The sequence below is a fragment of the Mesorhizobium sp. PL10 genome (assembly GCF_053714315.1).
The window spans coordinates 1-48,880 of record NZ_JBSKBR010000030.1 but is presented as its reverse complement, the minus strand read 5'-3'; the positions used below and the strand labels follow the sequence as shown (position 1 = coordinate 48,880).

The following is a 48,880-nucleotide window of genomic DNA, read 5'->3' as shown; positions in this document are numbered from 1 at the left end:
GCTCCCATGCAGAACTTGGCCCATAGCGCATCCTTTGATTCGGAAGATAAGGATGCCCCATACCTGACGACCGCCGCGACTATGATCGCATTCGTAAATGCGATTGTCGCTGCGGCGGGCGTTGCTCTGCTTGCCTTGGGTGTCGGTGCAGACCTATTGCTCGCGCTTTGCCTTGGCATTGGAACAATAACCGGGTTGATGACCATATTCTATTTATACCAGAGGCTTCGGACCAAAGGCATGGTCCGCATTGCCAAACCTTATGGTTCTGAAAAGAGCGTTCTTTGAGGGTGGTGAATGTGGTCTTTGTCTCAAACGCCGCTGGCACGACCATTTCCGGATTTCTTTTGACGATCGTTCGGCACGCTCTTCGTCGCCTCGGTCCGAACTGCGGGAATTCAAGTACCGCACGAATCTAGGTCGCCATCACGGCAACCGTGCGCCGTCGAGTCACAGAAGTTCGGGCCAGCGTCTAAATCCCTTCGTACGACCAGCCGCACTCCATTGCGGAAATGGCGAAGGCAGCCAGCATTCAGAACCTCAAATTGGTCGGCGACGTCTCTCACGTCGATGAAGAGCGCAAGGGTGGGATGGCGAAGGAACCCCGGGCTCCGCAACTGCAGCCCTTACGCGGAGTCATTATCAAACCTCCGAATGATCGCTCATGGGCGCGAAGCAGCCATGCCGCCGTCGCGTGTGAGACGCTGATTCGGTGACAAGCAAAACAGCAGCCTTTACGACTCGTCCCGCTCATCGCGCAAATTAGACACAACGCGGCGGTTCTGCGACCTGCAGGCGGCGTCGGGGCAGTCGCGGACGAGCCTGTCCTTGCCATAGCCCTTGGCCCACATGCGGTTGCGGTCTATGCCGCCGGCGGCGAGGTAGTCCATCACCGCATCGGCGCGCTTCTGCGACAGCGCCGTTTCACTTGCGCCGGGATCGTCGGCGAAACCCTGCAGCTTGAGCAGCCAGCGCGGATGCTTTGTTAACCAGGCGATCTGGGTGTCGAGGGTGGTCTTGGCGACAGAATCGAGCTCGGCCGAACCTTTCGTGAAATAGGTGCGGCGGCCGACATTGAGGATAAAATCCTCCTCGCTGCCCGGCTGCACGTTCTGGAAGCCGGCAATCTCGGCGTTGGTGACGTCGGGCGTGGGCGGGGCCAGCGTGTTGCTGGTCGAGCAGGATGCGACTAGCACCAGCAGGCCGGCGGCGATCAGCCGACGCGTGTTTTCAATCATGCGGTTCATGGTGCGCCATCATTCGACAGTGGTGGAAGCGGGCGCCTGGTCGGCGATGTGCGGCAGGACCTCCACCGCAGTGCCGATCGGGCACCGCTGGTAGAGATCTATGATGTCTTCCGGGAACATCCGGATGCAGCCGCTGGAAGCGTCGGTGCCGATGCTCCATGGCTCCAGCGTGCCATGCAGGCGGTAGCCGATGTCGGCGCCGTCGCGGTACAGATAGAGCGCGCGCGGCCCGAGCGGATTGTTGGGCGCGCCGCCTGCGATCATGGGCGGTAGCTCCGGCCTGCGCTTAAGCATTTCGGGGGGCGGGACCCATTGCGGCCAGAGCGCGCGACGGTCAATCGTCGCGCGGCCGTACCATTTGAAGCCCTCCTTGCCGACGCCGACGCCGTAGCGGATGGCGGTCTTGTTTTCCATGATGAGGTAGAGGAAGTGGTGGCGGGTATCGACCACGACGGTGCCGACCGACTCGCTGCTGAAATACTTGACGATCTGGCGATGCCATCTCTTGTCGATCTTGGCGAAGTTGGTCTTGCGATAGACAAAATTGTTGTCGCTGGCGGTACCGGCGAAATAGGATTTTGCCGCCGCGGCTTGAGCGATATTGCCGGTTGCACCGACCGCGACCACCGCCAGGCCGCCGAGCACGACACCCCTGCGTGACAAAACCATCGGCAATCCCCCATGCCTTAAGCCTGACGGACCATAGTTGAGAATTATTTTGCCTCAAAGCGGAAAATGCAGCAGTTAGGCCGACAGAGGAACGGCGGCTCCTGGCTCCGCAACGAAGGTTCCAGACGCTCAACCTTCTGGGAGAAAGTCGCGAATTGACCCCAAATCCGACTTTGATCTGCTGACCGTCGGCGGTCGCTCCCGGTCCGAAGAGTTCCCCCGGCAGGTTGTGCTTCTGAATGCCGGTGCGATCGTCGAGATTGGGCACGTCAATCTCGGCGGAAATCATATACCAGGCTCAGCCCGGCGGCCGAACCTGCAGCGGAATGGAAGGTTTTCCACCAACCCCAATCCTGTCGGCATAAGATAGAACGAGTTCCTGAGCGCCCCAGCTGCCAGCACCCACGAATACAGGTCGTGTGGCCCATGGAACTCTTCAAGGTTATCCGACAGCTGGCCGGGGGCCGTCTTCGAATTCCTCGATCTCATTCCCGGTTGACCGATCCTGCTGGTGCCGGCGTGGCAAGTCCACCATGAGAGAGGAAGCCGTCATGTCCGGTGGTTCGCCTAAGCCCCATGGTGCGCCGGGCACGGACCCTCGTGGTGGAAACGACGGCAAGTGCGATGAAGAAGAGGATGCCTGGGTCGGCGCTGCCGCCCGACACTGAGCCGGCAACTACGCCGGCGAGGGAAGCATTCCTGACGCTGGTCACGACCGCATCGGTTTCTGGGTCTACCCATTCCCGCATCCGCCCCGTTCCGCTGACCAGGACGCCGACCAAGATCGCCATCATCAGGGAACCGAACAAGCCGAGCTGGGAAAGCACCGCAATGGGCCAACTCGATGCCCTTGAACTGCCGAAACCGACGCCAAGGCCGCTGGTGTCCAGGAAGGATTGCAAGCTCTTGACGTTCCAGTAGGCGCGCTCCTCGCCGGAGCCCGAAGCTGCCTTGTCGATAATAGTGGTGTTAACCAACCTGACGAAGGGTTCAAGCATCCCGGCGTTGTAGAGGCTGATGCCCATGATAGCGACCACGCCTGTCGTCATCAAAGCGGTGATCAGTATCTCCTCGCGCTCAACCCGCCCCTTGAACACCGAAACCAACATCGAGAAGGCGACCGGAAGGCACAGGAGAGCGAGACCGACGTAGGCGGTCGACGAGGTCGACAGAATGGTCAGGAAGAGCAGAATGCCCGCCAACCACTGGGCAAGGCGTGACTTGGTCTTCCTCCAATAGGTGTAGCAGAATGCCAGGCAGGCGAGGGAACCGCTGGCGAAGGAAGAGGCCTCTGAAAAAGGTCCCGTGATCCGCACGAATCCCGCTTCGACCGCTTCCGTAATAAGTGCGTAGTTGGCGGTTCTGATCGGGGCAAGCAGATCTCCTGCCCCCGCATTCTTGCCAATAAGATCGATCAGCCCCATGCCCGTTTGCAGACCGCACCACAAGAAGAAGCCGCGGCGGAGCTGGTCAACCCTGTTGGACTGCAGCAGCAGCACACAAAGAGCGATGGCGGTGAGCCCGCCAAGAATGAAATAGCCCGTCTGTGAAATGTTGCCTGAAACCGGGGCCAGAGGCGCTTCGACGACCGCACCCCGGATTTTCGACTGCACGAAAACGGCAGTCTGACCTGCGAAGAATCTTGGAAACAGCCATGCTCCGATAATTGCGTAAGCCATCAGGCTTGTCAGAATCCAGATCGGGCGGATACTTCCGAACACTCTTCCAAGATCGAACCAGATGCGGCGTCTCGCAGCGACGGCCGTTACGAGCAGCGCCGCAAACAGCGTGTAGATCAACGGAGACGACCCACCCAAAAAGGTTAGCGTCACAACGGCTGTCGCACCGAATGCCTGGGAGGCGACCAGTCCGATGATCAGCATTCCCCTGGAATAGTAGGCGACGACCAAAATGGCCACGGCCACGAGCAGCCCTGGCAAGGACATCTGCATTGCTGATCGAGCCTCCCGGCTGGTTTGGCCCCGGGTTATGCGGACGCACGAGCTGTCCGACGGCTCATCTTTCGGCAGATTGGTATCCCGTGCAAGAGAGCCAAAGGACGTAGCCGACATACGCATCTGCAGGACATGGCAGATACGCCTTCCCATGGTCGGTACTGAAGGTGATCGTCCACTAAGGCGTTGGCTTGAAGGCTAAATTGGCTGCTCTCTCGAAGCGAAAGCCGCCCATTTTCACGTCCTCCGATCATGTGTGCGTTACGACAGCCGTGAGCAGGATATGCAGCGACCGGCGGGTCACTGGATATCTCGATTTGTTTCGCGCTGGCGGTCTTTTTGCAATCCGGCCTGCGCCTCCTGCAAATGGCTAACCCTCAATATGCGAACGTCCACCAAAGCACATCTCGACCAGAGAAAGGGGTAATCTTATACTGCCATTGCAATATTTTTGCTGCCAATAGCATGTTAATGATGAAATTGTGGGAGCGCCGGGCAACGGGCGGGTCGTTGGAGTTCCGGCACCAGGAGGAGAAGCGGTATGACCATTCAGGTTGTACGTGGCGCATTCGGTCCCAAGCAGGTCAGGCAACTCAAGGAAGTTTACGAAAGTGCGCTGGCCGTGAAGGCAAAATACCCCGAGTCCCACATTGCCAGCAAAGCCGCCAAAAGGTTGATAGCCGCCTTCGAAGCCGTGATCCAGACAGACGGAACGGTTGTGGATGTGCAGTGGCTAAGCAAGGCTGAGCCGCAAGGAAACGCCTGAGACCAGGCCTCTATCGAACGTCCGCGAAGCTTTCGGGTATTAGGCGGCTAATTTCTGTCGACTTCAGCCACGCCGTGCAAGCGGATTCCGCATGCCCTTCCAAATCAAACGTCTGTGAAATCTGGAGTGACCGCGTGTTCGCCGGCCGGAGCGATAGGGGAGCCGTTGGGCGGGCAGTGACTCCCCTATCCTGTCTCCGCGTTTTCGCTGCAGACAGGCCGCGTGAGCCTTGAGCAGACGCCGGCATTCCAATGTCCAGCCCGGCAGATATGCCGTCAACGAAGCTTTTGGAGGCCCAGCGAAGCTTTTGGAGGTAAGATGTAATGTTGTCAGGGGATACGAGCGAATACTGCTTCCGCCTAACGGATGACAACCGGCCGAACATTCGCGATTGGGTGATCTGCTTGGCTGACGGCATGATATGTCCGAAGGTCTGGCAAGGGCGTCCCGTTCCTGCGTCTTCAAGGGATCGCAGCGCCTTGGGGTCAGCTGGGTGACGTCTTCTTTAAGACTAAAAATTTCTATAAAACTAACATAAGTTAGAGACTGCTTATAAATACCTCATAGACTGCTCAAGCTGTTCTAGGTGGCGGCAGTCAGGAACTGCCGAGCGCTCCAAGCTGGGGTAATCCAGCCTGAAGCTATCAAGTGGGCTGGGGTATCAAAATTCAATCCAAAAGAATGACGGAGCTCTAGCTCTATTGACCGCCACAAGGCAGATCGCGTTGGGGAAAGGCGGGTACTAGTATGGGTTCAACAGTAGGATTGCACAATTCCACTTCAACAAACCAGACAGGAATTTCGGCGAGCGGAACGGAAAATGTCCACGAAGGTAGGCAATGCCTTCTCATCCTGGACGGAAGGGCTCTAGACCGCGAGTGTCTCGCATCGGCCCTTGAGGACCATGACCTCGGTATGGCGGTTGTCGCCATGGGTTCGATCGGAGAATGGCGCACGAAGAAGGGCTCGGCCCCTCCCCTTGCAGCCATTCTCTTCAACCTTGGCGGTCGGAAAGTGAGTGATCATGGCATCGCCGATGAAATCAAGAATATTTCGTCCGAGTTCAAGTCAGTCCCAGTGGTTATCCTGGCCGACACCGAGGATCTTGCACAGATACTGACGGCGCTCGAATGCGGCGCTCGCGGCTACATTCCGACTTCGGTCGGGATTGACGTGTGTGTCGAGGCGATCAACCTTGCGGCAGCGGGAGGCATCTTCGTCCCGGCGAGCAGTGTCCTTTCGATGCGGCACCTGATAGATTCAGGCAACTGTGATACGCGGCCTTTGACGGGCATGTTCACGCTCAGGCAGGCTGAGGTCGCCCAGGCGCTCCGACGCGGCAAGGCGAACAAGATCATCGCCTACGAACTGAACCTGCGCGAAAGCACAGTGAAGGTCCACATTCGAAACATCATGAAGAAGCTGAAGGCGACCAACCGGACGGAAGTCGCCTACAAGGTCAACGATCTCTTCGCAGAAGGAACTCTGGCTGAGGAGTGACCACGAGCAACAAGACGGCCCGGCTTGGTGAACCCTGGGTCGCGTTTTCAGCTTTGAAGACTGAGTTATATTCGTGCATGAATGGCATCCGGGGTCTCGAGCACGCGGAAGGCGAATATCTCGTCCTCGCACCGTTTTGGCTCGCCTGGGACGTCAACGAAGCCTGTCTGACAAGCTGATCAGGACACAGTCGCGAAGGTCCGCGGGACCTGAGCAATGTGCCTTGCCACCGCGAAATCCGCCGATCAATCTGCAACGGCAACAGGCGCGGAGAAGGTATATCCGCTCACCCATTTAATCGCTTCCTCGATCGTATCGAAGTTTTTGTGCTGGCCACTCAGCAGCCCGAAGCCTGTCTCAAGGAACCATTTGCCTTTCGTGCAATAGGCCGCTTCGTCGATCAGGGTAAGGACGGCGACCAACTGGTCGGATTTCCACACCAGAACACCGGATTCTCCACCCTCGACCGTTCCGATCCGGGCTTCGCTGAGCGAAAATCCACGAGCAATTTCTTCTTTGCTCACGTTGATGATTCCCCGACTTCAAAATGGATGGAAAAAAATCCGTCGGCTCTGAATCGCTGGGTCTATATGTCTTTTTCAGCGAACGTCGCTCGACGGTGAGTTTGTAAGCAGATCGCCCGGTAAGTTCAATGGCTTTTCACCCGATTTGTCTGTTGATCCACCGTTAGTTTTCTCGCGGAGGAATGTGTAAAAAACTGCTAGAGAATTTTGGCTTTTCGGAGCGTGAACGCCTCGGCGAAATGCTCGGGTGCCCGGCATTCCATCCCGCGTAACCTTGCAAGCCCAGCGAATGTCGCGCGGTCGAACCAGTCCTTGGAGCGTTGCGTCCCGAAATGCTTGTGGAGGAGTTCGATCTTGCGTTCCAGCACGTCTGCCGTGAGCGGCACGTAAGCGTTGGGCTGGCAAAGGTCGCCGTCCCATTTCGGGATCTCGTATTCGAGCACCAGATGATCGCGGAAGACGTTCCAGGTCAGTTGGTTAACCTCCCTGTGATCCTGATGGGCGTCGAACCTGGCGTGGGTTAATACCACGTCGGGATCAATCCGTGATCTTACCTCGATCAGCCACTGCTTTATCGATCGGCTATGGGTGGGGAAGTAGCTGTCTTCGAAATCCGCGACATCTACCGTCGACGAGCGCGATCCTTCGAGAAACGCCTCGGCCGACCCCCTGGCTTCCGCGGACCGCAGGCCGCCCGCGCTCAGCACGCACCAGTGGACGTCCAGTCGGATCCCCGACGCGATCATGCCGAGTATAGTGCCTCCGGCGCCGATCTCGATGTCGTCGGAATGGGCTCCAATGCAGAGAACTGACAGTTCCTCCCCGCGACGTGCGAGGCTAAGGCCCCTCATGATGCGGCCAGCACGACGCTGCGCCTGTTCTTCTCGGCGGTGACCCTCATGTTCCAGGGCATGTCGCCTTTCTCGACCATGTCTTCGAGCGACTGCCAATCGCGCAGGGTATCCATCGAACGCCAGAACCCCTCATGCTTGTATGCCATCAGCATGTTGTCATCGATCAGCCGCTTGAAGGGTTCGACAACGAGTTCCTCGCCGTCACGCATGTAGTCGAAGATTTCGGGGCGGAACACGAAGTAGCCCCCATTAATCCAGATCTCCGATGTCTGCGCCGCTCGGAACTCGCGCACGCGCCCATCTTCTGCGATGTCGGCCAGGTGGTATGTCAGCGGCGCGTGCACGGCGAGGAAGCAGCCGATCTTGCCGCTGGCCTCGAATTTCCTGATCATATCGTCGAGATCGACATCGGTAAGGCCGTCAGAATAGTTGGCGAGGAACATCTTCTCGTTCCTGACGTGGTTTTGCGCGGCCCACAGGCGCTCGCCGATGTTGCGCCAGATGCCAGTGTCGAGCAGGGTGATGCTCCAGTCCTTGACCGTGTCGCCGAGCAGCTTCACGTCCTCCCCTCCGTGCGTGACCACACAATCGGAAAAGGTCTGCGGCCGGGTATTGAGGAAGAAATCCTTGATGATGTTGGCCTTGTAGCCCAGGCACAGCACGAATTCGTCATGCCCGTAGTCGCTATACCATTGCATGACGTGGCGCAGGATCGGCTGGGGGCCGAGCGGAATCATCGGCTTCGGTATGCTTTCGGAATAGTCGCGGATCCGGGTCCCGCGGCCGCCGCAGAAAAGAATGACTTTCATCTGTGTAACTCCGATGGATCAATCACGGTTACAAAAGGAATTGGCACGACGAATTTCGCGTTCCAGGCGGCGACATGGTGCATCTGCCGGATGATCTCGTCCTTCAGGTTCCACGGAAGGATCAGGATATAGTCCGGCTTGGCCTGGTCGATCGCGTGGATGGGCTTGATCGGGATGTGCATCCCCGGCGTGAAGCGACCGTGCTTGTAGGGATTGCGGTCCACCGTGAAGTCGAGGAAGTCGGTACCGATGGCGCAGTAGTTGAGCAGCGTGTTGCCTTTGCCAGGCGCGCCATAGCCACAAATCCTCTTGCCCTCGTTTTTGGCCGAGACCAGGAACGCAAGTAGATCGCGCTTCGCGCGCTGCGCCTTGTAGGCGAAGGAGGTGTAGGTCGTCATTTCCGTAAGCCCATGCCGCTTTTCGCGGTCAAGGAGTTCGGCGATACTGTCATGAGTGGCCCGGCGGCTGCCCTGATTGGCGAGATAAACGCGCAGCGAGCCGCCGTGGGTGGGCAGTTCCTCGACGTCGATCAGCCGCAACCCGTGGCGGGCCGCCATCAGGTCGATCGTCAGCAGCGAGAAATATGAAAAGTGCTCGTGGTAGATGGTGTCGAACTGGTTCTCGGCCATCAGCCGCTCGATGTGCGGGAACTCGAGAGTGACGACGCCCTCTGGTTTGAGCAGGATTTTTGTTCCGGCGACGAAGTCGTTGAGGTCGGGCACCTGCGCCAGGACGTTGTTGCCAATGATCAGATCGGCGCGGAGTCCCTCGGCCACCATCTGACGTGCCAGCCGCACCCCGAAGAAGTCGACCCGAGTGGGCACGCCCTTCTCGACCGCTGCGCGCGCAACGTTGGCCGCCGGCTCGACGCCAAGCACGGGAACGCCGAGTGGCAGGAAGTGCTGCAGCAGATAGCCGTCATTGCTTGCAAGTTCCACCACAAAGCTGTGGGCGCCAAGCCCAAGTCGTTTCGTGATCGCTTCGCAATAGGCTTTCGAGTGGGCCACCCAGCTTGTCGAAAACGAAGAGAAGTAGGCGTACTCGCTAAAAATGGTCTCGGGGCTCATATACTCCTTGAGCTGCACCAGGTAGCAACTCTCGCAGACCAGCACGTGGAGCGGATAGTAGAGTTCCATCTGGTCAAGCTGATCGGCCTGCAGGAAGCTCTCGCAAGGAGGCGACATGCCAAGATCGACCAGAGTGTGATGAAGGCGCGATCCGCAGAGCCTGCAGCCGACGTTCCGGCGTGTCGTGTTGTAGTCGCGAACGATTTCGACAGCCTCAATGTTCATTCGGTGCTCCTGGCGCGATGGTTTGAAAGACGGAAACGCGGGGGCGTGACGAAGAACCCGTGCCATCCGCGCCTCCGTAGAGAGACCTTCTTTGGAGAGTGCTTCTTTCTCGACTCAGGTTAGGACGCAGCGCCTAAGGGTTCGATTTGCCAATCCGTTGGGCGCCTTAATCCTTATAGGGAACGGCCGGCGCAACGGCGCCGCCGAGACCACCGAACGGGTGGTGCGCTCGGCCCCGGCATACCGCGATCGGAGAGGCCACCTAAGGCTTAGGTAGCTCTTCCAGCCGGGCACGCGGTGCCGACAATCGGACCGCCGGTCCTTGCCCGGCCACTGGGGGTTAAGGCGATATGCAGTTTACCGAGACTGAGCTGAAGGGTGTCTGGCTGATCGAGCCGAGGCCAGTGATTGACGACCGCGGGTCCTTCACCCGTCTCTTTTGCGAAAAAGAGATGGCCGATTGCGGGCTGGCGACGCGCTTTGTCCAGCACAGCCGCGCACATTCGGTGAAGAAGGGAACCCTTCGGGGGCTGCACTATCAGGAGGATCCATACGCGGAGGTGAAGCTCGTGTCCTGTGTCCGCGGCGCGATTTTCGATGTTGTCGTGGACATGCGCCTCAACTCGCCGACACGCCACAGCTGGCTGGCTTTCGAACTGACACCCGAAAACATGAAACAGATCTACATCCCCGCCGGATTCGCCCACGGGCTCCAGACTCTCACGGACGATGCCGAGGTCTCGTATCTCATATCCCAGTTCTATACGCCCCACGCATCGACGGGTGTCCGCTACAACGACCCTGCCTTTTCGATAAACTGGCCCTTGCTGCCGACCGCAATGTCGGAAAGGGACATGAACTGGCCGCTGCTGAAGAAGCTGGTGTCGTAGCGGCTGCTTTGGGAGCTCCATCCCTTAAAAGTTTACTAGAAGAGTCGTCCTCATCTCCTCTCCGGGACCAGCCTGTGGATTTGCTACCGGCAGAGTCAGCATCGTTGTTCCTTTCCGCCCAAATGGTGGAAGGTCGATGTAAACACCGGAATTGAATACGACGCGGGTGTCCGGACCCGTCGGCTTGTTGAGGTTTGGCTTTTTGAGCCTGGACGGTGCGGGCAGATGTTCTGTGATCAGAACGAACTTGTGCACAGCCGTGTGTGCCAAAATTTCACCGATGGTGCTATTATCAAGGTGCTGCAAAACTTGTCTGATGATGCACAGATCGGATTTTGGGAGGTTCTGCTCGCTCGCATCGTGGTGCTCGAAACAAATTCCGCCACGCCTAAATTTTTCTCGGTTTTGCTCGATCACGAATGACGAAACATCAACTCCTAGATAGCGTTTTACACAATCGGCATACTGCCGCCCAATTTCAAAATCGCCGCAGCCAATCTCAACGATACTTTCAATCTGTTGCTCGATGATGAAATTCCGTACAAATGCGACATAGGTTGGAACTGAGGGGTCGTAGGAGCCAGGCCCTGAGTAAGCCCCTTCATTCTCCGATTTTCCCCAGATCGCCGCTTTGTAGATTGAGTTGAAAATCTCAGTATTAGACTTAGCCAGCATTCCATTCTTCAAAACCGACCGTAGGCGTCGGTATGGATCTCTTAAGGGCTCTGGAACGAATGCTTCAATGCCCACTAGATTCCTCCTGATTTCCTTAGAAAGTCGAGCCCAACAGAAGTGATATTCGGCTTTCGACCTGGACGGCGCTCACGGCGCCGCCTCGGCCAACAGGCCATGATCCGAGAGCAGCCTCGCCGCGGCGGCCAGTTCCCTGAATGGCAGGCCCGAGCGTTCCGCCATCGACAGAAGTGAATGCTGTCCGTCAGCGAGATTGAGCACCCAAAGCATGGACATCGACGTTGCCCCCGAGGTCTTCTGCCCACCAAGGGAGGCGTAGAGACCTCGCTTGCCAAGTTGTGGTTCGCCCTTTGGAAAAAGGTTCAACGGCGTCCAGTCCCGTTCGACGATGTCGATCACCTCCGTCAGGATGCGGAAGGAATCCTCCAGGTGCTCTGGCCTGATGAAATCGAGGTTGTCAGCCGACGTGTGGTATTCGGGGAAGGTGCCGTGAACGTTTCGCTGGAACATGCCGACCGGAAGGTTGAAGCCTGGCGAACAATATTGCCGCTCGTCATAGCCGTAAGGGGAGAAATCCATCAACCTTGCCCCGGCTTCACGCCCGAGCGCGTGCGTCATGGCGCGGTCGATAAAGGCGTCGCCGCGGCGGCTGCGCTTGTATGCCGGGCTCGCGGCGTCGCCCACGCATGACAGCACCAGGCCGTGGTCGATGAGATGTATCCGGCTCTCGTTGCGGGACAGCCACGCGAGCGCGCCGATCGTGCCAGGGGCGAACAGGAAGCGGTAGCTGTAGCGTGTTTTCCTTGCCTTCAGTCTTTTCGCAAGGATCGCCAGCAGGGCAAGGCCTGAACAGTTGTCGTTGGCCAGGGACGGATGGCAGATGTGTGCCGAAAGCAGGAATTCGCGCTCCGTCTGCCCGCGGTGCAGGTATTCGCCGTAGGTGAGGCTGCCGTCCTTAAGTTCGGCATCGATCTCCACCCGGTAGAGACCGTGAGGCATTTTGGCCACACGGTCGTGGGCCATGCAGAACCCCCAGGTCGGGGCGTAGTAGCTTGTGCGGTAGGGGATCAGTTGCGGCTGTTGCGGCAGTGTATGGATATGCTGTCTCAACTCGTTGAGCGGCAGGGTTCCCTTGAACGGCAAGCTGTAGTTGACGATGTGCAGATTGGAGTCGGCAAAATCCACAACCGTTTGTCCATCCGGGCCTTTGATGCTCGCCGAGTGGATGTTCCACTCCTTGGGAACAGTCCAGTCGAACACCTGCGTGCCGGTGGGCACCTCATGCCGTTCCAGGTCAACGTGCCCCGACAGGATATCCAGCGTTCGTCGTACACCGTCTCCGGTGATGCTCCTGCAAATCGGAAAGAGGCGTTCCGCCAAGGCATAGATTTCCTGGCCAACGCCGGTGGATGGCGGCGGGCCGAGCCCGTCGGGGTTCACGCGTTCCATCCGGTTACCCCGCCGCTGCCTCCAGCGCTCGCGAAGTTTCGGTGACCCGCATCCGCTCGTCGAGAAGTCCGCTGGCCAGAAGGTACCGGATGTGACCAATGCGCTGGAAGCGCGGCCCCTCGAATTCCTCGAGAGTGATGTTCGACTTGCAATAGGCCTGGTAAAGCTGCTCGGCGCCCCTGCGCGCATCCCATTGCGGCTTGAAGGCAGGAAGAGCGCGCGCGATCTTGTCGAAATTGACACGGTAGGACCGCTTGTCGGGCCCAGCATCCGCCGCGAATTCAAGTCGGCAGCCCGGCACGACCTTTGCGACAATCTCGGCTATGTCTCGGATCCTGTAGTTGTGGTCCGTCCGTCCCACATTGAAGGCCTCGTTGTGGATGATCTCGCGTGGCGCTTCCAGTCCGGCGATGAACGCCCTTGAAATGTCCTCGATATGTACGATCGGCCGCCACGGTGTCCCATCGGACTTCAGGAGGATCACGCCTTTGGTGATGGCCCAGGCGACCAAATTGTTCAGCACGATGTCGAAGCGGAGCCGGGGCGACAGGCCGTAGGCCGTGGCGGGCCGGAAATAGATGGGCGAGAAGCTGCTGTCGGCCAGTTCTGAAATATCCCGTTCCGAAAGCACCTTGGACCAACCATAGGCCGTAACCGGGTTCAGCACGGCCGTTTCGTCGACCATTCCGTCGCCCGCCTGTCCGTAGTTGCTGCACGATGACGCGAACAAGAAGCGCGATACGCCGGCCTCCTTGGCCGCCTTCGCGAAACGGACTGTGCCCCTGTGGTTGATCTCGTAGGTGGTGCCCGGATCGAGGTCGGACAGCGGATCGTTGGAAAGAGCCGCGAGGTGGATAACGGCATCGAACCCTTCGAGGTCGCGGGCCTCCACATCCCTGACGTCCTTTTGGATGGAGGGAACGCTGGCCCGCTCTCCGCCCGAAGCGAAGGTGCAGCGCCGGTAAAGATCGCTGTCGTAACCCGTCACCGAATGCCCCGCGCTGAGCAGCATCGGCACCATCACCGAGCCGATATAGCCTTGATGGCCGGTCACCATGACTTTCATCGCACACCTTTTCCCGAGCAGAAATGATCGCGCAGAGGCTACTTGGGCTGAAAACAGCGAGGGAGAACGCCAATAGGCGATCAGAATGCCCAGTTGGACGAAGGTTTGCCGCTCACTGCACCTTTCGGGTGGTGCGCGCCTAGTCCAATCGGAGGATCTTCTTCGGAGATCCTTCGCCGAGTTGCGATGCTTCCATCAGCCTACTTATCGGCTTTCCCGACCCGAGAGTGACGGTGCCTTAGATGCTGGCGTGGTTTGTAATTTGTCGTTCGGTCTTGGCAAATTCACGACTCCATTTCACCCGGGGGTCGCGACCGTGGATGTTTCGCGGATGGCGGCGTGCCCGGATTGGAACTCCGCTGAGGTGATGATTCCGAAGGCCACGGCTTCACGCGTCATGGAGCCCCCACGCAACTGGACGGCATAGGTCTCGACCCCGTAGCCGTCTGCGGGGCGGTTCAGAAGCAGCAGATACAAAAAGCCGATATATTCGCGGTCGGTCAGGCCGATCGTGGCATATCTAGTTTTGAATTCGTCCGAGCCCATCATTTCCATGATCATGTCGGGGAGTTTGGTTTGTCCGCTTTCCAGGGCCGCCGCCCACTGTTCCACGCTGGCGCTGTCACCCTCATGGCCGAGGATGAGGCAGTAGACGAAACTCGCCTGCCGCACCTGCGTGGATTCGGCCGCAGCCGTGGTCTCCGGGTCGCAGTTCCGATGCGGCTTGGTTGGCGGCCGAGGACCGCGGGTGAAGTCACGCACCGTCTTGTAGGCAGCCTTCGGCTCGCCAGGCCTCCATTTTCCATCGGATGCCGGGGTTAGTCTCACCAATCCCATTTTCGCTTCGAAACTGGGAGCCCAGTAGGTCTCATCGAACAGTTCGTAGATGTGCGCGGCCTCGACCTTGTACTTTTCATTGAGCTCGCGGAGCTGCGTCATGGCCCGCTTGATGCCTTCGGCCTGCTGCTGGTCGCTACGCTGGCTGCCCTCGGGGTTGTCGAATTCGGTCACCCAGATTGGTTTGCCGTAGCTCGAAATCTCGCGGAAGGCCCATTCTGGATCTTCGCCATACATGTGCCAGACCGAGATGTCCCAGGCGATCCCGTCCTGCTTCATCCGAGCAAACGCGCCGACGTGGCCCCACCCGGCGGTGCCCAATGCCTTCCTGATCCCTGGGTCGACCTCAATCATGCCATCGGACAGCCCTTTGAGGACAGCGCTCACCTTCACCCAGCGTGGGCCATAGTAGTCGAGTACCCCCACTCCCCCTGCAGGTCCCCACGCACATGGATATTGCGATCCGTCGTCGCGCTTCTCGCACGGCTTGATGATGGCGTAGTTTTCCATCTCGTTGCCGAGCTCCCAAACGCGAATGTCGTTCTTGAACCTGGTGCCGAAAGTAACCGCCAGTCTTCGGGCCTTCCCATAGAGTTCGTCCGGGTTGGCCTGGTCCAGATCGACTCCGGGTGTGATGACGGGCAGTATCTCGATGCCTCTCGTCTTTCCGGCTTCGACAAGGCGGGCAAGGGTATCTGTATCGTCCTCCGCCGTGACGTTGACCCGATATGATTTCAGGCCGAGATCCTTGATGAAATCGAGTTGCGTTTCGACCGGGACGCCCGGGTAGGAACTTATCGGATGGCCGTTGACGCCCCAGAGGAAATCGGCGGAAGCAGGCGCGGCCGTCGCCAGCAAGCAGGCCGTCGCAACTGCGAAACGAAAGGACATGATAACGGTCTCCCTGCCGGACCTCGACATTCGCGATAGTCGGGACTGCGGATGCTGGGTGCAATTTGCCCATACGGTTGAGCGAAGGTTCTCGTTACCCCTTTAGAGGGTCATTCCACGCCTATTGGACGGCATGCCCACACCAACCATTTGGCACTGCACGGGCACCCTGGCCCTGGCCCGCTACATCGAATATTTGGTCCTTACTCCGGGACAGGCGGGCACGACCTCTCGTATCAGCCCCGCCCAAATGCCTCGGAGAAAACCATTCGGGTCCGAGAGAGAACATTCTTTGTCCTGAGAAGATGAGCAACAGGAGGAAGGATTGCCAAACGCGGCGACAGGCTGAAGGCGAACTTGAATAGGTCAAAGGCCTCACGATATCTTCCCCGGATCAGGTGTGATACAGCCGACCAGTAGGCGTCGCAGGCCAAACTCACTCGCGCAAGCGTAAGCAACTTTGCTGATTGATTTTCGTAAATACTGCAGGACGACAAGAAAGCATCGACGGCATTATATACAGAATATAACCTAAGATTGAAGTCATGCCAGTAAGCACTAGAAATATTATCCTTGTGCTCCCTTCGAATTCCCTGGACCGCTTTTGTCTCAGCAACATTACCTAAACTGACCAGCCGCATCAGCATCTCAAGATCGTTGGTAAAGGGCAATTCCTTGGTGTAATAGCCTGCGTGTTTCTGCGCCGCGGTTCGTACCAATATAAAGCCGACCGGCCGCTGCAGCGGGTGGCGGCAGATTTTCTCTATATATTCAGACCCCGAAATGATTGTCCAAGTCGGCGGATCTGTGGTGGTCGACCCGGTCGGCAGAGCACCTTCGACATCAAGGATTTGCGCCTTTCCTTGAGCGACTGTCACTGCGGGATGTTGCTCCATGATGGAGATGGCACGCGACAGGCTGCCGGGCGCGAGAATATCGTCGGAGCAAAGTATCGTAAAGTAATCCGCTGCCGCATGGTCGATGCCTTCGTTCATGGAGGCCGTAAGACCGACATTGACGGGATGAGCGATAATCTGGATCCGCCGATCGGCGGCCGCCAAGGCACGGGCTACCTCGAGGCTGTTATCCGTAGACGCATTGTCTATGACGAGCACGCGCAAATTCTCCACATCCTGCGACAGCACGCTTTTGATGCAGCCAGACAGGAAGCGCCCGTACTGATAGTTCGGAATGACTACGTCAACGCTGGGCATGAGGACGCTCCAGATTGTTGCGGATCCGCCAGGAAACTGCTTCGCTCCGCACCAGCGATTCTGCATCTTCGCTGGGAGCCGCTTCGTAGTCAGGCAGATTCTGCTGAAGCGCACGTTCGCCAAGTTTGTCAGGAAGGTTGCCGGCATGCCTGCGTCGGCAGACCGCCATCCCTGTCTATGTCGTAAAGATCTGACAGCCATTCGTCCACTTAGTCAAAGGTGGAGGGTAGCTACTGCTAATTTGGGGACGGCCATCGGAATTCGGGGATGGTATGGTTTTGCTAGTATGAAAACTACATTGGTTCCGGAACGTGCCGTGAGCGGGAGTACTGAATGTCACTGAGGGCCGGCGACTGGGTGGTAGTGCGGTCCAAGGAAGAGATCCTTCGCACGCTCGACAGAGAGGGGCGGCTTGAAAATCTTCCTTTCATGCCGCAGATGTTTCAATATTGTGGCGGTCGCTTTCGCGTTTACAAGCGCGCGCACAAGACGTGCGACACGATCAACTTTGCCGGTGGACGTAAATTGTCCGACGGCATCCATCTTGAAAACCTGAGGTGCGACGGCGGCGCGTTTGGAGGCTGTCAGGCTGCGTGCCTGATTTTCTGGAAGGAGGCATGGCTTAAGCCTGTGGACGCACCGTCCTCAGATGAGGCTACCTCGCTGCAAACGAAGATGGCGGACGGAAAGGGTTGCACAGAGAGCGATGTGCTGGCTGCCACACACGCAAAGAACCAACCATTTTCGGGCGGTCCCAGATATTCATGCCAAGCCACAGAACTTCTGGAGGCGACCACCCCGCTTCCTTGGTGGGATGTTCGACAATATTTGGAAGACTATGTCTCCGGAAATGCCGACGCATGGCGCCTCTTCGTGGGGTTCGTTTATGCAGCGGTGTTCAGTTGCTATTATTACCTGCGCCGTTTGGGCCTCACCAGGCTATCGGTGGCTGTCAGCTGGGTTTATGACAAGGTGCAACGCCTCTACGGCGGCGTGCCGTTCCCGCGATATCGTGGATCAATCCCTACCGGCCGACCGGTTCCAACCGTCAAGCTTGATCTCAAACCAGGCGAGCTGATCAGGGTCAAGTCCTATGAAGAAATACTCGAGACCTTGGACACCGACAATAAGAGCGTCGGTCTTACTTTCGATGCAGAGATGGTTCCCTATTGCGGTCATACCTTCAGAGTGAGGTCGCGGGTAACAACGTTTGTCAATGAAAAGACCGGACTCATCAACAAGCTCAGGGGGCCGGCTATTATCCTGGAGAAAGTCTGGTGCAATTCGCGGTATAGCGATTGCCGGATGCAGTGCCCAAGAGCCGTCTATCCTTGGTGGCGGGAAGGATGGCTCGAAAGGGTATCTGGCGACATAACTGATCAGAGAAAGCAGGCGCAGCTCGCTCGAACTGAGACGCGCGCGCATGCTGCCAGCGACACATGACCGAAGAGCTCCTGGCTGCGAGAAATGACCGCCGCAGCCTTAAGAACGAAGCCGTCCACAGTGGCGTCGCCAGGATGGTGAATCAGGGCGCGAACCTGATGATCAGGGTCGGCTATATAGCCGTATTGGCGCGCCTGCTCAGCCCCAACGACTTCGGCCTGGTTGCGATGGTGGTGGCCCTCACAGGCATTTTCGATGCCTTCACCACCGCCGGGCTTTCCTCCGCGACAATCCAGAAGCACGAGATTTCGTATGAGCAGGTCTCGGCACTGTTCTGGGTCAACATGGTGGTAGGGATCCTCCTCACGCTGCTCTGCGCCGCGAGTGCCTACCCCATCTCCGCTTTCTACAACGAGCCACGCCTGTTCTGGATAGCCATCGTGATCGCTCCAGGTTTCCTGCTTAACGCGAGCGGGGTTCAGCATGCCGCCTTGCTAGAGCGCAATCTGCGCTATGTCACCTTGAGCGCAATCGACACGAGCGCCCTGTGCCTAGGCGTGGTGGCCGGCGTGCTGCTGGCGCTCCGTGGTTATGGATACTGGGCTCTGGTCGCCCCCACCCTTATTTCGCCGGCGATCAACAGCCTGGGCTTCTGGATTGCTACCGGGTGGGTTCCTGGACCGCCCCGGTATGGTGCCAATATCCGCTCGCTCTTGCATTTCGGTGGAATCGTCACGCTGAACAACCTAGTCGTCTATGTTGGCTACAATGCCGAGAAAGTCCTTCTCGGGCGGTTCTGGGGCGCTGGGCCGCTTGGATTGTATACCCGGGCCTTCCAACTGATCGGCATCCCCACGGCGACCATCAACAGCGCCGTCGGCGCTGTACTGTTCTCGGCCCTGTCGCGGGTGCAGCATGACTCCGCGCGGTTACGGAACTTCTACCTCAAGGGGTATTCGATCGTCATCGCGGTAACGGTGCCTATCACAATGTTCTCATTCGTATTCGCACATGAGATCATCACCGTGGTTCTGGGCTCGCAATGGACGGAGGCGGCTACTATCTTCCGGCTTCTTACCCCCACCATCCTGGTGTTGGGGATCATCAACCCCACATATTGGCTGCTGATCTCGACCGGCAAGCAGAAGCGCAGCCTGTATATGGCCTTTGCCATCGCTCCACTCGTCATCGTTTCCTACTGCTTCGGGATTCCCTTCGGTCCCGAGGGCGTGGCTCTTAGCTACTCCACGGTGCTGGTGCTCTGGCTCTATCCCCACCTGGCCTGGAGCCTGCGTGGCACGCCGGTTTCAGTCAGAGATCTGTTGGGCGTGATCGTGAGGCCGTGGATGTCGGGCATGGTGGCCTCGGCGGGCGCGATGGCGGTACAGCACTATCTCGGCGCGGAGGTTTCTTCATTTGTGCGGCTCGTGGCGGGAGGGGTGGTCCTGAGCGCCATTTACGGGTTCGTCTTGCTGTTCGTTTTCGGGCAGATCAACCTGTTCCAGGATGTGCTGCTCAGCTTCCGGCGCGAGGCGCGGGCCGGCGCTTGACGTGTTGGAATAGGCTGGCGCCGGGCGGCGAAACGTGGGGTAGAAAATGGCCACTATAGCAATCGTCCATAGCTATCCGTACGATGCTTTCTTCGGCGGAGACGGCGCCTATGTTCAAGCGTTCGGCCAATATCTTTTGAAGTCCGGCCACGAGGTACACGGGTACGTTTCCGACATAACCCGCGGAAGAAGGAGCCCAATTTGCAGGAGTGCATATGAAATAGAGAAATATTCTTCATGGCAGGTTCGCAAAAGCGTCAGATTGGGTCAGAGAACTTTTCTATCCACGGAATTGCTTGGCCCTAGAAATTTGGCTGGATCGCTCCTCGCACGGAGGGTCGCTCCCGTTCCTTTGATGACGGACCGAAATTTCCCAGATGGAGAAATCCAGTGGGTGCTGGAACGTATCGACACGCTGAGACCCGACGCCGTCATACTGTTCCACGATGCCGTGCATTTCGCTTCTCGGCTCGCTCGCAGTGGTCACAGGGTTTTCTCACTCGTTGGCCATCTCAAGCACCGCCGTGGAGCATCGCACATGGTCGCCGGCGAAAACCCCAGCGCAGACAAAATTTGGGCTGAGGAGCAGAAACTATCCCACTCGCTGAAGGCGGCAGAATGCGTCGGCTTCAACAGCATGGATGACGCCTGCTACGCCCGCGACCGGCTCGGGGTGAAACGCGTGATCCCTCTAGGAATGGGTTTCAACAATCACGAAAAGCAGCCCGGCAGCAATGACCCCGTCCTTCTCTTTGTCGGAAATGCCACAGACCCCAATCGTGCCGCGCTGTCGTGGTTCCTGTCGGAGGTCTGGCCAGCGGTTCGAACCTCTTGCGCCGCAGCAAGATTCCGGATCGTGGGAACAGCCGCCTTCACATATGAGGCTGCACCGGCTGGCGGCGTGCAGTGTGTGGGACCGTTGCCGGACCTCGCTCCGGAATATCGGCGCGCGCAGGTGGTCGTGGCTCCGCTGGTATCCGGCACAGCCGGCGTCAAGATCAAGGTGGCCGAGGCCATGTCTTACGGTCGGCCTCTCGTGACGACCTCAATAGGCGTGGACGCCGCCGACGCCCATCAGCTCGATGAGGGAGCGATTGTGGCTGATGGCGCGGCAGACTTTGCACAGGCGGTCATCGCGCTGTTGAGCAATACGGAACTCCGGCATCAGAAATCCGAGGGGACTGCGCGTGTGTTCGCCAAGCTCTTTTCCTACGATGCGTGCTATGGCCCTTTCCTATCCTGGCTCGGCGAGGCAGGCCAGGCTGCTGAAGGCAAGGCGCCATCAGAGATGGCGTACGGAGGGAGGCATTCTCGGCAAACAATACTCGACGATCAGCACTACATTTAATCTGCTTGCCGCAGCCAGGAAGAACCTTGCCTCCTCGCGGGCCAAATCGTCGATCAGCGACGCGTCGGCGTCGCCCTTTATCAAAAGGACGGCAGGCAGCGACTTGAAGATGCCGATGCCGGGCTGGCGCTTCCCTTGGAGTTCCCGGCAATGCCAAACGCCTCGCCGCAGTTTCGCGCCAGCAATCGCCGCCTCGACTGATAGGCTGCAGGGGATGCCACTTTTGGGGTAGCCCATGAAGGCGCTAAGACAAAATGCCATGCCTCGCGTCGTTCCCTACTCCGAATGAGGCGCTGTCGCCGCCGCCGGCCGACAGGCTAGCTTCTTGAGTCGGCGCATGCGTTTGCGGCAGCGCCTCCTTGCGGGGGGATTTCCATGGCAGCCTTGTTCATCGACTCGAACCACGACGACGAACAGCGTCGACGCAGGCTCTACTCGGGAGACATCTTCATCTTCTCGGCGTCGCCGACTACCGAGGCCTTGATCGCCCTCGCCAGGGAGATGCTGGAAGAGGCGTTCGCGCCGCATGACCCGCGAGCGATCCACGAGCACCTGACGGCGGAGCACGTCGCCTCGATTCTTGGCAAGACAAAGCCCACCTTCATCCATCACCCAGAATGCAAGAGGCTGATCTCTCTCATCATGGAGGAGCGCGGGATGGACCTGGAGAAGCTCTATTTCGACGTCCCAAGGATGAGATCGGCATACCCGTCCCATTTCTTGTCGTCAGGGATTGCCTATGCGTTCCACCCGCATCGCGACACCTGGTATTCTGCTCCGATGTGCCAGATCAACTGGTGGATACCGATCTATCCGCTCGATCCGGAAAACGCGATGGGCTTCTACCCTGGCTACTTCGATGTTCCGGTGGAGAACAATTCCGAGATCTATAATTACTACGAATGGAACACCAAGAACCGCGCCGACGCCGCCAAACACGTCAAGAGCGATGCCCGGGAGCAGCCGAAGCCGCAGCAGCAGCTGAACGAACAATCGCTCCGCTATCTGCCGCCGCCGGGCGGCATCATCGCCTTCTCTGGCGCGCAGCTGCACGAAACCGTTCCAAACACGACCGGAGTCGCGAGGTACAGCATCGACTTCAGGACAGTCCATCTCGATGACGTGATCGCTCACCGCGGTGCAGCCAATGTGGATTCCCGCTCCACGGGAACCACCATGCGCGACTACATCTGCGCAGCCGATGTCGGTCGGCTCCTGCCCGAGGAAGTCGTCAGACTTTACGATGACGGTACCGAAACTACCGGCAAAGTGCTCCGGTTCGGCGACCGCCTAGTCGCCGCTCAATAGGCATCATTGCGTGGTCAGCCAGTTGGCTGCCGCAAGAGAGAGTAGCGGCTGAACGAGCGGCGAGCGCGGCGCTGCCGGTTCCCATCCCCTTCCAGCCGCCGGGCCCTCATACCGGCTACAGCATCGGGATTTCAAGGTCGCAGGACTGTCGGAGAATCAGCTTTGGCGGCGTCCCGCAGCAAATCCTTCCATTGCTGCAGAAAACGATCCTTGGTTGTAGCTGACGCCATGTCGCGCAGCGCGCGACTTGTTTTCGATTTTTCCGTGGGGCTACGAAGAAGCACTTTCCGCATCGCGTGTGCAATCTCATCAGGATGGTCCGGCCGTACCTGAATGCATTTGCCTCCGACGGCTTCCACAAGGGCGCTGCCTTCGGACACGATCGGGAGCAGCCCCATATAGGCCGCCTCGAGCGCCGGCATCCCGAAACCTTCGAGAAGGCTTGGCAGCAGGAATGCCTCGGCGTTTGCATAGAGCCAGCGCAGTTGTGCGTCGGGCACGTAACCCATGAGCTTTACTCCGGCGATGGTCCTCGCGAGTTCCACGATGTCTGCATGACCGTCACCGCGCGAGCCACACAGCAGGTATTCAATACCTTGACTATGGAATCCGCCGTCTCGATACGCCTTCAGAGCGGCGATTTGGTTCTTGCGGGTTTCAAACGCGCCGACGGTCAGAAAATACCGACCGCCGATGCCCGGGGCCTTCTCGGCCGGGCCATTGAACAGTTCAGTGCGCAGATACAGGGGAATTATCCGCAGGAACCGGAAATCTGACCCGAAAAGGGATATGAACTGCTTCGCGGAGAAGTCGCTGACGAAGACGACACCCGGCTTGGCGCGGCGGATTTTCTGGTAAGCGAGTTCGTAGTTTGCGCTGGTCCGTTCGTCGTAGAGCTCGCTATGCGTCAGCGGGCCGACATCGTGGCACAGCACGATATCGTTCTTCGTCAAACGTGACCTCAGAACATAAAGCGGATCCAGAAACAGCCGAAAGCCGGGCTCTTCGATACGGTCACGGATCAGGAAAAACTCACTGTCCTGGAGCCAGTTGATCTCAAGCATCATCAGCCGCGCGGCAATCTTCCGAACCAGCCCTTCGGGAGCGAATGAACCCAGTCGCCAGTATCGGACCCCGGCCCGACCCGGGACGAATTCCCGGGTCAGATCCTTCGCGATATGATAGGCGCCGGTCCGGTTCAGGATCGACAGCGAGTTGTCGAAAAGAACCGCCCTGGGGGATGCTTCTGTGCCCGCGCCTTGCAATCTGTCCAGGTCGATCCGCTCATTCATCATGCTGCTCCTGGATTTCTGGCCACAAGCGAGACTTCAAAAAGCCATTCCTGCCTCAAACTCACATCCGTTCACTTGTCGAACTCACCGAAATCGGCGTCGACCTGCATCATGAGCTCAAGATATTTCCAGGCGATCCACCGCCAGGAATAGCTGCTTGCCCTGGTGTTTCCCTTAGTCACCAGCCATTCGCGCAGTGATGGGGTGAGCATCAGCAGGCGGACTTTTTCGGCCCAGGACTGCACATCATCGGGATCGGCATAGAGAGCTGAATCACCACAGATCTCCGGAAGGCACGCCGACGTCGATGCAATAACGGGGCAACCCGATGCCATCGCTTCGACGGCGGGTAGCCCGAAACCTTCGATGCGTGATGGGAACAGAAAGCACAGGGCGCCTTCGAGCGCCTTTTTGAAGTCGTCGTCCCCTATGCGGCCAAGCAGGACGATGTTGCCAGGCATTTCCGGGACGTAGCGCAGCACCGTGGTCTCGTCGACATCGCCCGGCATCCAGAGATCCAGGCCCATCTCGTCGAGGAGCGGGGCCAGCCTGGCGAGAAGCGCCATGTTCTTGTATTCCTGATACCGCCTTCCGAGGCAGAGGACATAGGGCCTGCCGCGGTCGATGGCCAGCGACGATCTCGCCGCATCCCATCTCTTCGCATGGTCGCTGCCGTTGTAGGTGACCACGATGTTTTCTTCTGGCGCGATGCCGAACTCCACCAGATGGCTGCGCGAGAGTTGCGAGACGGTGGTGATGCGGGCAGCCCGCCTGCCTAGCGCCGGCAGGATCAGGCGGTGTGCCCAGCGGAAACCGCGCCCGTAGCTCGACGGCATGAGTCTGGTATGCATGTCGTGGATGCACGCGATCTGGCGCCGCAGCGCGACGGGAGCCAGGTTGCAAAAGCTCAGCAATCCTCCCGGCACGTGCCAGGGCAACTGCGCCTGCACCCAGAATTGCGGCAGTCGGGGCCTGCTGAATTCGGGAACGACCCGGACGCGGATGGCATCGAGGCGGAGAGGTTCCGAAAGCGGACGCGGCACCACAAGATCGATCTCCAGGTCGCGACCGAGCGGATGCCCTTCCGAAAGGAGGGCGTCGAGGGCCATGGTCACCTCACGGGCGTAGCGGGCAACTCCGGTCGGCCGGAGCGTAGTGAAGTCTCCGTTTATCGTCCAGCGTCGTCTTGGCGCATCCTGGTCCGCCCACGCCCAGGCGGAATGCCCGATAGAGGATTGGGCAGCGTCGGCAGGCGATCTCGCCAGTGGTTTCCCGGCGTGGTGACCATTCAACCGTCCGGCCGGTCTTGGCGGTGGCGTATCCGTCGTGCCGAACTCGAGCTTGCCCATGTCACCTTCCCCGGTCCTTTCGGCGCCCAGGAGGAGACTAGCATTCCCGGGGGCACTAAGGTCCTCAGACGTTTGAGGTAGGCACAATCTCGGACCTCGCCTATCCGGATGCTCCCCGGCTAACCGGATGACCCGATGGCCATGGTGACCCGGCGTCTTCGCAGCCTCACACTGAAGGAAAAATGGGGGCCGCCATGGCACGGCGCTGGACAATCAACGGGCGTTTTCTTTCCCAGGCGACAACAGGCGTCCAGCGTTACGCGCGCGAGGTCGTGCACGCGCTCGACGCCTTGATAGCGGAACACGACCCCCTCACCCGCGGCCTCGAAGTCGGACTGCACTGTCCCCCCGGCTCCGATAAGATGCCCCTAGCTTTCATCGGACGCCGCGAGATCGGCCGCACGAGCGGCCATATCTGGGAGCAGACGCAGCTCCCGTTGTCGCTCAACGGAGGCGGACTGCTCAGCCTCTGCAACACGGGACCACTGCTTTCCCGAAAGCATATCGTCTGCATCCATGACGCAAACGTCTGGAATGCGCCGCAGAGCTATTCGCGCGCCTTCAGGAGCTTCTACAAAACGTTGCTGCCGTGCCTCGGCAAGACGGCCTGGCGCGTTTCGACGGTTTCCGATTACTCGCTGGGCGAACTAGTCCACCGCGGCGTCGTCCCCGGGCAACGGGCTTTCGTAGCCCGGAACGGCCATGAACATGCCTTGCGATGGACACCTGAACATTCTGTCAGGACACGGATGGCGGCCTCGCGGGAAACCATCGTCATGATCGGCAGTTCAGCGCCCCACAAGAATGTGGGGCTTGTCCTAAACATGGCTGACCGGCTTGCCGAAGCAGGGCTCAGGATCGCGATTGTCGGTATGTCGGATTCGCGTGTTTTCAGGTCAGGAGCGACCAGGCCCAACGCCGGGAACATTCATTGGCTCGGCCGCATTTCCGATGGCGAGTTGGCCGCTCTCCTCGGGGACTCGCTATGCCTGGCTTTCCCCTCGCTCACAGAGGGCTTCGGCCTCCCCGCGCTCGAGGCGATGGCGATAGGCTGCCCGGTGGTGGTTTCCGATCGGGCCAGCCTGCCCGAGGTCTGCGGGAACGCAGTGCTGTATGCGCCTCCCGACGACCCGGAGGCATGGTTCGACCATTTCATGCAGCTTCGCAATTCTGAAGCCCTGAGGCTGCAGATGATAGGCAAGGGTCGGGCGAGAGCTGCGACATACCGTTGGAGAGCGACGGCCTTGGGCTATCTCCAGGCGATGGCGGCCGCAGACGGCGTCGACACGGAAGCGAAGGTCGTCAGGGCTCGCGAACTCACATGATCTCGTGAAGTGCCTGGACAGCCCCGAGCGATTCCAGGATAGCGCGGTCGAAGTTCTCTTCGGAAAAACGTTCTGCGTTCCTGGCGCAGGAGCGAGGCGCGATGGCATGGATGTTCTCTTCGAACCGTTCGACTGCTTCTTTGAGATGAGCGACGGTTTGAGCCTTGAACAGCACCCCTGTCGGCTCGGGCGATGAGCCGAGGCGCCGCACAATGTCGACCGCCCCGCCGCGGCCGAAGGCGATCAGCGGCGTTCCGCAAGCCTGCGCCTCGGCCAGCGCTATGCCAAAATCCTCGCAGCCTGCAAAGACCATGGCCTTTGCGCGTGCCAGGGTGTTCACATAGTCTTGCCGGGGCAGATAGCCCGAGAACGTGATATTCGGCCCGGCAAGGGCTCGCAGGCTGGCTGACTGCTGCCCTTCGCCAACGATGACCAGCCGCCGCGACGGCATCTGGTTGAAAGCCCGGATGACGAGGTCGGTGCGCTTGTACGGCGCAAGGAAAGATGCCGAGACATAGTAGTCATGTTTGTCCTCGACACAGGGCAGTTCTGCGAGGGCAACCGGCGGGAAAACCACGCGGGCTTCGCGGCCGTAGATGTGCTGGATACGGGAGCGGACATAATTCGAATTCGCCAGCATCATGTCCGGACCGTGCGCGGTTCGCGTGTCCCACGTCCTCAAACGATGGAGCATGTACCGGTAGAGCATTCCCTTGGGGCCAAACCCAAGGTGACCCTGCTGAAGATAGGAAAACTGCTCGTCCCAGGCGTAGCGGACCGGGCTGTGCACGTAGCAAAGATGCGGTTGGTCCGGCCTGGTGATCACGCCACGCGAAAATGCGGCCGAAGACGAGATCACCGCATCGTAGCCTGTCACGTCGAACTGCTCGATCAGGAAAGGACAGAGGAAGAAGAGGGAACGGTAGAATTTCTGCACCATCGGGATCCGGTTGGCAGCGGACGTATGGAATTCCACGTCGCGGAAATACTGCTCCTTCACCTCGGCCGGCAGGAAATCGAAAAGCGTGAAGACTTCTGCATTGGCGAACTGCTTGCAGATTTGCGCCAGAACCCGTTCACCGCCCCGAAAATTCGGGCACCAGTCGTGAACGACCGCTATCTTAGCGTACCTGTCGACGCGAAGCTCCGGCGCGGCCGGCAACTCCTCGATTGGCACATCGACCTTGGCCGCGACCGTCAGATCGGAAGAACGTTCGTGGAGCATGGATTCCCTCGCACCAGCAGACCCGGCAGTCTCCATTCCACGTCATCGTCCGGGCAAGTTGTCCGATCGGCTACAGGCTGCCCCGGGCGCACGCCAGCCTAGTACTTCCGGCTGTGTGTCGTCCCACGGGAATACTCCAAAAGCCGGTGTCAGGAGGTAGGCAAGCTCATTCCGTCCCCTTTTATGCAGGCTGTTTTGCCGCTCTCGTCGGTCTAGCGTTGGTGGAACCGGAACCTGGATCGGGCATGAAACTCGTAGTGATCATCGCGACCGTCGGCCGCAGGGAACAGCTCACGCGCCTGATCGAATATCTGGGCGGCCAGACGAGAATTCCCGACGAGGTCATATTGTCGGCCCCCGACGCCGCGCATGTCGAGTTGCCAGAAAGCTGTCCTTTCCCATTGTCGCTCGTTTTCGGACCAAAGGGATCGTCTGTCCAGCGAAACACCGCTCTCGTGCCTTCCCTGCAGCGCTTCGACATCATCACATTCTTCGACGACGATTTCATTGCGTCCCCCGAATACCTGGAGCAGGTCGAGAAAGCTTTTGCGGAAAATGACGGATTGGCAGTGGTGATGGGCAGGGTCGTGAAAGACGGGGCCACGAATGCCGGCCTCACCTGGGAAGATGCCGAAGCCGCCTTGCGCGAGGCCAAGGGCAAAAAGTATCATGGACCGCTGGTGGTCGACCATGTCGGAGCTTACGGCTGCAACATGTCCGTGCGTTCCTCAATTGTGGGCGATGTGCGTTTCGACGAACGCCTCGTCCTCTATGGCTGGCAGGAAGACATCGACTTCACCAGCCAACTGAGGTGCAGGGGCCGTGTGGTTTGCGTGACCTCGATCACGGGCGTCCATCTCGGCATCAAGTCGGGGCGCACCAGCGGAACGCGGTTCGGATACTCTCAGGTCGCCAACCCGATCTACTTGATCAGGAAGGGCACCGTTCCGGCGTCTTTCGCGCTGTCCCTGATGTTCAGGAATATAGCGGCCAACCTCGCAAAGAGCCTGCGGCCGGAGCCTTATGTCGATCGCAGAGGCAGGCTTAGGGGCAACATGCTGGCGATCCTGCATGTCGCCATGGGACGGATCGAACCCGAATACATCCTGAAAATCTGACGGCGGGGAAGACAATGCGGAAATGGCTTGTGACGGTGGCGGCTTCATTGGCGGCGGCGACTGTTTGCGCCTTGCCGGCGGCGGCTGCCGAGTATCTCCTCGGACCTCAGGACAAGGTCAGGCTCAAGGTTTACGAGTGGCGCGCGTCACGCGACGTGATCTTCGAATGGACGGCGCTCAACGACAGTTTCGTTGTGGGTGCCGACGGCACGCTTTTCCTTCCGTTTGTCGGCCAGATACGCGCGCAGGGCGCCGCCCCCGGCGACCTCGCCCGCGCGATCGGCGACCGCCTGATGCAGAACATGGGCCTCGGCCGCCAACCGAATGTCGCCGTCGAGATCGTCCAGTACAGGCCGTTCTATATAGTCGGCTACGTCACGCAGCCCGGCGAGTTCCCCTATAGGCCCGGCCTGACGGTCCTGCAGGCGCTGGGTATCGCCGGCGGCCTGCGGACACACGAGGAAGACATGTCGAGGCTCGAGCGTGAAGTCATCTCGGGCCAGGGCGACGTGGGTTTGTTGGCGCTGAGCAACGTCGGTCTGCTCGCGCGCAAAGCGCGGCTGGAATCCGAACTGGCTGGCAGCGACGACATCGCTTTCCCTGAGGACCTGAAAGACAGGGCTTCCAACGAAACGGTCGCGATGGCGATGGAGCAGGAGCGCAAGATCTTCGCCGTCCGAAAGGACGCGATGACGACGCAACTCCGTGCCCTCCATGAACTCAGGGATTTCCTGGAAAAGGAACTGGTCTCGCTCGAGCAGCAGCTGACCTTCCACGACAAGCAGATCGAACTCATCCAGAAGGAACTCGCGGGTGTTTCAGCCCTTGTCCAGAAGGGTCTGGCGGTTGCGCCGCGGGAACTCGCTTTGGAGGGGACGGTCGCACAGATGCAGAGCGACAGGCTGGCTGCCGAGACCTCGCTTTTGCGAGTCAGGCAGGAGATTAGCAGGACCGACATCGAGATCCTCAACCTCGGCAACAACCAAGCCAGTGAAGTCGCCGGGGCCTTGCGCGAGACGCAGCTGCAGCTCAATGAGGTTACTCGCAAAACCGACACTGCGGTGCAGTTGCTGCACGAAACCGAGGTCACCGCCCCTGCACTGCTCGCCCTCAGGGAGCGCTCCGAAAGGGCCAAGCCGATCTTCAAGATCGTGAGGACGACGGACAGCGGCTCGGAAGAACTCGCGGCTGAGGAAACGACGCCGATCGAGCCAGGCGATACCCTGAAGATCGAGATCCCGCCGCCGCAGTCGGGCTTGGCTGCCCTACCTGTAAGTGGCGGCATTCAGGCGGAGACGATTCCGGTTCAGGGCACTAACTGATCAAGCTTGCATGGTTCGCTGCGCCCCGTTTGGCATGGGCTTCCGATGCAGAAAACGCGGCTGCTGGAAGCCGCCCAGACGGACAAAGAACATGAGGGCGTGACAGGTTGGGTCGATGCACCATCTGTGCAATGTCCCCCTCGACACTTGCCTTGCACTTTGAGGCCGCATATCAGTGAGCACACGCTCTAGGTCCCTGGATCCCTGACGGAGCCTTCCTGCCGCAGTGAGCCATCAGTCCTGCGGGCGCCACTGGAGATTTCGGTGCTCATGAGCATAATCGCCGTATCGGCAGCAGGCGTTCTGATGGGGCTGCGATTCAAGGCTCCCGCCCTGATAGCGGCGACTGCTCTGCTTCTGATCGGAAGCTTTGCCTGGAATGGCCTTGGATTACCGGGCTATGTGACCGTCACAAAATTCCTGCTCCTGGCATTCGTGTTGGCTTGCGCCTACGTCATCGGTCTGTCCTTGTCCGTCCACCGGAAGCAAAACGAACGGTAACCCATCGGGACTTCACGAAGTCCTGTCGAAGCGCAACACCGCGAAGATAGTCCTGAACAAGATCACCATGTCGAGCCAGATCGACCAGTTTCGCACATACTGACTGTCCAGCGCCACGCGGCTGGCGTAGTCCATGCTGCTTCTTCCGCTCACCTGCCAGAGACCAGTAAGTCCCGGCCTTGTCCGAAGATATTCACCCAGGTGGTCGCCGTAGCGGTTGAGTTCGTCCGTCACGATGGGCCTTGGACCCACGCAGCTCATGTCGCCGCGGATGATGTTGAAGAGCTGGGGGAGTTCGTCGAGGCTGGACTTGCGGAGCATCCACCCAAGGGATGTGACGCGGGGGTCGTTCCTGATCTTGTGGGTTTCCTCCCACTCCCTGCCGACATGAGGATTGGCTTCGAGATATGCTTTCAGAACTTCTTCCGAATTGGCAACCATCGAGCGGAACTTGTAGCAGTTGAACGGCTTTCCGCCGAAGCCGACACGACTGTGCGAGAACACCGCCGGGCCTCCTGCCGTCACTCTGATCAGCATGGCAACGACGATCATCACTGGCGCAGCAATGACAAGTGCCGTAGCCGCTATCACCAGATCCATGATCCGCTTCAGCAGACCCCCAAGAGGTGGGTTCGTCGTTCCTGCCCTGATACCGGGCGACATCTCTGCCAACACTGCTCCGGCACAGTTGTGGTCAGGCGCGGGAACAACGTGCAGGGCTGCCGTTCGGCTTTCTGCCGCCACGGGTAGAGGTGGCTGAACCCAGATTGGGGTTCCCTGATGCGACTCGAAGGCGTTCGTTGTCATGGGACGGTCGCTGTTTCGAATTGTTCCCGACACTGTTCCAAGGTCGGGGCTCGTCGGCAAGAATGGCAAAGGAGGTAGCGTCACGTTCCGGGGCTATCCCCCTAATCCCAAGGAATGATCCCCTACACGCTTTTGCGACCTTCCGAGGGACGAATACCCCTACCCCGGTTCATGCTTTGCGGCGCCTGGGCATCATCGCGCGAGCCGTCGTCAGAAGTACGCCAAGGACCGGCGTTCTGCTGGCCTGCAGCATCCTGACAAAGTCCCGCAGCGTTTCGACATGTGTCTTGCCCCACTCGGCAACGACTACGACGTTATCCAGCACCGACCCGAGAATTAGTTCGTCTGCTCCCGAGGCAAGCGTCGGCAGGTCGACAATGACAATGTCGTAGGCGGCAAGTTCGTAGGCGGCAAGGTCGCAATCGGTAAGCTCCAAGAGGAACGCCTCCATTTTGCCTGGTGTCAATAGGTGCTTGGCGTCCACAACGGAACTTGGAAGGATGTCGAACGGCCGCCCGGGGGCGCGGACGATGTTGAGCCGGACAGGGTCCTCGCAAGATCTGCCGAGGGCGCTCGATGAGCCGAGTAGCCGCCTGGTCATGATTGGTCGCCGGACGTCGGCGTCAATCACCAACGTCTTCAAGCCCGACATCGAGTAAAGTGTGGCAAGATTGCTGGCGATGGAGCTCTTCGAACTGTCGTTGGATACAGCGGTCAGCCCAAGAAACCTGATCGGCCTGCTGGTTTCAGCGAGGCCGATTTCGGTGCGTGCTTTCCTGAGGCTGTAGCTGTATTGAGAGTGCGGATACCTTGCCACTTCGTCGACGTGGCCGGTTTCCCTTCTCCTGCTGGTGGACGGCAGTTCTCCGAGGCATTCGACACCCACGTCGTCCCTGATGTGCCGTGGCGACGTTACGGTCCAGTCGAACGTTTGCCTTACAAACGAAAGTCCGATGCCGAGAATGAACCCGGCAGCAGCCGCGAAGGCCAGTAGTAACTTCGGCCTTGGAGCGCTCGGATGGCGCGGTGCGGTCGCCGCTGTGATCACCCTTGCGTCGGCAACCGGATACGACTGCTGGCTTACCGAGTTGGTGTAGGCCTGCAGGAAGCTCTCGTATATCTTCTGATAGGTCTCAGCGGTCACCTCAAGTTCTTCGAGAGTAGGCTCAGCGTTCGTCGCGCCTTCCCCATCGGCTTCACTGCCTACGCTGTAGTCGTGCCGTGACCGGAACTGCTGCGCTTTCGCCATGGCCTCGTTCATCTGGGTGCGCAGCTGCCGAAGACGCTTCTCGAGCCACGCGCCGCCTTCCTTTGCAGCGTCGGTCTTGGTTTCGATCTGCTCACGCACGAAGGCATCGGCCGTGGCGTTGGCAATCCTGGCTGCGCCTTCGGGATCAAGAGAGGTGAAGGATATCTCTATCGCGTAGGAAACGCCGACCCTGCGGACGCCGAGGCCGTCGCGGAAAATCAACATACTGCGCCGGGACTTTTGATAGTCGGTCAGCGGCGCAGTCGCTTCAGGCGCGCTTAGGCCGAAATACTCCCAAAGCGAGGTGAACCAAGCCTTTTTCCGAAGCCCGGAACCATCCAGCAGGGCAGCTCCTATCCTCCTAAACCTCTCCAGCAAAAGCGGAACCTGCGGACTGTTGAATTTGGGATCATCTACAAGTTTCAACTGGTCGAGGACCATCGCAGCGATCTTTTCCGACTGCATCACTGCGATCTGGCTTTCCACCTGGGCAGTATCCAATGACAGATTTACTTCACCGGCCTCCTGCAGGTGTTGCGGCAATTTCGGCTCGATCAGAATCTGCGCGCTGGCGGTAAAAGTCGGGTCGGTGGTCAAATTGTAGAACCCGGCCACCAAGAGGGCCGCGGCAAGACAGGCGATGATGGTTCCGACATAGCGTCGCAGAAATTCGGCTATGTCGGAGAGGCCGATAAACTCCTGGTCGGCGGAGGCCTGCTGGTCCGTTGTCGGGGGCCATTGATTGGGGAACATGCGGTTCATTCAATTCCTCCGGCAGGCGTGCGGGGAAGCCCTGCGCGCAGGCCGCCCCATTCAGGCGGTCCAAGGCATTCGGCCAATCTTTCTATTGAAAGCCAAGGCCCCGCGATCCCAGACCGCAGCGAAAGACTACGCCAGCGCCCAGGAAGGTAAATGCCGTCAATTGGCGTATGGGCGCTACGCCCCATGGGAAGGGAGAATGCGCAAGAGCCCTTTTCTCGTCCTGTCGACAAATGACATCTGCTGTTCCAGCGAGACCTGCCGTCCGCGGTTGAGCGCCAGCTTCCGCGCGAGAGCATCGATCCGCGCGGACATGTGTTCGGGCACCTCACCATTTTCCATCGCCTCCGAAGAGAACGCGGCGCAGTCCGTCATCCTTTCCACGGACGGTCGCAGTTCCGCGGATTCCTTCTCGATTTCGAGCTGAATGACCGTGAGAAGGCGAGCCAGGCGACCGAACCGCCTTTCGTCAACATTCTCTTGGAACGCGAACCTCAATGCGGCCAGCGGCATCTTGCAGCCCACCCTTGTCGCCAGCGCCCGACCGGGACGCACCTTCCCAGAATACAAGCCCCCCGTGCTTGGACGAGACATCCTTTCGGCCGTCGGCATGCATGCTCCTATTGGATGAGGGCGCGCGTGCCAGGGCGTTGGGGCTACTCGAATTCATGAAGGGGCCCGCGTCCGGCGGCGTGCTACGACTGTTGCCCGAAATTGCAGAGCGGAAACGGCGATCGTGAACATTGTCGGCCAAGCCAAGCCAAACACATTTACCTTCGAAACCAGTGCTCTCATCAAAGCCACTGGCTTCCGGGAATACGACGCGCGTTGGTGGTTCGGGCATCCCGGCTCAGACAGGGAGCCCGAACTCAACCTGATGGGCGTGCAGGCTATCGGCATGGGGCTCGGCACCTTGATCCGCCGAATGGGTGTCGGCCCGGACATCGTCACCGGCCATGACTTCCGTAGTTATTCCATGGCCATCAAGATGGCGCTGGTCTCGGGCCTGATGGCGGCCGGCGCGCGCGTCAAGGACATCGGTTTGGCACTATCTCCCACTGCCTACTTCGCCCAGTTCGCACTCGACGCTCCGTCGGTGGCCATGGTGACGGCCTCCCACAATGAGAACGGCTGGACCGGAGTGAAGATGGGCGCGCAAAGGCCTCTGACATTCGGGCCAGAGGAGATGACAGCGTTGAAAGCGCTCGTGCTGGACGGCGATTTCGATCTCATAGGCGGGGGAAACTATGAATTCGTGCCAGGATTTCGCGAGAGGTATATCGAAGACCTGACCGCCGGAAAGAACCTCGGTCGAAAGCTGAGGGTGGTGGCTGCCTGCGGCAACGGCACCGCGGGCGCTTTTGCGCCGCAGGTGCTGGAAGGCATCGGCTGCGAAGTGATCCCGCTGGACGTAGAGCTCGACCACACCTTTCCACGCTACAACCCCAATCCCGAAGATATGCAGATGCTACATGCTATCCGGGACAAGGTTCTGGAGGCGGGTGCGGATGTCGGGCTCGGCTTCGACGGCGACGGCGACCGCTGTGGCGTGGTCGACAACGAGGGTAACGAGATATTCGCCGACAAGGTCGGCGTCATGCTGGCGCGAGACATTTCCGGGCTGCACCCGGAATCCGCCTTCGTGGTCGACGTCAAGTCGACGGGACTTTTCATGACGGACCCCGTTCTCGCGCAAAATGGTGCAAGGACGGATTACTGGAAGACCGGTCACTCCTACATCAAGAGGCGCGTCGCCGAACTCAACGCCATAGCTGGTTTCGAGAAGTCAGGTCATTTCTTCTTCAACCCGCCGATCGGACGCGGCTATGACGACGGGCTCCTCACCGCGATCGCCATCTGCGAGATGCTCGACCGCAACCCGGGCAAGGCAATCGCCGACCTCTACCGTGAGCTGCCGTTGACCTTCGGCACCCCAACGATGTCGCCCCACTGCCCCGACGAGGTGAAATACGGGGTTGTCGCGAAAGTTGTCGGGGAATTCACAAGAATGAAGGGGGATGGGATCGAGTTCGCCGGCCAGCCGCTGGCTGATCTCGTCACAGTGAATGGGGTGCGTGTCGTTGCCCGGGACGGCACGTGGGGTCTGGTCAGGGCCTCGTCGAACAAACCGGAAATTGTCGTCGTGGTGGAAAGCCCCGTGTCGCCGGAGCGACGTCGCGAGATGTTCGAGGCTCTCGATGCGGTGCTGCGCCGCAATCCAGAGGTCGGAGTCTACAATCAGACATTCTGAGAGGAACTGGACCATGCCGGACCGGATCGTCAGTTTTGTCATGAGCGGGGGCGTTGGCTCGCGGCTGTGGCCGCTCTCGCGCGAGGACAATCCCAAGCAATTCCATGACCTTTCGGGCGACGGCTCCATGCTCGCGAAGACTGTCCGACGCCTCAAGGCGCGGCCGCAGGGTGAGGCGCCGATCTACCTGATAGCTTCCGAACGGCACGCCGACCGCGTTATCTCGGACATCGGTCCGCTCGGCCTGAACGGGGGCAAACCGATTTTCGAGCCCGTTGGCCGCAATACAGCCGCAGCGGTCGCCATAGCCACCCTGCACACGATCTGCGGCCATGGCGGCGACGCGCTGGTGCTTGTGGTCCCCTCCGACCATGAGATATCGACCGAAACGCAATTCTGGCAAACCGTTGACGCGGGCATGCCGGCCGCCGATTCAGGAAGCATTGTCGTGTTCGGCATCAAGCCGACGCACGCCGAAACCGGGTACGGCTACATCGAGGTTTCGCCTAATGGTGACGGAGCTGCCGCCGTTTCTCGTTTTGTCGAAAAGCCCAATGCAGAGACAGCCGACCAATATGTGTCTTCCGGACGATTCTACTGGAACGCCGGCATTTTCCTGTTTCGGGCCGACACGATGCGGCAAGCATTCCTCGATCTCCGACCCGACATATGGGAAAGCGCGGAACGTGCCTACAAGACCGCACGGGCCGACGTGTCGGGCATCTACCTGCCCCACGGCTTCTACTCCGCCGTCCCGTCGACATCGATCGACTACGCAGTCATGGAGCGTGCGCGCGGGATCGCCATGGTTACGGCTTCCTTCCGCTGGAACGACCTTGGATCGTGGCAGTCGCTGCTCGAAGCTAGCCCGACGGACGGCGATGGCAATGTCATCATGGGCGACGTCGTCGCCATGGATTGCGGCAGCTCATACCTCAGGAGCCAGGGCAGGCTGCTGACCGTCATCGGAATGAAGGATGTGGCGGTGGTGGCGACACCGGACGCGGTATTCGTCGCTCCCGTCAGCCACAGCCAGAACGTGAAGAAGGTCGTCGAGCAGTTGGAGAAGAGCGGACGCCTCGAAACGAAGTTCACGGCGTCGGAAGACCGGGTCATCATCAGCGGGGCATGGCGCAAGCGCGTCGAGCACTGGCTCTTCGAGGAAACCCTGCCGCTGTGGTCCACCGCAGGTGTCGACGATGCGCATGGCGGCTTCCACGAGGCTCTCGGTTTCGATGCAAGGCCATTGGGCAAACCCAAGCGCATGCGGACGATGGCTCGCCAGATTTATGCTTTCGCGGTGGCCAAGGAACGCGGCTGGGACGGACCTGCCGACAAGCTGATCGACCACGGCATCGACTTCATCGCGAAATACGGCCGGACCGACCGCGGCGGCTGGGTGCGCACGCTGAATGCAAACGGCAGTGTGGCTGACCCGACGGAGGATGCCTACGACCACTCCTGCGTGCTCCTGGCGCTTGCCCATGCTCACCGATGCGGCCATCAGGATGCCTTGCGGCTTGCGCAAGAGACATTCCGTTTCGTCGATTCCCATCTTGAGGACGACAGCCTGAACGGTTTCCTCGAGACCCCCGGCTGGAAGGGAGTGCGGTTCTCGAATCCGCACATGCACATGCTGGAATCCTTCCTTGCCTGGCATGGCGCCACCGGCGACCGTGCATATCTGCGTCGAGCAGCACGCGTGATCGATCTCTTCCGGTGCCATTTCTTTGACCAGGAGAGCTGGACGCTCGGGGAACGTTTCGACGTCGATTGGCTGCCGATGCCGGGTGATGAGGGGCAGTGGACCGAACCGGGGCACCATTTCGAATGGGCCTCGCTCCTCGTCGATTTCGCGCGAGCGAGCGGGCAGAAGGACTTGGCAGCCTACGCAAGGAAGCTCTATTCGTCGGCGGTCGCCAGCGGATTGAACCGAGCCACGGGTCTGGCCTATGCAGCGGTATCGCGGCAAGGATTGCCCCTCGACCGGCTCTCCCGCAGCTGGCCGCAATGCGAGGCCGTCAAGGCGGCAGTCGCCCTGGACGGCATTGGCGGACCGGATCTGAAACCCGAGATCGAAGCTCGTGTCGCCCGCCTCTTCCGATGGCATATTGATCCGGCACCGCTTGGCTTGTGGGTCGACAGGATTGACGAGCGCGGAAGGTCACTGGCTACGGAGGTCCCGGCGAGCATCTTCTACCACTTGGTAACGGCATTGATGCAGTATCTGGACAAGACTGGAGGACAGGTCGAACCTTTCCCGCTGTCTGCTTTGGATAGGGGCGAGACGGTTCCGAAGCAGATTTACGGCTGACCGGAACTGGGCCGCTTTCCTCGGGGGCGGAATCCCGCCGCCGGCTGTGACCGGGGTGATGCTCCAAGGGGGTAGGGAAATGGTAGCTACGGCGAATTCGGTATCCCCTTCCCCTGTGTCGCGGCTGCAAACCGGGATAGTATGTTTATAAGAAATGCCTAAAAGAGAGCATCGAACGCCCCCAATCCTGGAACGCTGGTCAACTCGTCGAGGCGTCGTACTTTTGAGCCTGTGAACCTTCTTGTCCGAACGGTTGAGACGCAACTATGGCAAAAAAAAAATCGCGTGCCAGACCCAGCGGTGACCTCGTGAAACTGCTTGCTACCCGGCCCAGAGCGGTTGCGCTTGCTGCGCTGCACGTTAGTGAATCCGTGCTGTTGGAACTCGAAGCATCCCATCTGTTGTCAGCAGCAGAGATCAGAGGATTGCTCAAGGACGCTTCAACGACGCTACGCAATGCCGCCGATCAAGTCGACAACCGCAGCTGTGCCGCTGCCAGCGAAATAGTCGAGTCCATGCGGGAAAATTTCAAGAGAAACAAAGCCTGACCGGGTGCCCCGGAACGATTTCAACTCATGGCGTCGGCAAGCAAGCGGAACCACTGCAACGAAAAGTGGCGGTCACGACGCCTTGCACCCGAAAGTTACCATTGAACGGGTACTCTTCGCATCAAATCTGATGTACATAGCATCGAGGGGAAAGGAATTTTTGGGCGGGGTTCTAAATGACTTATGCTTCACATCCCCCTTTGCGCGGAAGTGAAAAGCGTCCAACGTACGTCGGTCTTAACGACGACGATATGGCGCTTATCAAGGCGCTGGGGTTTACACCCAAGCGCTATCCAGCGGAGACGGTCATCGTCAATCAAGGCGAGGCCAGCGATCGTGTATTCATAATCGAGTCGGGCTGGGGTTGCATTTCTCATGAACTCGCGGGCGGGCAGCGACAAATTCTGGATTTTGCACTGAAGGGCGACATCGTCCTGCTTCAGGCACCCGTAGGCAGCGCTCTTGAAACGTTTGTGGCTCAAACCGAACTTCTGGTGTTGGTGGCTTCGAGCAAGACATTTACCCTTGCCGCCATGAAGTCTCCTCATCTTTTCTCCCTTATTCTCGAAACGCTCGTGCACCATGGGGCAGTTGTTGCTCAACATCTCACCAATGTCGGACGACGCAGCGCTTTGGCGCGGACGGCCCATCTGTTCCTCGAACTGAGGGCCCGTCTGGAACGCATCGGCTCTGTCACCCGCAACTGCTATGAATGCCCGCTCACCCAGTACGATCTCGCCGACGCTCTCGGCCTCACTCCCATTCATGTCAATCGAATGCTGCGGGAACTTCGCGAGCGCAACTTTCTCGAATTCCGCCAGGGCCGTGTTCGCGTGCTCGATCAGCCGGCTCTTACCAAATTTGCCGGGTTCGAGCACGAATACATCGAAAGTTGAGGCATATCGGCCTCGGCGCGGGCTAAGACCCTGATAGCGGCGCCGCGCTTCGCAGGACGAGAACGTTCCTGTGCGGTTCTTGGACACGACCTCCAATAACTATTTGATTTTGATCACGTGTCTATCACCTCCATCATCACCGGCCTGTCAGCGCCGCTGCGAATCCGCCTGTCACTAGATGGAACAGGGCACGTGGCCCGGCAGCTCTCTCTTGCACCTACTTTTACTTGAACGCTTGCGCGAACATATCCTGCAAGCGGAGCGGCAGGTGCGGCGAGGCCTCCAATTCCGTACAGCTCTGTTCCCATCGTCGGAGATATTCGGCGATGGGAATACCAGTTCGACCGGGCCAACGGTTGAGTGCGCCCAACGCCTCGATGCAGTCCGGCGCACGGTCGTATTCGGCGAGGATGGTCAGTGACATTGCCTGGGCAAACGGATTGAGGGCGGGCATTTCGATCTCGCCGCGGTGGTTGGCGAACCACGCAGCGGCGTCGCGCGTGAGCCCCTGGCTTTCAGCGAGCGCCGCATAGCGATCGATGATGTCCTGGCGGTACCGGGCGATGGCATCGCCGAAGGCGTTGTCGCCGGCGAAGGGCGGATTCACTTTCCAGTCCTTTGCCAAGCGACCGAGACCGCGCAGCGAGGAGGCCTCGACCAACGCCTCCTCGAGCCATTGGCAGGGCGGCGCCGGCTTGGCGTCCGGCTGCCAGCTGTTGCAGAGCACATGGCCGAGCTCATGGCCGAACTGGTAGGCGAGCTTCGACCAGTCGCGCTCACCGATATCGACGATGATCCAGGCCATGCTGCTGCCGTCCGGATGCAGCCAGATGGCCGGCGTGCCGGAAGTGTGCTCGTCGATACGCAGCCGCGTCGGCTGGCGGTCGGACAGCAGGCGGACGCCGTCAAGGCACGCATGCCGCATGCGTTCGACGACCTGATCAGCCGCGCCCTCAAGCATGCGGCCCCAGCTGCCGGAAAGCTCGATGGGGGCCGAAAGAAGGGTCGCAGAAGGCCTATTTGGGGGTGGCGGCATGGCCGAGTTGATCTCCAAGCTGGCCCAAAGCCCTCCTGTTGCGGCCGCCGATCCTGCCACAACAACGACGCCAACTGCCAACTCTCGCCGCGTCATAAACTCTCCTGTTGCGCGGAGCAAATCATCCAAGCTCAGCCTGTCATCCGGGCATCTCGCCAGCTATGACCAAACAAGCTAGACTTGTACCTGTCCTCAAATGGCCGCCTTGCTGCGAACTGGCTCGTGCGATGGGAGTGAACGAATGCGCAAACCGTCGATTTCGAAACAGGTCTAAAAGCATGATAGATGAAATTCATGTCATCAATCTCGATCGCAGCGCCGGGCGCCTAGATATATTTCACAAGTTAAACTCGCATCTCCACAACACTCGGAGGTTCTCTGGGGTCGACGGTAAGTCAGTTGATCGCGATCGGCTGGTGAGGAACAAGATCATCACGCCGGATCTAGATTATACAGCCGGCAGTTTGGGCTGTGCTATTTCGCACGTGACGCTGTGGAAAGAAGCTGTCGCACGCCATAAAGTGATAACGGTCGCCGAAGACGACGCGATCATCTCGCACCAATTCGAGCGACATACCAATTCGCTCTTGTCGAAGGCTGGAGCCGACTGGGACTTTATCCTGTGGAGCGCAAACCTGCGATGCTACGCGTGGCTGAACGCCCTTCCGGGCGGAACTGGTGCAAGGTTGGAGTTTTTCTCTGGCGAAGTAATGACGCACGTTGCGGATTTCCAGGAGGCGGAAATCGAACCAGTTCTGCTCCGTGCACATTATCTGCTGGGAACCATCTGTTATTCGGTCTCGCCTCGCGGCGCGCGTGCACTGTTGGATTGGTGCCTTCCGATACGACCAATGATCGTCGATTTTGCCGGTTTCGGACTGAGGCTGAACAATGCAGGAATTGATTGCCTGATGAATGGGGTGATGCCGTCACTCAAGGCGTATGTGTGCCTGCCACCGCTGGCGATAAGCGACGAACGGCCCGAAGCATCAGTGCGGATAAATACGTGAGGAGCTTGCGCCCAGCCTGAGCGGGGCGTCTTCGCCAAGCGGTGATTTGACGTCTCATGTCCGGTACTCGTCCCGCCGCCGAATGAAGAAATTCAGATTGTTCGAAAGACGCTCATTGGTTGGATCAAGCTCAACCGCTTTCCTACCCCACTCGACGGCCTGGTCCATCGCATTCAGGTGCCATGATGCGATGGCGCCGAGGTCAAACAATCGAAAGCCCCAGCAGTTCGGATCGTCCAGATAGCTTCCGGTGCGGTGCGTCTTCTCGATACCGTTGGTGCAAGCCCAAAACAGATTCAACCAGTCGTCTTTGCCGTGGAGCTCTTCGGCCAGGTCGGCCCAGATCTCACGGCGGTGCGGCGCTTCGATCCGAGCCTTGTCCAGCCAGGACAACCTTTGTTCTGGCCGCATGCGCGCGATGTAGCGCATGGCCTCGGATCGTTCTTCGTCCCATGTGCTTGTCGGCAACTCCAAGTAGCGCTCAAGGAGTTGGACGGCCCGATCGTGCTGATCAGCCCACATCAAGTCTCGTCCCAGCCAGAAGCAGATCTGCGCATCCTCGGGATCTTCCTTGTGAACCTGCTCCATGAGTGGGAGATATTGTCTGCGTGTAATCTTGGTATGGTCTTGAAGCTCTGCTATTACTATGTCGTCGCAAGCCTGCGTCACCTCCCGCTCACCGGTGAAGTACAGTGTTTCGTGGACGGCGCGCTTGCACCGATATCCCCAGCGGGCATGAATTTTTTTGGCTCGCCACGTTCGTGGTGCGGGGTCGTCGAGGCGCGAACGCCGCGAAGAACGACACCAGATCGCTGTCGTTCCGGGACTCCACGCGGCTTCCAACTTTGGCCGCCAGCCAGGTTCAAGGAATTCATCCATATCCATGGTGATGCACACGTCGGCATCGGCCGGGACCAACGCCAAGACGGCGTTCCGCGCGTCATCGAAGCGCCACGGTCGAATGGCAATCCTGTGCACCGTGACGCCCGCCCGTTCCAAACGCTGTACGGTGTCGTCGGAACTACCGGTGTCGGCAACGATGCGGTAGTCGGCTTCGACCCCCGACATAGCCCAACGCTCTACATGAGCAGCCTCATTAAGGGCGATCGTGTAGACGGCGATTTTCAAGGGGCGCCACTCCCGGACTTGCGCTTGAAAGTCGAGGACCCAAGAAAAATGTCGGGACTACACACCGCGTCTGCACTCAAGGCGTCGCCGAGGAGTAAAAAGGTCGACTTCTTCGTTGACGCAGATCCCCCGAGAACCGTCCAAGAGAAGACGCTCGCGCCCTGTTCGCTGAAAGGCTCGCGGTCCAATCGGAGCGTCCTCCATCCTGCAACCTCGATATCGGTGTTCTGGAGCTGCGCCGGTTCTTCGTCGTTGGTGATGAGCGCGAATTTGTATTTGTTCCGAAATGCCGCCAGATATTGCATCACGGTCTTATTCGGAAGGTGCTGCAGAACGTCCTTGCAAATGAGAAGGTCGGCGGGCGGAAGCTTTTCGAGAGATTTGAATGTTTCAAACGCAATCTTGCCGCTGCTAAATTCGCGTTGATTGCGCTCAATTACCGACGAAACGACATCGATTCCGACATAACTTACCCCGCTCCAATCTACATAGCGCGAGAACTGCCAATCACCACAACCGAGATCCACGACGGTGCGGATGTCGTTTCGTGTCATGAACCGTTGGAGGAAATCCCGGTACTCCACGGTCTTGTCAGGTGCGGACCCGACACCGCTTCCCCGTCCCCAACCATGTTTTTCATAGATTAGCGAGAAGTGCCGCTTGAGTTCTTCGGTAGAGTCGCTGGACGCGACAAACCTTCGCGCGATCTTGTTATAGGTGGTGTCGACCTCCATGACGGCGTTCGCATCGAGGTCCTTCGCCAACGGCCACGATTGCGACTCCCATAGATGAAACGAGAACGCTTCTGGGAACTCGCGATCTTTTGAGAACATGTCTTCCAGGCTTGCCTGGTCCCAGCCGGGCCAGAAGAATGACGCGGCAGGTTCAATGCGGAGCAATTCCGGGCGTTCCTTCGCGAGTTCCATCGGGACCTGGACCGAGAACTTGTTCCAAGCGTCGCCGACCGTGCCGCCCGTGAAGTTGCGATAGGCCTCGTACCACAGGCGGAGGAATTCGGCATTCGGCGGCGCTATGATAGTGGCGTTGCACAAGCCTACCGTCCTCCTGGAGCCGTCGTTCTGAGCTCCTTCCTCACGTCCCATGACGACGCGACCATCGAGTAGCGGTTCGAACGGGCGTTGGCAGATCGTATCAAGATCAAGATAGATGCCGCCTTGCTCGAGCAAAATCCGCAATCGCAGAACGTCCGCCTTGTGGGCGAAATGCTCGACCGGGTTGCCAAACACCTCGGTTGGCAACTCGACGCAGATGAGTTCCACATCTCCCTTTATCGCATCCCAATACGTCCCGCTGGGCTCGTGATGGTAATACACTTTCGCTCGGAAACCCTGATTCACCTGCAACGCCGATCGTATCGCCATGTAATGAATGAACGAAAACGGCTTGCCCCCGAAATTTCCATCCAGACCTGTGATGAAATGGAAGGTTCGTGGAATCGATGGTTTTTCAGGTTGGCGCGGCGACGCAGCAAAATGTGTGGCTTTGGCGACGCTGCTCGCAGCGTTCGAGGCGCTGACCTCCGTTCCCGACGCAGCGGATGGTAGCTGTGCATCTTCCAGCATACCCCTCACTTCCGTCTCATTGACGGTCGCGATCCAGGATTCGCTGTCGCTTACGCCATAGGAAATCAGCAGTTGTTCCTCATTGGGATGCCAGGTGAGGCCGGCTGCAAATTCGCTCCCCTTGTCGTTGAAGAAGAATGGTCGGCTGACTTTCCCCAGGCGCCCTGCGTCGTCGAACCAGACGAAGCGGTGCTGGTAGGTTGGCCGAGTCTCGTTCGGCCGCGCGCGCCCCTCGCGAATGAGTGCCAGCCACCCGCCGTCGAACACGATCGCCTGCGTGCTCCCCCTGAATTGGTCGGCACAGACAGCAGGCACGGTCTCCGAGATCGTTTGCCCCATATCGTCGACGATGCGGACGGGATCTCCCGCACAAAAGAACTGCAGCTGCTCATTGTCGGTATCGATGCCAGCCGGCTTGATAAGGGGCATCCAGCTGGTGTCGTGGAGCTTCTGACCCAAGGGGTGGAGCACACGCCATTCGGTCATTTGGTATGCGTTAGGTTGGCGGCCGTCAAGGCGTGCAATAATAGGTTCCCACCAGCTGTCTGCCATCAACGCGTGCGAGCATGCGACGGTCCACAGCTGTTCGCCTCGGGCAAACAGGCGAATGGCCTCGAAGCCCGGTTCTGGCAGGTCGGCCGGCGCCAGAATCTCCGCGGCTGACTGCACCACCAGATCTTCATTCAGATGAACGAGGAAATTGCGCGTTCGGCTCGGCGTCTCGTTGGGTGTATCAGCCCGGCCATCTCCGTTCGGTGTGTAGGTAACGGTCGGCTGAACCAGGACGATCTGAGCACCCAATCGCGTTACTGACGGACTGCTTGGCCGGTAGCCGTCAGGGGGGGTGAAGCCGAGAGGGCGCGCGCTGAACGATGGCATCGTTGTCTTGGCGGGCTGCAGATAAAAAAACAGGTTCGATCGCGCTAACTCCCTGTGTTCGTAGGCGATGCTACGGTCCAGCGCCAGCCAGTTGCACATCGCGAAACCGCGATCCTTGCGCACCGGGTCGTGCGCATAATTCGCCGCGATCGCATACTCTTCGCGCAAGCCTGTCGTGTAGACGAAATCCTCGATGAACAGGATGTCCTGCTCCGGCCGCTTGATCGCCAGCCCTGCTTCGGAGAACAACACACTGGCATCGTTCACCCCCTTCTCGCGGTAAAACCGTGCCAGATCATAGAGCGGTTCGGCGCGTTGCGGCCGTTGATTGAAAGCGGCGAGCGCCTGTTGAACGAAGCCAGCCTCGTCGCCGAGCTTGCGCAGGCAGCGCGCCTCTTGCAACCGTGCGTTCCACGCCTCCTCGTCCCAGCCGCCCATCGCGGCGCGCTTGGCATAGGCCACTGCTGCCTCCGCCGTCCGCCCGGCGTCGCGGTAGGATTGCGCGAGGTAGAACCAGTAGCGCTGATTTTCCGGATCCTTCTCAAGGGCCTCCAGCAAAAGCCTGGCATCGCGCTCGAACTTGTCCACCCGGTTCGAGCCGCTGGCGTGGTCCTTGTACCAGGCACCCCTCAGTTCCTGCACGCCGCCGGGCACGTCGAGATACTCGTGGGTCACGCCATGGTAGCGTGCACCGGCGTCGCGTTTGACAAGGCGCGTGTTCCAATAGGCGAGGCCGGAATCCGAGCGCTGCAGCAGCCGGTAGCCCGGGCCGTCGAGCCGCTCGCGGAAGCCAGCGTCCTCGACCATCAACTCCATGTCGGCGTCGTCGAACAGCAGATAGTCATAAGCGAGCGGCGAGGCATAGGCGTGATCGAGCGCCGCGTTGCGCGCCTGCTCGAAATTATGAAACGGGAATTCGTGCAACTCGCCCGGCAGGTTGCGAGCAGCGAAGAACGATTTGACGAAATCCTGGGTCCCATCGGTCGAGCCGGTGTCGCCGATTACCCAGCAGTCTATATGGTCGACAACCGCACCGAGACAGCGTTGAAGGTTCGCCATCTCGTTCTTGACGATCATGTTGAGGCAGAGGCGCTTGCCGTTTCTCATGAGCTGACTGTTGGCTCCGCGCAGGACTGCAGGCGGTCACATCTGTGCCAGGGTGTCAATTGGGACAGCGATCCGTTCCGATGCGGACGCGTCCGACCTCCATGCCGGATGTGCATTTCCCCCTGCCTCGGCCATTTGCATGACCTCTGTTCCAAAGTTACGCTCATCCCTTCCTTTGCAAATGCGACCCCAGCGCCGTCCATTGTTAGCCAGCACTTTTCATCCCAGCAAGGCCTCGCGGTTGCCTTGGACGAAGGGGGCGAACAAACCTTCCAATCGGGTTCAATCGCTCACGCGAAAAACTCCGCCGCAATATCAAGGCTTCGTCGCTACGAGGTGGAGCATCTTTAAGCCCCGGATTTTCCGATGCATTTGGCCGCATGCGCGCCATCTCGATGTTTGCCAAGATAGTCAGTCGTGATTGCGCAATTAACAAATCGTAAACAGGTTATTTACAAGTTGCTAATTTTATAATTTACTAATGTCTTACATATGTGGAGGGTTGCCGTGGACCGGGCAGTAGGCCTGTCGGTTCGCGCGGTCTGCGAAGCCAGGAGAGTATCTGGAGCAAGTCACTTCTTTGCATGAGGGCGCAGAGAGTGTTTGGTGGCGTGCAACGAAGACGTCGGACTGCCTTGAACTCAAGTCTAGCGTTTTCCCAACCTGATGTTCCCTCGCAAGTAGTCGGTTCCCTCGCAAGTTGTCGTCGAGAAATCGAGACATGCGTGTTGGGAGTTGGCTGTGGTTGGTGTGATACCAAGTACGAAACGATGCGCCCGCGGCGCGGGCTTCCGCTTCGATCAATCCCTCAATTATCCGCACCTGGCCGCCAGCAAGGATTGCCCCGCGATTGACGGGTATTCTTCGGCGTCCCGTGGACCGCCGCGCGCCTGCGAACGCCACGCTCACCTCATCGAGCGCCCGCGCTCGGCAGCGATTGAAACCAGCGATTGAAATCCAAGGGTACGAACCAAGAGAAGCTGCGGCACGGCCGTTGGCGACCAAGGAGAAGATGATGAGCTACATAGCAGGGTTTGCGGTCATGGAAGTTGCCGTTAGAGGCGTCTTGCCCATCGGCGACACGACCGAAAATGTGCCATATTTTATCCTGGACACGGCCAAGAGCGCCATCGTCGGTCAGGTCATTCTTCCCAAGGCCGTCAAACGAAGCCTCGCCGTCGCCGTCACCGTCAAGGTTCCGGCCGCAGCCGGTTCGTTTGCGATTGGCACGTTTGACCATGGCGGGAATTTCCAGGCCTGCAGCTTCCTCCGCGTAGAGAGCCCCGCTGTCGAACGTCTCGACGGTGCCGTCGGCCCGTCAGGAAGATGACCGCGCCCAAATCCCCCTCTCCTGACCGCTCGCCGGCCAAGCCGGTGGGCGGCTTTCCCTCGAACTGAATTCGAAGCCAACAGGAGCCAGTCATGGCCCGTGCCTCTGAAGTTCTTTTTGTCGATCCTTCAGTCTCCGACCTCCAGACAGTGCTCGGCAATCTGCGACCGCAAGTCCAAGCTGTCGTGCTGGACGGCCACCGACCGGCGGCGCAGCAGATCGCTGCGGCGCTCGCAGGGCACGAAAGCCTCGATGCGATCCACATAATGGCGCATGGCGCGCCGGGACGGGTTCAATTCGCCGCGGGAGGCTGGTCATTCGCCACATTGGAGGAAGAGGCTGAGAATCTCGCCGCAATCGGCAGGGCGATTGCGGCGGACGGCGAGTTGCGGCTGTGGAGTTGCGAGACGGCTGCGGGCGACACCGGCGAGAAATTCGTGGCGGCGCTGGAACGGGCCGTCGGCGTGGTTGTTTGTGCCTCGAGGTCGATGGTTGGCGCGGCCGCTTTGGGCGGTGCCTGGGATTTGGTTGTCCGCGCGAATGCGCTACCGCCGCTGAGTGCCTACGGGGTGGCACGTTACGCCGGATTGCTTGCCTCAGGTAATCTGACGCTGCACGGTACTATTACCGGAAGCACCAGTAGCAGTATCAATACATTCTATCTTGTCGATACTTCTGTTAGTCCTCACGTGATTGTCGGCAGTTTCGTTCTACCGCCTGGTCCGGTCGATGGAGCAACTGTATTTGAGGTTACCGTGACAATCCCAAATATTGGCGATAATTATGACGTTGTCAGCAACGGCAACGACGTTTATGCACATCTTACATATAATGCTGGAGTGTATGTTCTTACGGATGGCGTTAATCCTAACAATGGACATGTAAATAATGGTGTAAATGGCGACACGTTCCAAACAGGATCTTACGATATTGGCCAAGTGGGGCAGACCGGCCCGACAGGACCTGCAGGGGCGACTGGAGCCACGGGTGCGACTGGCGCAGGTGCGACCGGACCAACGGGCGCGACGGGCGCTACTGGTGCGACAGGCGCTTCAGGTGCGACTGGCTCGACAGGTGCTTCGGGCGGGACCGGTGCGACTGGCGCGACTGGTGCAACAGGCTCTACTGGTGCGACTGGCTCGACCGGTGCAACAGGTGCGACCGGCGACACGGGTGCTTCGGGTGGGACCGGTGCAACGGGCGCCACTGGCGCAACTGGTTCGACTGGTGCAACCGGAGCCACAGGTGCGACTGGCGATACGGGAGCGACAGGTTCTACTGGTGCGACCGGCTCCACCGGAGCGACTGGATCGACCGGGGCGACAGGCGCAACAGGTGCAACTGGCGACACGGGAGCGACAGGATCGACTGGTGCCACCGGCTCTACTGGTGCGACAGGCTCGACCGGAGCAACCGGTGATACCGGAGCGACTGGCGCGACGGGCTCGACTGGCGCAACTGGTGCTACCGGAGCCACAGGTGCGACCGGCGATACGGGAGCGACAGGTTCTACTGGTGCAACCGGCGATACCGGAGCGACCGGCTCGACCGGAGCAACAGGTGATACCGGGGCGACTGGCTCCACTGGAGCGACGGGCTCGACTGG

40 protein-coding genes are annotated in these 48,880 nt (G+C 59.3%); 19 read left to right on the top strand and 21 right to left on the bottom strand.

Annotated features, from left to right (window positions below):
• Positions 1-288: hypothetical protein (locus ACWGTO_RS29075; RefSeq protein ID WP_454578229.1), on the top strand; the 288-nt coding region annotated here is incomplete at its 5' end.
• Between the two features lie 446 nt (positions 289-734).
• On the opposite strand, the gene ACWGTO_RS29070 is transcribed toward ACWGTO_RS29075, so the two are convergent.
• The 3 genes from ACWGTO_RS29070 to ACWGTO_RS29060 all read right to left on the bottom strand — a co-directional run bounded on the left by ACWGTO_RS29070 (position 735) and on the right by ACWGTO_RS29060 (position 3,868).
• The gene (locus ACWGTO_RS29070; RefSeq protein ID WP_454578228.1) at positions 735-1,247 is read right to left on the bottom strand and encodes an OmpA family protein; all 513 of its coding nucleotides are present in this window, start codon (positions 1,245-1,247) and stop codon (positions 735-737) included.
• A 9-nt stretch (positions 1,248-1,256) separates the two neighbouring features.
• The gene (locus ACWGTO_RS29065; protein WP_454578227.1) at positions 1,257-1,916 is read right to left on the bottom strand and encodes a L,D-transpeptidase; all 660 of its coding nucleotides are present in this window, start codon (positions 1,914-1,916) and stop codon (positions 1,257-1,259) included.
• 485 nt (positions 1,917-2,401) lie between these two features.
• On the bottom strand, positions 2,402-3,868 hold the full coding sequence (locus ACWGTO_RS29060; RefSeq protein ID WP_454578226.1) for a hypothetical protein: 1,467 nt from the start codon (positions 3,866-3,868) through the stop codon (positions 2,402-2,404).
• Positions 3,869-4,412: 544 nt separating this feature from the next.
• On the opposite strand from ACWGTO_RS29060, the gene ACWGTO_RS29055 reads away from it, so the two are divergent.
• Both ACWGTO_RS29055 and ACWGTO_RS29050 read left to right on the top strand, forming a co-directional pair.
• On the top strand, positions 4,413-4,637 hold the full coding sequence (locus tag ACWGTO_RS29055) for a hypothetical protein (protein ID WP_454578225.1): 225 nt from the start codon (positions 4,413-4,415) through the stop codon (positions 4,635-4,637).
• 747 nt (positions 4,638-5,384) lie between these two features.
• A complete protein-coding gene (locus tag ACWGTO_RS29050; protein WP_454578224.1) occupies positions 5,385-6,137 on the top strand; it encodes a LuxR C-terminal-related transcriptional regulator in 753 nt (250 codons plus the stop codon).
• 245 nt (positions 6,138-6,382) lie between these two features.
• Here the strand turns inward: ACWGTO_RS29050 and ACWGTO_RS29045 are convergent, their stop codons facing one another.
• From ACWGTO_RS29045 to ACWGTO_RS29030, 4 genes are all read right to left on the bottom strand, one after another.
• A complete protein-coding gene (locus ACWGTO_RS29045; protein ID WP_454578223.1) occupies positions 6,383-6,661 on the bottom strand; it encodes a hypothetical protein in 279 nt (92 codons plus the stop codon).
• Between the two features lie 197 nt (positions 6,662-6,858).
• Positions 6,859-7,512, bottom strand: a complete 654-nt coding sequence (locus ACWGTO_RS29040) for a PIG-L deacetylase family protein (RefSeq protein ID WP_454578222.1) — start codon at positions 7,510-7,512, stop codon at positions 6,859-6,861.
• Positions 7,509-8,324, bottom strand: a complete 816-nt coding sequence (locus ACWGTO_RS29035; RefSeq protein WP_454578221.1) for a sugar phosphate nucleotidyltransferase — start codon at positions 8,322-8,324, stop codon at positions 7,509-7,511. Before ACWGTO_RS29035 ends, ACWGTO_RS29040 begins: the two co-directional genes overlap by 4 nt.
• Complete coding sequence (locus tag ACWGTO_RS29030) at positions 8,321-9,616, bottom strand: methyltransferase domain-containing protein (protein WP_454578220.1); 1,296 nt, start codon at positions 9,614-9,616, stop codon at positions 8,321-8,323. Before ACWGTO_RS29030 ends, ACWGTO_RS29035 begins: the two co-directional genes overlap by 4 nt.
• Before the next feature lie 350 nt (positions 9,617-9,966).
• On the opposite strand from ACWGTO_RS29030, the gene rfbC reads away from it, so the two are divergent.
• Positions 9,967-10,506: a dTDP-4-dehydrorhamnose 3,5-epimerase gene (gene rfbC, locus ACWGTO_RS29025; protein WP_454578219.1), complete on the top strand. Its 540-nt coding sequence runs from the start codon at positions 9,967-9,969 to the stop codon at positions 10,504-10,506.
• 24 nt (positions 10,507-10,530) lie between these two features.
• On the opposite strand, the gene ACWGTO_RS29020 is transcribed toward rfbC, so the two are convergent.
• From ACWGTO_RS29020 to ACWGTO_RS29000, 5 genes are all read right to left on the bottom strand, one after another.
• Positions 10,531-11,256, bottom strand: a complete 726-nt coding sequence (locus ACWGTO_RS29020; RefSeq protein ID WP_454578218.1) for a class I SAM-dependent methyltransferase — start codon at positions 11,254-11,256, stop codon at positions 10,531-10,533.
• Between the two features lie 72 nt (positions 11,257-11,328).
• Positions 11,329-12,648 (bottom strand): DUF4910 domain-containing protein, encoded by a 1,320-nt coding sequence (locus ACWGTO_RS29015; protein WP_454578217.1) that lies wholly within the window; start codon positions 12,646-12,648, stop codon positions 11,329-11,331.
• A 4-nt stretch (positions 12,649-12,652) separates the two neighbouring features.
• Positions 12,653-13,714 carry an NAD-dependent epimerase/dehydratase family protein gene (locus tag ACWGTO_RS29010; protein WP_454578216.1) on the bottom strand — a complete coding sequence of 354 codons (1,062 nt, stop codon included), beginning with the start codon at positions 13,712-13,714 and terminating at the stop codon, positions 12,653-12,655.
• Positions 13,715-14,011: 297 nt separating this feature from the next.
• Positions 14,012-15,442: a DUF4214 domain-containing protein gene (locus ACWGTO_RS29005; protein WP_454578215.1), complete on the bottom strand. Its 1,431-nt coding sequence runs from the start codon at positions 15,440-15,442 to the stop codon at positions 14,012-14,014.
• Positions 15,443-15,678: 236 nt separating this feature from the next.
• Positions 15,679-16,656, bottom strand: coding sequence for a glycosyltransferase family 2 protein (locus ACWGTO_RS29000; protein WP_454578214.1), 978 nt, complete (start codon positions 16,654-16,656; stop codon positions 15,679-15,681).
• A 333-nt stretch (positions 16,657-16,989) separates the two neighbouring features.
• Here ACWGTO_RS29000 and ACWGTO_RS28995 point away from each other — a divergent pair, with 333 nt between their 5' ends.
• The 4 genes from ACWGTO_RS28995 (at position 16,990) to ACWGTO_RS28980 (ending at position 22,245) form a co-directional block, all read left to right on the top strand.
• A complete protein-coding gene (locus ACWGTO_RS28995) occupies positions 16,990-18,099 on the top strand; it encodes a hypothetical protein (RefSeq protein ID WP_454578213.1) in 1,110 nt (369 codons plus the stop codon).
• Complete coding sequence (locus ACWGTO_RS28990; RefSeq protein ID WP_454578212.1) at positions 18,096-19,589, top strand: lipopolysaccharide biosynthesis protein; 1,494 nt, start codon at positions 18,096-18,098, stop codon at positions 19,587-19,589. Before ACWGTO_RS28995 ends, ACWGTO_RS28990 begins: the two co-directional genes overlap by 4 nt.
• A gap of 394 nt (positions 19,590-19,983) precedes the next feature.
• Positions 19,984-20,937, top strand: a complete 954-nt coding sequence (locus ACWGTO_RS28985; protein ID WP_454578211.1) for a glycosyltransferase — start codon at positions 19,984-19,986, stop codon at positions 20,935-20,937.
• A gap of 375 nt (positions 20,938-21,312) precedes the next feature.
• Positions 21,313-22,245, top strand: a complete 933-nt coding sequence (locus ACWGTO_RS28980) for a hypothetical protein (RefSeq protein WP_454578210.1) — start codon at positions 21,313-21,315, stop codon at positions 22,243-22,245.
• Between the two features lie 131 nt (positions 22,246-22,376).
• On the opposite strand, the gene ACWGTO_RS28975 is transcribed toward ACWGTO_RS28980, so the two are convergent.
• On the bottom strand, positions 22,377-23,537 hold the full coding sequence (locus tag ACWGTO_RS28975; RefSeq protein ID WP_454578209.1) for a glycosyltransferase: 1,161 nt from the start codon (positions 23,535-23,537) through the stop codon (positions 22,377-22,379).
• Positions 23,538-23,608: 71 nt separating this feature from the next.
• A complete protein-coding gene (locus tag ACWGTO_RS28970) occupies positions 23,609-24,886 on the bottom strand; it encodes a glycosyltransferase family 4 protein (protein ID WP_454578208.1) in 1,278 nt (425 codons plus the stop codon).
• A gap of 194 nt (positions 24,887-25,080) precedes the next feature.
• Here ACWGTO_RS28970 and ACWGTO_RS28965 point away from each other — a divergent pair, with 194 nt between their 5' ends.
• A complete protein-coding gene (locus ACWGTO_RS28965; protein WP_454578207.1) occupies positions 25,081-26,211 on the top strand; it encodes a glycosyltransferase family 4 protein in 1,131 nt (376 codons plus the stop codon).
• Here ACWGTO_RS28965 and ACWGTO_RS28960 read toward each other — a convergent pair.
• A complete protein-coding gene (locus ACWGTO_RS28960; RefSeq protein WP_454578206.1) occupies positions 26,204-27,436 on the bottom strand; it encodes a glycosyltransferase in 1,233 nt (410 codons plus the stop codon). The genes ACWGTO_RS28965 and ACWGTO_RS28960 overlap by 8 nt on opposite strands.
• Before the next feature lie 245 nt (positions 27,437-27,681).
• On the opposite strand from ACWGTO_RS28960, the gene ACWGTO_RS28955 reads away from it, so the two are divergent.
• The 3 genes from ACWGTO_RS28955 to ACWGTO_RS28945 all read left to right on the top strand — a co-directional run bounded on the left by ACWGTO_RS28955 (position 27,682) and on the right by ACWGTO_RS28945 (position 30,377).
• On the top strand, positions 27,682-28,554 hold the full coding sequence (locus tag ACWGTO_RS28955) for a glycosyltransferase family 2 protein (RefSeq protein ID WP_454578205.1): 873 nt from the start codon (positions 27,682-27,684) through the stop codon (positions 28,552-28,554).
• 14 nt (positions 28,555-28,568) lie between these two features.
• Positions 28,569-29,876 (top strand): polysaccharide biosynthesis/export family protein, encoded by a 1,308-nt coding sequence (locus ACWGTO_RS28950; protein ID WP_454578204.1) that lies wholly within the window; start codon positions 28,569-28,571, stop codon positions 29,874-29,876.
• Between the two features lie 270 nt (positions 29,877-30,146).
• A complete protein-coding gene (locus ACWGTO_RS28945) occupies positions 30,147-30,377 on the top strand; it encodes a hypothetical protein (protein WP_454578203.1) in 231 nt (76 codons plus the stop codon).
• Positions 30,378-30,389: 12 nt separating this feature from the next.
• On the opposite strand, the gene ACWGTO_RS28940 is transcribed toward ACWGTO_RS28945, so the two are convergent.
• The 3 genes from ACWGTO_RS28940 to ACWGTO_RS28930 form a co-directional block, all read right to left on the bottom strand.
• Positions 30,390-30,977, bottom strand: coding sequence for a sugar transferase (locus ACWGTO_RS28940; RefSeq protein WP_454578202.1), 588 nt, complete (start codon positions 30,975-30,977; stop codon positions 30,390-30,392).
• A gap of 376 nt (positions 30,978-31,353) precedes the next feature.
• The gene (locus ACWGTO_RS28935) at positions 31,354-33,195 is read right to left on the bottom strand and encodes a GumC family protein (protein ID WP_454578201.1); all 1,842 of its coding nucleotides are present in this window, start codon (positions 33,193-33,195) and stop codon (positions 31,354-31,356) included.
• A gap of 174 nt (positions 33,196-33,369) precedes the next feature.
• Positions 33,370-33,705 carry a hypothetical protein gene (locus tag ACWGTO_RS28930; RefSeq protein WP_454578200.1) on the bottom strand — a complete coding sequence of 112 codons (336 nt, stop codon included), beginning with the start codon at positions 33,703-33,705 and terminating at the stop codon, positions 33,370-33,372.
• 223 nt (positions 33,706-33,928) lie between these two features.
• On the opposite strand from ACWGTO_RS28930, the gene ACWGTO_RS28925 reads away from it, so the two are divergent.
• The 4 genes from ACWGTO_RS28925 (at position 33,929) to ACWGTO_RS28910 (ending at position 39,201) form a co-directional block, all read left to right on the top strand.
• Positions 33,929-35,443, top strand: a complete 1,515-nt coding sequence (locus ACWGTO_RS28925; protein WP_454578199.1) for a phosphomannomutase/phosphoglucomutase — start codon at positions 33,929-33,931, stop codon at positions 35,441-35,443.
• A 13-nt stretch (positions 35,444-35,456) separates the two neighbouring features.
• Positions 35,457-37,757, top strand: coding sequence for an AGE family epimerase/isomerase (locus tag ACWGTO_RS28920; RefSeq protein WP_454578198.1), 2,301 nt, complete (start codon positions 35,457-35,459; stop codon positions 37,755-37,757).
• Positions 37,758-38,023: 266 nt separating this feature from the next.
• Positions 38,024-38,305 carry a hypothetical protein gene (locus ACWGTO_RS28915; RefSeq protein WP_454578197.1) on the top strand — a complete coding sequence of 94 codons (282 nt, stop codon included), beginning with the start codon at positions 38,024-38,026 and terminating at the stop codon, positions 38,303-38,305.
• A 251-nt stretch (positions 38,306-38,556) separates the two neighbouring features.
• Positions 38,557-39,201 carry a Crp/Fnr family transcriptional regulator gene (locus ACWGTO_RS28910; protein ID WP_454578196.1) on the top strand — a complete coding sequence of 215 codons (645 nt, stop codon included), beginning with the start codon at positions 38,557-38,559 and terminating at the stop codon, positions 39,199-39,201.
• A 223-nt stretch (positions 39,202-39,424) separates the two neighbouring features.
• Here ACWGTO_RS28910 and ACWGTO_RS28905 read toward each other — a convergent pair whose 3' ends face one another.
• Complete coding sequence (locus tag ACWGTO_RS28905) at positions 39,425-40,162, bottom strand: hypothetical protein (protein ID WP_454578195.1); 738 nt, start codon at positions 40,160-40,162, stop codon at positions 39,425-39,427.
• 353 nt (positions 40,163-40,515) lie between these two features.
• Here ACWGTO_RS28905 and ACWGTO_RS28900 point away from each other — a divergent pair, with 353 nt between their 5' ends.
• Positions 40,516-41,247 (top strand): glycosyltransferase family 25 protein, encoded by a 732-nt coding sequence (locus ACWGTO_RS28900; protein WP_454578194.1) that lies wholly within the window; start codon positions 40,516-40,518, stop codon positions 41,245-41,247.
• 54 nt (positions 41,248-41,301) lie between these two features.
• Here ACWGTO_RS28900 and ACWGTO_RS28895 read toward each other — a convergent pair whose 3' ends face one another.
• Positions 41,302-42,375: a tetratricopeptide repeat-containing glycosyltransferase gene (locus ACWGTO_RS28895; RefSeq protein WP_454578193.1), complete on the bottom strand. Its 1,074-nt coding sequence runs from the start codon at positions 42,373-42,375 to the stop codon at positions 41,302-41,304.
• Entirely contained in the window at positions 42,372-45,944 is a 3,573-nt protein-coding gene (locus ACWGTO_RS28890) for a glycosyltransferase (protein ID WP_454578192.1), read from the bottom strand. The genes ACWGTO_RS28895 and ACWGTO_RS28890 overlap by 4 nt, the downstream gene beginning before the upstream one ends.
• Positions 45,945-46,794: 850 nt before the next feature.
• Between ACWGTO_RS28890 and ACWGTO_RS28885 the strand changes: the two genes are divergently transcribed.
• Entirely contained in the window at positions 46,795-47,274 is a 480-nt protein-coding gene (locus ACWGTO_RS28885) for a hypothetical protein (protein ID WP_454578191.1), read from the top strand.
• Between the two features lie 92 nt (positions 47,275-47,366).
• Positions 47,367-48,880, top strand: a 1,514-nt coding sequence (locus ACWGTO_RS28880) for a DUF4347 domain-containing protein (protein ID WP_454578190.1), incomplete at its 3' end; no start/stop codon positions are given.

Coding starts and splice junctions, on each gene's coding strand:
- ACWGTO_RS29070 (WP_454578228.1), bottom strand. CDS start 1,247: ATGAACCGCATGATTGAAAACACGCGTCGGCTGATCGCCGCCGGCCTG.
- ACWGTO_RS29065 (WP_454578227.1), bottom strand. CDS start 1,916: ATGGTTTTGTCACGCAGGGGTGTCGTGCTCGGCGGCCTGGCGGTGGTC.
- ACWGTO_RS29060 (WP_454578226.1), bottom strand. CDS start 3,868: ATGCAGATGTCCTTGCCAGGGCTGCTCGTGGCCGTGGCCATTTTGGTC.
- ACWGTO_RS29055 (WP_454578225.1), top strand. CDS start 4,413: ATGACCATTCAGGTTGTACGTGGCGCATTCGGTCCCAAGCAGGTCAGG.
- ACWGTO_RS29050 (WP_454578224.1), top strand. CDS start 5,385: ATGGGTTCAACAGTAGGATTGCACAATTCCACTTCAACAAACCAGACA.
- ACWGTO_RS29040 (WP_454578222.1), bottom strand. CDS start 7,512: ATGAGGGGCCTTAGCCTCGCACGTCGCGGGGAGGAACTGTCAGTTCTC.
- ACWGTO_RS29035 (WP_454578221.1), bottom strand. CDS start 8,324: ATGAAAGTCATTCTTTTCTGCGGCGGCCGCGGGACCCGGATCCGCGAC.
- ACWGTO_RS29030 (WP_454578220.1), bottom strand. CDS start 9,616: ATGAACATTGAGGCTGTCGAAATCGTTCGCGACTACAACACGACACGC.
- rfbC (WP_454578219.1), top strand. CDS start 9,967: ATGCAGTTTACCGAGACTGAGCTGAAGGGTGTCTGGCTGATCGAGCCG.
- ACWGTO_RS29015 (WP_454578217.1), bottom strand. CDS start 12,648: ATGGAACGCGTGAACCCCGACGGGCTCGGCCCGCCGCCATCCACCGGC.
- ACWGTO_RS29010 (WP_454578216.1), bottom strand. CDS start 13,714: ATGAAAGTCATGGTGACCGGCCATCAAGGCTATATCGGCTCGGTGATG.
- ACWGTO_RS29005 (WP_454578215.1), bottom strand. CDS start 15,442: ATGTCCTTTCGTTTCGCAGTTGCGACGGCCTGCTTGCTGGCGACGGCC.
- ACWGTO_RS29000 (WP_454578214.1), bottom strand. CDS start 16,656: ATGCCCAGCGTTGACGTAGTCATTCCGAACTATCAGTACGGGCGCTTC.
- ACWGTO_RS28995 (WP_454578213.1), top strand. CDS start 16,990: ATGTCACTGAGGGCCGGCGACTGGGTGGTAGTGCGGTCCAAGGAAGAG.
- ACWGTO_RS28990 (WP_454578212.1), top strand. CDS start 18,096: ATGACCGAAGAGCTCCTGGCTGCGAGAAATGACCGCCGCAGCCTTAAG.
- ACWGTO_RS28980 (WP_454578210.1), top strand. CDS start 21,313: ATGGCAGCCTTGTTCATCGACTCGAACCACGACGACGAACAGCGTCGA.
- ACWGTO_RS28975 (WP_454578209.1), bottom strand. CDS start 23,537: ATGAATGAGCGGATCGACCTGGACAGATTGCAAGGCGCGGGCACAGAA.
- ACWGTO_RS28970 (WP_454578208.1), bottom strand. CDS start 24,886: ATGGGCAAGCTCGAGTTCGGCACGACGGATACGCCACCGCCAAGACCG.
- ACWGTO_RS28965 (WP_454578207.1), top strand. CDS start 25,081: ATGGCACGGCGCTGGACAATCAACGGGCGTTTTCTTTCCCAGGCGACA.
- ACWGTO_RS28960 (WP_454578206.1), bottom strand. CDS start 27,436: ATGCTCCACGAACGTTCTTCCGATCTGACGGTCGCGGCCAAGGTCGAT.
- ACWGTO_RS28955 (WP_454578205.1), top strand. CDS start 27,682: ATGAAACTCGTAGTGATCATCGCGACCGTCGGCCGCAGGGAACAGCTC.
- ACWGTO_RS28950 (WP_454578204.1), top strand. CDS start 28,569: ATGCGGAAATGGCTTGTGACGGTGGCGGCTTCATTGGCGGCGGCGACT.
- ACWGTO_RS28945 (WP_454578203.1), top strand. CDS start 30,147: ATGAGCATAATCGCCGTATCGGCAGCAGGCGTTCTGATGGGGCTGCGA.
- ACWGTO_RS28940 (WP_454578202.1), bottom strand. CDS start 30,977: ATGGATCTGGTGATAGCGGCTACGGCACTTGTCATTGCTGCGCCAGTG.
- ACWGTO_RS28935 (WP_454578201.1), bottom strand. CDS start 33,195: ATGAACCGCATGTTCCCCAATCAATGGCCCCCGACAACGGACCAGCAG.
- ACWGTO_RS28930 (WP_454578200.1), bottom strand. CDS start 33,705: ATGCCGCTGGCCGCATTGAGGTTCGCGTTCCAAGAGAATGTTGACGAA.
- ACWGTO_RS28920 (WP_454578198.1), top strand. CDS start 35,457: ATGCCGGACCGGATCGTCAGTTTTGTCATGAGCGGGGGCGTTGGCTCG.
- ACWGTO_RS28915 (WP_454578197.1), top strand. CDS start 38,024: ATGGCAAAAAAAAAATCGCGTGCCAGACCCAGCGGTGACCTCGTGAAA.
- ACWGTO_RS28910 (WP_454578196.1), top strand. CDS start 38,557: ATGGCGCTTATCAAGGCGCTGGGGTTTACACCCAAGCGCTATCCAGCG.
- ACWGTO_RS28905 (WP_454578195.1), bottom strand. CDS start 40,162: ATGCTTGAGGGCGCGGCTGATCAGGTCGTCGAACGCATGCGGCATGCG.
- ACWGTO_RS28900 (WP_454578194.1), top strand. CDS start 40,516: ATGATAGATGAAATTCATGTCATCAATCTCGATCGCAGCGCCGGGCGC.
- ACWGTO_RS28890 (WP_454578192.1), bottom strand. CDS start 45,944: ATGAGAAACGGCAAGCGCCTCTGCCTCAACATGATCGTCAAGAACGAG.